The organism is Loktanella sp. PT4BL (assembly GCF_003201935.1).
Classification (GTDB): domain Bacteria; phylum Pseudomonadota; class Alphaproteobacteria; order Rhodobacterales; family Rhodobacteraceae; genus Yoonia.
Genome location: NZ_QJJL01000001.1, coordinates 804,262 through 855,318, shown reverse-complemented (window position 1 = coordinate 855,318; position 51,057 = coordinate 804,262). Strand labels below are relative to the sequence as shown.

The window sequence follows — 51,057 nt, the reverse complement described above, 5'->3', positions numbered from 1 at the left end:
TGGGGAAGTGCTCGTTTGAGAACAAAAAGGCCTCTTCGGCACCGGACAACACCATGCTGCCGATCAGGTCCTCGCCCCGCCCGATAACCCGCAAGCCTTCAATCGGTTCGGCGCCGACTGTCCTATTTGGGGCAAGAAAAGAACGCGAAAGCGTATAGACCACCCCGGTGGTTTCTACGCCATCCAATGCGCGCAGGTTGCGGGTTTGCGCGGGTGCAACGCCGGTGGACGCGAGATCTTCGCTAACAGTCGGCGGCGCGCGGGCTGTGTAGGTCAGATCGACAGGCTGAGCGCTCAGTTCAGGCGCCACCACAGGATAGCTGACCGGCATCCAAACTCCTGGCACGGCAAATGCCGCAACCGTTCCAAATGCTAGTAAAAGCAGCGCGCTAAGGGTTCGGATCAGGAAGTGGGTCAATTGCATCAACATTGCTACAGACTATCGCTTCAAATTCCAAAATTATGAGCCAGAACTTTAATTGCCCTCTGATCTTTTTCCGCGAATTCCTGAAGCTTCTTAGATACCAGAATATGGAGTATTTCCTTCCCCGAGTGTGGATTTTGATCAAATAGCGCCATGACATGAGAAGCGTCAGTGTCTGTAAGGTATCTTTGGCTGAGTTGATCCAGCATTGCTCGAAGTTCACTGTGCGATGGATACATTGGGCTGCTCATACTAATCTCCAATAATATCAACGTTATCATACCGAATCGGTGTATTCGGATCGGTGGTGTATTGTCGTGCCCCACCTGTTCCGTACTCCGGATATGCGGAGGTGTACGGCTCTGGAATAGTCGTGGTATTTCCGTTCGATGTGGGGGTCTGCAACCGCCATGTGCTAGTATTCGGATCATAAAGCTGAATAGAATCCAGTTCGCCGCGAACGGTTGGATTAGACCACTCTGGGGCAATTTGGTACCGATCGCGAACGCTAGATGCAGAATCCAAAGCCTCGGTTCCTAAATAATGTCCCCGACCGTCTATTGCCGGAGAGCCACCGTTCTGAAGAATATCATCCGCATAGACGCTATCGGAATAGCGATACAAAGTACCTTCTACTGCCTCACCATTGGGTGAAACATAGAAATCAGGGCGGTTTCCCCCATTTGTAGCCACATCCGGCGTTGCCCTTGCAATCCGCGTTGCGGCCCCTGCAGGCACCACAAAGCTGACCACCACCCCTCCGCCGATGATTGCATCGCGCGTATCTTGCGGCAGGTCGTTCCAGGCTGTGCTGACAACCTGACCCGTGGCCTTGTCCGCGAAGTTCACCATGACCGCCGCACCCTCGCCTGCGCGCATCATGGCCTCCACAAAGGCCTCTGTTGCTGCGGGGAAGTGCTCGTTTGAGAACAAAAAGGCCTCTTCGGCACCGGACAACACCATGCTGCCGATCAGGTCCTCGCCCCGCCCGATAACCCGCAAGCCTTCAATCGGGTCGCCACCGACTGTCCTATTTGGAGCAATAGAGGACTGCAAAAACGCAAACGCTACTCCGGTGCCCTTTGCGCCGATCAAAGCGCGCACGTCACCATTCCCATGAACAAGGGTACCGGCGGTCGCAACATTTACAGCAACGTACGGAGGCGCTCTGGCAGCGAACGCTAGATTAGTCTGCTGGAGAGCAACCTCAGAATGATGCGTGTGGAATTCTACTTTCTGCCAACTTCCAACACTCGCAAACGCCACACTTGCTCCAGATAGCGCGAACAGAAGCACTTGGAAAAAGCAAACGATATGGCGGATGAGCTTCATTTTATAGAAAGCGCCATTTGACTACCGCTTCGGAAGCTTGTTGGCTGCAGCTTTAAACTGGTCCGCCGTCAACCCTGTCAAAGTAGGCATTTCCCAATCAAAGAAGCGTTTGTCAGAAACAGCTTGAAAGACTAATGATCGTAAACCAGCAAGTTCTGTGATGGTAAGTTGATCGCTCGGAGCCAACCCGCTTACGGCTTCATAAATGAATTTGGCAGGAAAGTCTGGCTCGCTCGCGCACAGTACAATATCTCCTTGCTCTTCGAGATCGAGCAAAGCGCTTTTTATGGACTGCATAAGTAGATTTTCAGTCATCAGTATGGCTCCGTTCTCGTTGGCAATCCAGAAACTTACTCATTCCAATTTTGGGGTTGGAAAGCTGTACCACCGTCCGGCGCATTTGGGTTGCGCACCACCACAGTCCCTGTGGATTCTTGAAGATGGAAGCTTCTTCCATCCGATGTGTATCGAACGCTGATTGGATTATTCAAAACGTTCTCAATATGTGCTGCATACTGATCACGCGTCCGAAATCCTAAGCCTGCGAACTCGCCTTGTTGTAGTACGTGTTTTTCGAAGCCGTGACCCCCCGCAATTTTTTGCGCAGCCAGTTGGCGATTCAGGAAGATGCCGTTGTTGATGTTATTTGCGCCTAAGTTATTTGGGGCCACATCCGGCGTTGCCCTTGCAATCCGCGTTGCGGCCCCTGCAGGCACCACAAAGCTGACCACCACTCCTCCGCCGATGATTGCATCGCGCGTATCCTGCGGCAGGTCATTCCACGCTGTGCTGACAACCTGACCCGTGGCCTTATCCGCGAAGTTCACCATGACCGCCGCACCCTCGCCCGCGCGCATCATGGCCTCCACAAAGGTCTCTGTTGCTGCGGGGAAGTGCTCGTTTGAGAACAAAAAGGCCTCTTCGGCACCGGACAATACCATGCTGCCGATCAGGTCCTCGTCCCGCCCGATAACCCGCAAGCCTTCAAACGGGTCGCCACCGCCTTCGACCGTCGTATAGCCACCGGCCGCTATGATGATCCATACAATCGCCGGAATTGCATTGTTTTCAAACCCAGAGCGGCCGATAGATGCAGCGGCACCAACATTCGCCGCCTGCCCACTGGAGGTCGTGTAGCCCACGACGGCCCCCAGCAGCTTTGCCTGCCCCGCGACGTCGTTTTTCCAGGCGTTGTAGACAGCGGCGAAGTCCTCATCCGACTGCCCGGGCAGCCGCTCCGGCGCGCCCTCCTGCAACCCCGCAAAGACCGACTGCGCGATGCCCTTCTGCAGGTCCACAACAAGATGAGCCGCCCCAGCGGGGCTGGCCAGCGTGAGCAACCAGATCAGGCAGCGGGTAAGGAAAACGCGGGCAGTGGTCATGGGGGTATAGTGGCACAATGCGCGGGGCATGGCCATCTTCGCGAGCGGCGGCGCGTTCTTCGCCGCAAAGGCACAGATCGAGAAGGATGACTTCCAACGATCCGTCCAACTCATCACCCAGGACGACGACGCAAGCTGGTGCAAAATCGCTAACGCCCCAATCATCCAAGATCGCAATGGTCTGTCGTACTGCGCCATCGCCATGCCAGAGTATCAGGGGGCGGAGGATGGGTCGGCGGATTGATCAAGCCACTGGTTTTCATTTAGCTTTCGATCTTTCTGCGGGAAAACCGTGCATATCGAAAAGATCGTTCAACAAGGGGGTTACAACAGCATATTTTGGTGAGAATTCATCACCCCACATACGATTGAAGCTTCTTAGCATATTATGAAAGGTTTCAGACTTTTGTCCGTGATCCAGTGACAGTGATGTTTTTCGTAGATCATCCAGCAAAGCAAAAACCCTCTTGTTGGACACATCATCTTTGAGGGCATTGGCGATTATGTCGATTTTTTCGGCAGCAGGTGTCATCGTGCAAGATCCGGAAATTCAATTGCAAACTCGTCGTATGAATAAGTGCGTCCAGTTGTTGTGTCAGTTATTCGTACAGTATTGTTGTTCACCGGTATTCCGTCCCAACCTCGTGGCATCAAAATTTGGCTTCCACCACCGGGCAAGGTTGCTTGAGGACCAGCCGTTCCAACATTCAATGTGGTTCCACTTGGCACCGTAACAGTGGCTTCAAAACGCATCGTATTTCCCCAATCAGGTTCGATAGCCAAATCAGCTCTTGATGCGCCTTGTGTTGGAGTAGCATAGCCACCTTGCAAACGTGCATCGCCGCCAAATGAACGATAAATCACTGTTTCCTCAGTGGTGCGAACCGTTTGATATGCACCATCTGTGAAGTTGTCAGCTTGCGAGCCGATATTTTGGCGCGGCACCTCAACAAATGCATCACTGCCAAATCCCCTATTTGGGGCATCCGCAACGCGCACCACGTCTCGTGCATCGGTCACGACCTCGACGCCTTCATCGGTGGTCCGCACCGTCGCAGGGACAGTGTCCTCCCCCATGCGCAGCAGCACGCGGCGGCCGTTCTGGAGCATGTCGCCCGCAGCGCCGAGCGCTTCGACCGATACTGCCGCGCATGTGAGCGCGTCGCCCGTCATGACACAGTCATTGGCCGCGATGACCCCCCCCACGCCGGGCAGGTCCCGCAGCAGGTCGACAAAAGCCTCATCGGCCTGAATTTCATTGGCCACAGCAATCATGCAAGCTGCGTCTTGCCCGTACTGCTGCAGGATCGTTTCCGCGTTGGCGACGTTCAGCGCGGCGCGCGCAAGCGCCCAATCCTGAGGTCCGATAGTTGGCCCACTTGTCCCGCCACGGGCACCGAGGACGGCCAGCAAGCCGACATCTACGCCGGCGTTTCTCTGCAAGGCGTGTCCAATGATCTGACGCGCGGCCTGATCAGTTCCGATGGCTTCGCGGAATGCGTCCAGTCCCGCGACCGCCGCCAAATGCTCCTCCACGCACGCCTGCGTAAGACAACTGGCGAGCGCTTCATCATTTGCCAGCGAGCGTGCGAGCATCTCGTCACGGATGCTGAAAAGCTCTTCTTCCGTGCAGGCACCATCGGCGCGACATTCCGCGAGGCGGTCTGCCAGCACGGCAAGATCGGTATGACCGAGATAGTTATTCAGCGCGCCCGACTGCACGATGCTGGCGGCGTTACTGACGTTGACCGCCTGCCCGCCCGAGGTCGTGTAGCCGACAACGGCCCCCAGCAGATTTGCCTGCGCGGCGACGTCGTTTTTCCAGGCGTTGTAAACGGCGAAATATTCGTCATCCGACTGCCCCGGCTGCCGCTCTGGCGCGCCCTCCTGCAGCCCCGCAAAGACCGACTGCGCGATGCCCGCTGCCGCCCCTGACGCACAGTTGCCGCCCAGCCCCTCTGCCGCGGCACAGCCCACGGCGCCGTGAAGCAGCGCGTGGGGAACGCTGCCCTCGCTATAGAGCCCGTCCTTGACCCCGTCACCAACACCCGTCTGCAAGTCAGCCATGAGCATGTTGACAGCAGAGGCTTTCAAGCTTCTCTCGAAGCTATCGAGGAAATCGGTTTCATAGACCACGGAACTGAGCCCCGCAGTGATCGTTGCATCAATTCCGTGCTCGACCAGATTTGCAAAGGTCAGGTTGTCACCAAAACCGACGGATTCCCCGGCCCAGGCCATCCCCTCCCAGTCACCGCCAAGTTGCTCAAGGTTAACCCCTGACGTCAGGCCAGCGGACAGCGCAGAGAAGCTCGCCTGTCCGACGATGGCCGACAGGTCGTATTCGCCTGAGACGACACCGGCGACGGATTCAACTGTAAAGATGGATGCAAAGGAGGTTGTCGCGGCATTGACCGCCGTGGCCATGCTGCCGGATAAGCTGAGGTTCGTGCCTAGCTGCAGGAACTCCAGCCCCGACATTCCCTGCGTCACCATCACCGTCAGCAGTGCCTTGAAGGCGGGGTTCAGGGCGGTCTGGCGGTCATAGAAGTAGTAGCTGACAAGCTCGATCGGTTCGTTGATCGTGTCGTCGCGCCCCAGCACACCGTCAAGATAAGCGTATTCCGCCCCATCCGCGCCGGTGGGCAGCGCAACCTGAGTGACGAGGAATGCGCCCTCTTCGGACCAGTCACCCCCGTCGCGCCAGTGGCTGTCACCGGCAGTTTCGGTTCCACCGGTTTCATTGGTTTGGGCATCCTCGCCCGTGCCGAAATAGGCATTGGCAAGGTTCGACCGTCCATTCTCACCGACCGCAGCCCAGACCGCCGGATGCGCGCTGTCGAAGAGCGCATCGCGGACACCGGCCAGCACGATCTGCGAATCCGGGTCCAGATTGACGCCACCCGCCGCAGTGATCTTATTGAAGACAACACTCTCGCCGATGTCCTCTACCGTGGTGTCGGTTATGATGATGCCGTTGTCACGATGGGTCTGTGTGAACTGGTAGTCCTGATTGACAGCAGCGAGCAGGTAGGTTGTGCCGCTGACTTGTGTCACGAACTGCCCGCCCGCGCTGAAGTCCACTGCCATAAGTGTCAGATCACCGCCGGAATTGAGTGCGATATCACCTGCCGTGTCGGCAAAAACACCCCGGACCAAGGAATGGGCGTTATTGCTGCTGGATGAGTTATTGATCAGTCCGAACAGCGTCGAGCTGGATCTGGTTTTTGTCTCGGCAAAAAGATCAAAGGGTGCGTCAAATACGGAGCTCTCATTGACGGACACCATGGCCAGTTGCCCGGGTGTCAGATCACTGTTGGGCACGCCAGGTACGCTAAAGCGGCTGCCTGCAACATAGATGTTCGTATCAGCGACACCGGTGATCGACGCGCCCTCGATCGTTGTGACTTGATGGGTCAGTCGGGTGGTTGTCTCGGTGCGGGTCTTGGTACGGAATAGGTTCCGGCTGCGCGTGCGATAATCGCGGAAATAGAAGTCCCCGACCGCAGTGAGCAAGAGATCCCCGCCCTGCGCGATCATTCCCACATTTCCGCTTGCAGTCAGGTTTGCGCCTTCCAGCACGATGTCGTTCTGGCCCGCCGCATTACCAGACGACAGCAGCATGATGTCGCCGCCTGCGGTCAGGCTGGTGGTCAGATGGTCCACACGCTCGACATAATTCCGGTTCGATCCGGTCCGGTCGCCCTTGGCCGAAGCAAGCCGGAGCGCGCCAATCGTGATGTCGCCGCCTGCCAGAAGCGAGATGTTATCACCCGCCGCGATCTGCGCCCCTGCGGTCGTGATCGCATCCCGGGCGGTCAGGACAATCGTGTTATCCGCTACAAGCGAAGCGGCAGGAACGGCGATATCCTCGCGGTCGGTTCGATCTCTGCGCTGGGTCACAAGCGTCTGCGCACCGGTCACGATCTCGATATTATTGCCGACGATGGCGATGTCCTCGGCGGAAATCGTGCCTCCCGTTGACCGGAAGGTTTCGCTGACAACGATGCTTAATCCATCGGTCGCGCGGATATTGCCGGAATTGTCGAAGTTGCGCGTGCGCACGTCCACCGTGCGCCCCGTGATCATCGCGCCGCTCAACCCCGCAAAGCGGATTTCCGGGTTGGCCAAATAGACCTTCGGCGCCAATACGCGCTCACCGTCAATGACGGTTTCTTCTAGCCAGATAATGTCGGTGGTCAGCGCCCCGATCTGATCCGGTGTCAGGGCCACACCCGGGGTCAGGTCAAGGTTCTCAAGCTCATTGATCGCATTGTTGTACATCGCCTCGATCTGGGCGCGCTCATCGATGCCGGTGGTCAGGATCAGCTGACCCAGCAGTTCCTGCAGCTGTTTGCGGATGAACAGCGCTTCGGCGTAGGCATCACCGAAACGGCGCAGTTCGGGATCATATTCAATCGCCTGCAGGAAATAGTCTGAGGAAACGAACAGATCGAGATCGACAAACTCTGGACGGGTTTCGACCAGAAATTCTGCGTCAGGGTCCTGATTGACCACCAGAAGGTCTGGATTACCGATAGACCCGATGCTGATGGCGCTCAGGTCGGTATTTGACGGTCCCGCGCGGTCGTTGGTAACGGCTGTCAGCGCACCATTCTGAATGTAGCCTTCAATCTCGGTCAGATCGAGATTGCCACCGGCCTCGATGACGCCGAAATCCGCGCCGATGAATTCAGCTGTGCCGCCGGTGTTGCGGAAATAATTCCTGCCGACGTTGTTTAGCGTGTCCGCCGCGATGGTGATATCGCCAAAGGCCGAAATGCTGCTGAAGGCGTTGGTAACCTCATCCGCATTGATCGTGATGTTGCCCGCCGATAGGATCTGCGAGCGGTCGCTTTCATATTCAAACTCGCCCGATAGCGCGATTTCTTCGTAGCAGGTCTGCCGGTCGCATTCTTCCCCAGCACCGATGGTCCCGTCTGTCCCGATGCCAGCGCCGAGGATGACAGCTTCTGCGCGGCTGTTATTGACCGCATCCGCCGCGATGCTGATATTTCCGCTGATCGTCTCAACAATACCGCCGTTCTGGTTGTTGAAGGCACCAGCGCGGGCATTGACATCGCCACGCATGGAAATGCCGTTGTTCGAGATGATCGTGCCACCGTTGTTGGTGATCGCCGCATCACTGCGCAGGGTCAGGCCGGAATCCCCGAACATCAGCCCCTCATTCGTCAGACCAATGCCAGCCGCAACCAGCAAACTGCCATCGGTCGCGGCAAGCGTGCCCTGGTTCAGTAGGCTCTCAGCGTCAATATCCAGCGTATGGACCGAGGTGACATCAGCGCCGCTGGCAATGCGCAAAGCGCCTGCGATATCCAAACCGAAACGGGTTGCGGTCAATTCGGCATCAGCGCCGACCTCCAGATCGCCACCAACTGTCAAGAGTGCTGCACTATCGGCCACCAGCGTGGCGTTAGCCGCAAGCACCAGATCGTCGGCGCTGGTCACGGAGACCTCTTGCGCTGCGACCGTGCCCTCGACCACGACCTCTTGCGTGCTGCGGGCAGTGACATTCTGGCTGGAGCTGGCGTTGTTCACCACCAGGCGGCCGTCGGCGGTGATCATCATGCCACCGGCATTGGCCGCCATATCGCGCGGGGCGCGGACGCCCACGCCATCTTCGGTCGAGGTGATGGTGATCGCATTGGCAAACATCCCGCCCAAAGCGGTCGCGTCGATGGCCAATGCCGGTGCTGAAGAGCCATCACTGGCCTTCTCGGTTACTTCACCGGTTGCATAAAGCACGTCGTTGCGGCCTGCCACGATACGGATGCGCTGGCCACTGACCACGCCACCGACTGTGATTTGACGTGACAGCAGATCAAACGTTGTGGTGTCCGAGGCATCCAGCCCGCCTGCGCCAATCGCCACCGCGCCGCCATCCACCGAAAAACCGGTGAACGTATCACCGTCAAAACTGGGTGTGCCGGTGGTGATCGTCAGGCGGCTGGTGTTGATGAACCCGCAGCCGTCGCACGTGATCCCGTTCGGGTTAGCAACGACGACATCTGCCTGCTGACCGCCGACCTCAAGAAAGCCGTTCAGCAGCGAAGGGTTGGTCGAAGTAACCTCGTTCAGGATAATCCCCGCGGCACCCCCCGCAAGATTGCTGTTGCCCTGCACGATCCCGCCCAACTGGGTCGTTGCCGTATTTGTGTCCACGTTGTTCAGGATCGCACCGCCGGGTCCGACACCAAACTCGGTGTAGGTGTTGTGCGACACGCCATTGCCATCCGGCGTGTTGATCATCACCATCGGCAGGCCATTCGCCGTATCGATCACCTGCGGCCCGTTGCCATCGGCCACAATCGACTGCGCCAGCACCGGCTGAACCGTGACCAGCCCAATGCAAAGCGCCGACACGGCGTTTCTGAGATATGGTCCAACCTTGCGTGTCATAGCTATTACCTTCGTCAAAAACGGGCCGAGAGAGAAGCCACAAAAATCCCATCTGGCGGGGTTGCGTCATTCGGCATGCGCAACACCTGCTGATAGCCGAAATCCATCGAGATCCGGCCGCCGACGGTGCGAAACCCGATCGCCGCCCCGACCAAGGGCGACACGTCGTCATCGCCATCAACTTCGACCGCACCGGCATCGAAGGCCGCATATGGCTGCAGACTGCCGAACCAGTCGGTTCTGTCCGCATTCAATGTCCAGGCAAAATCGTTGCGCCAGACAGCACCCGTACTGCCCGCAAAGAGTCCGGCATCATCCCCATCGAAATCGAGCGTTTTGGCCCCGCGGACCGATGACAGCCCCCCAAGTGTTAGCTGATAAGCTCCGTAAAGATCATCCTTGCTAGCCTGGCCACGCAGGAGGCCCGTATAACTCAACTGGCCGCCGCCCACCTGCCAGGGGCGGAAATAGCTTAGTTCAAAATCACCCAACTGGAATTGCGGGTCCGGCCCAACCAAAGGGTCTGTGGCCTTTTCCGCATCAAAGGCCTCAAGCCCTTGTTCGTAGCCCAAGCGCATGCTCAGACTGCCGCCCAAGATGCTGCGCTCCTGCTCCAGATCAATCCGAGCACTCGACAGTGTACGGCTGGAGGCGTTGATCTTGATCTCGGCAATCCGGTTGACGTTCTCGCGGTACGCAATCGTGCCTGACAGGGTGGTCTTGCTGTTTTGATTACGGTGCATGACACGGGAAAGCCCGATATCGGCGGTATGGGTCCAGCCATCTGTCCCGATCGTTGTGATCGGACCGAGGGTGTCAGTTTCATAATAAGAGTATCTGTAGTTTCCGGTCAGCATCCAGCGACCATAGGGAAACCTAACCGATCCGCCGATATTCTCGGACAATGCACCACCCGTGTCACGGGAAAACGGATATGTCTCTGTCCCGCGGGAATAGTTCAGCGCCCAGCTTTCATTCAGGCCCAACAGGTGGTCATATGTGAGATCGACGGTGCCCTGATACTCGCCACGGTCCTCGGTGCCCTGATTGTTTATGCCGATGCGGGCTGTCCATGGCTTGTCTGCTGTTGCCGTCACCTCGAGCACCGATTGGCCCTCTTCCTCTCCCGCGCTGATTTCCATCGTGGCAGTGTAGGCAGGCATTCCGCGAATGATTTCCAGCCCCTGTTCGATCTCGCGCAAGTTGGCCGACTTTCCGACAAGCGACGGAAAGACAAGCGACTGCCAGACAGGGCGGTCCTCGCCGTTGAAACGCACAGCGGCCAACTCGCCCTCAACCACGGTGATATCCAGCGACCGATCTGCTATGTCCTGCTCTGGGAGATAGGCGCGCGCGGTCACATAGCCCCGATCGACATAGAGAAAGGTGATGGCTTCCAACGCGCCATTAATACCGTCGATGTCCAGACATTGCCCGCGAGAAGGCACAAGCGCGCTGTCGACCGCCATGTCAGATAACAGCGTGACCCCACTGACGTTGATCACGTCAATTGGCACGCAGTTCACCTGAGCCTGCGCTGCGGTAGCAGACAGCAAAAGCGCGCCAGCTTGCAGCCTTAAAGGGGAACCTAACACCGCTACGTGCTCAGTTCGCGTCGTTGTCAGCCAGAATACGTGCCTCGGTCCATGCGCGCGCGAGTGCCTGTCCCTCGGCTACCTGTTCCGGGGTCAGTTGCGCCTCGATCTCATCGCGCAGAACGCCCGCATCGGCCAGGCCACGTACGACAGCGAGGTTTGCATAGGAATAAGCCGTGACTGGGTCCGGCGAGGCACCAACCATCAGCAGTTTGGCATATTCATACATGCCACCCGCGTTGCCAAGATCAGCGGATTGCTTGAGATACGTTGCCGCCTGCTCCACATTGCCTGCGTCCAGCGCCGTCTGCCCCAGCACATTCATCGCAAGGATGTTCCCTTGATCCGCCGCCTTCTGCCAATATGACTGGGCCAATGCATCGTCCGTTTGCACACCACGTCCTGCGCGATAAGCCAGACCGCAGTTCAACTGCCCGTCCGCATCACCGGCATCGGCAGCCGCGCAAAGCAAACGCGTTCCTTCGTTATAATCCCTCAGCAGCACCCGACCTTCGTGATACATCAGACCCAGACGGACCTGTGCCTTGGTCGCCCCCCCTTCGGCCGCGGCGGCATAAAGGTTAGCCGCGCGCATTTCATCTTGGTCGGTGCCCAGGCCCAATTCAAAGAGGCGACCCAGATAAAATGCGCCCTCTGGATCGCCTGCCTCATAGGCGGCCGCGAATTCTGTCGCAGCACCGGACACATCCCCTGCGTTGAGCAAATAAATCCCTGAAGCGACGTCAGCTGCGGCTGGAATTGTCAATAAAACAGAAACAAAACAGAAAGATAAACCGGAAAAATATCGCATCTCAAAACCAATCAGTGAGTATCAATCGGCTTACGTCTAAAACAACCAGGACGGGAAACGTCAACAAGAAATTAACTAGGCTTGGGATCGAATGTTATTCACCGCGCGTCGTGACTATCGGTCCGAAAACGGACGGTGCAGGGCGCCAGCAGATGCGACGACCGGCTCACAAGTATTGCTGCTCAACAAATCAGGACAGCGCGGAAGTCGTTCACGTTCGTCAGGGTCGGTCCGGTATGAATGAGGGCCCCCAACGCGTGAAAATACGCATAACTATTGTGGCTGGCGAGGAAGCCTGTCGGATCAAGCCCCCCAGCGCGGCCATCGGCCAAGGTTTCCGGTCCGATAATGGCACCGGCCGCGTCTTCATTGCCGTCAATCCCGTCGGTGTCTGCTGCGATTGCATAAATCCCGGGACGTTCTGCGAGTCCAAGCGCAAGCGACAAAAGGAATTCGGTATTCCGCCCGCCCTTGCCCGGTGGCGTCTGCCCGATTGTGACAGTGGTTTCGCCACCCGAAAGCACAACGGTTGGGGCTCGTGCTGGCGTCCCATGGGATCGAACGGCCTTTGCTATTCCGGCCATCACCGTGCCGACCTCGCGCGCTTCGCCTTCAAGCGCATCACCGAGCAGCACGGTTGCAATCCCTGCGTCACGCGCGACTTGCGCAGCAGCCTCAAGCGCCAACTGCGGAACTGCGATGAGCCGGAAATCCGTATCAAAGGATGGCGATGGCTCTGGCCTTGCGCACAGCACACGGCGCACTTCTTCCGGAATACATGTGCCGAGACGCGCGACTATGGACGACAGGTCATCCCCGGCTGTCGGGTCCGGCAAGGTGGGGCCAGACGCGATCGCAGCCGGATCATCGCCGGGCACGTCCGAGATTGCCAAAGTGACAACTTTTGCGGGATGGGCCGCCTTTGCCAAACCGCCCCCTTTGATCAGCGACAAGCGGCGCCGGACACGGTTCATATCGTCAATGGTCAAACCAGACTGCAACAGCGCCTTGTTCACCAGGATTTCGTCGGCAATGGTCAACGGAGGCCGTGGCATCGGCATCAGGGCGGAGCCTCCGCCAGAAATCAAGGCCAGAACCAGATCTTCCTTGCGCGCCTGTCGGACCGCCTCAAGTATTTCCTGCGCAGCAGCCAGACCGGCCTCATCCGGGACCGGGTGGGCAGCCTCGCGCACCTTTATCCGCTCTGTCGCTGTCGCATGGCCATAACGCGTGACGACAACACCCGACAGATCGACATCCGGCCAAGCGATTTCCACCGCGCGCGCCATGCTTGCGGCGGCCTTGCCGGCGCCCACGACGATGCAGCGCCCCGTCGGCTTTTCGGGCAAATGCTGCGCCAGCACCTTTGCTGGGTCGGCCGCTGAAATGGCAGCATCCAGCATCCGGCGCAGCAAGGCCTGAGGATCAGGAACACGCATAAAATCAGCCAGCCTAGGTGTTTTCGCCGCGTATTGCCTCGCAGACCGCTTCGGTGACCTCGCGCGTCGTGGCTTTGCCACCCACATCTGGTGTAACGATGCCATCGGCACAGACCTTTTCAACCGCGCGCATCAGCCGTGCTGAGGCGTCGTGCTCGCCAAGGTGGTCAAGCATCTGGCTGGCGGTCCAGAAGGTTGCGACCGGATTGGCGATGCCTTTGCCGGTGATGTCGAAGGCCGATCCGTGGATTGGTTCAAACATCGACGGAAAGCGCTTTTCCGGATCAATATTGGCAGTGGGTGCAACGCCCAGCGACCCTGCCAAAGCACCTGCAAGATCCGACAGGATGTCTGCGTGAAGGTTAGTGGCAACGATCGTGTCGATGGACTTGGGGTTTTTGACCATACGTACAGTCATCGCATCGACCAGCATCTTGTCCCATGAGACATCCGGAAACTCGGATGCAACTTCTGCCGCGATTTCGTCCCACATCACCATGCCAAAGCGCTGCGCGTTGGATTTTGTTACAACGGTCAGCTTCTTGCGTGGGCGTGATTGGGCCAAAGCGAAGGCATAGCGCATAATGCGGGTGACACCGACGCGGGTGAAGATAGCCACCTCTGTGCCAACTTCTTCTGGCATCCCCCTATGTGCGCGCCCGCCATGCCCTGAATATTCGCCTTCCGAATTTTCGCGCACAATAACCCAGTCAAGATCGCCAACACCCACATCGCGCAAGGGCGACGAAACACCGGGAATGATCTTGGTGGGGCGCACATTGGCGTATTGGTCAAAGCCTTGGCAGATCGGGAGGCGAAGCCCCCACAATGTGATATGATCAGGTACGTCCGGCGCACCAACCGCCCCGAAGTAGATCGCATCAAACGGCTTCAGTTGCTCAAGCCCGTCCTCTGGCATCATCACGCCATGCTTTTTGTAGTAGTCCGAACCCCAGTCAAAGGTCGTGACGTTAAACTTGATCGTGCCATCGCGCTTTTCGAGTGCAGACAGCACCTCTGCTCCGGCCTCAATAACTTCTGGTCCGATTCCGTCGGCAGGAATAGCGGCAATATTGTATGTACGCATGATGTGTCCCCAGCGTTGAATTATTCCGGCCTGCGCAACATGTGCCAGACCGTTTGTCTGCATCGTTCAGCCGGCACACTCGCAACTTGACGGTGACACGGCAATGATGATTAGATCATATAAATTTTCGCAATAATCTTCTGGTCCTATGGAACTTCGCCAACTTCGCTGCCTGATTGCTGTTGCCGACACTTTGCACTTTGGCAAGGCCGCGCAGCAGATGGATATGCTGCCCGCATCACTCGGGCGGCAGATCAAAATGCTGGAAGAACGGTTGGGAAGCCGCTTGCTGTTCCGCACAACGCGACATGTGTCACTGACAGATGCCGGGCGTGACTTTGTCGATGCTGCCCGCGATCTTGTCGAACGTGCAGATCGGCTGGAATCCGAGTTCCGCGACGGGCTTCAGGACCAATTGCCTATTCTGCGTATCGGAGCCATCGATAGTGCGGCGGCGGGACTGATGCCGCAATTTCTTCCGCAGTTCCGCGAACTCCATCCGGATATCGACATCGAATTGCTGGAGCAGAAATCATTTCGTCTCTTACCGCGCGTCCTGTCTGGTCGGCTTGATGCGGCCATTGTCCGACCACCCGAAATAAAGGACCCAAGACTGGCTTTCCGCAAACTCTTCAACGAGACCGCAGTGGTCGCTGTGCCAGAGCAGCATAAGCTGGCGACAAAATCCGAGATCACAGTGGCGGAGATGGCCGATGAACCGCTGATCGTGCCGGAACGTCGCTCGCGGCCCCATAGCCATGACCTGACCATGAAACTCTTTCTGGATTCAGGCTATACGGCGCGTGTTGCCCAGATTGCCGAAGAAAAGCAGACCATAGTCAGTTTGGTGTCAACCGGGGTCGGATTGGCGATTGTGCCAAAATGGGCATCGCGTCTTGCTGTTGGCGGTGTGCGCTTTGTTCCCCTGTCGATCCCGCCAGGTATCGCCCGCGACAAGCTTGCGCTTTCTGTGGTCTGGCTGCGGGACACGCGGCACCCCGCTCGCGATGCGTTCTTGGATGTGCTCGACGCCAATGTGGCGGCCCTGTCGCGGACCGCTTAATCATTATTCATATTTTTTGTATATTTCAGAATACCATTCGCAACCCGCTTTTTTCTTGAGTTCGCTATTTTCCTACATGTACCGTTCACCACACTGCGCCTGGAGGGGCGCATGCCGGGCATCGCGGGCAGGAGACCGCATTGTCAGATCACGGCAAAGCAACATGGAGGATAATTATGCATAAAACAGCGATCACGCGGCTTACGGCCGTACTTGCTGCCACCGCACTGACCGCAGGCGCGGCAGTCGCACAGTCTGACGTCGATAAAACAGGTTGGCCTGATAGCTTTACCGTTGGCACAGGCTCTCAGGGTGGTACATATTTTGGCTACGGCTCTGGTTGGGCGGGCATTGTTGCGGACGCGCTTGGTGTGTCTGGTGGCGCGGAAGTCACCGGTGGTCCAATGCAGAACATGGCACTTGTCCACACTGGCGAGCTGCCCTTCGGTATGACCACAATGGGCCCGGCCGCTGAATCCATCGCCGGTGCCAACCCGATCGCACCTGGTCTGCCGATGGATAATGCTTGCGCAATGTTCCCAATGTATCAGACGCCATTCTCGATCACCGCATTGGCGTCTTCGAGCATCACTTCTGTGGCGGATATTCCGGATGGTGCGCGCATCGGTTTCGGCCCTGCGGGTTCGACATCTGACACATACTTCCCGCGGATGATGGAAGAACTGGGTGTCAACTTTGAGCGTCGCAACGGCGGCTGGTCCGATCTTGGCAGCCAGCTTCAGGACGGTCTGCTGGATGTCGTTGCTTTCGCAGCCGGTGTTCCGGTTCCTGCGGTGTCCCAGCTGGAGGCACAGGTCGAGGTGAACATCATCGAGTTTACAGAAGAAGAACAAGCTCAGATCACCACGGCCTTCCCTGTGGCGAACTTTGACATCGCAGCCGACACATACACCACGCTGGAAGCGCCGGCACGGTCCGTATCGATGTGGAACTTCGCAATCGCAAACTGCGATCTGCCTGAGTCCTTTGTTTATGCCGTTGTCGACGCGGTAATGTCCGACAACGAGCGTATGGTGAACACACACCGTGCCGCCCGTTCCACTCTGCCTGAGTTCTGGGATCGGAACACTGTCATGCCATGGCACGCAGGTGCCGCGCGTTGGTTCGAAGAGAACGCAGGCGCGGACATTGCGGACGACATGATCCACAGCAACTGATACACAACAGTCGCGCATCGGCTGGCGCCTGGCTGGCCGATGCGTTTTTTTAACAGGACGGACAAGATCCTGCGGCTGATAACAATGGTTCCGATAAAACAAAACCTTCGTTATCATACGTCACTAAGGGATTGCTGGCCGACGGGGGGAACCATGGCAGAGCAGGCGAATAACAACGAGATCACAGACTCCGCAGCTTTGGAAGACAAGACGACAGTCTTGGCCGAGGGAGTGGACGAAGAGCCCATTGAGGGCAATCGTCGGCTGTTTACTGGCAACGGCTATCTCTTCATTGCAGCGCTCTCGACGCTCTATGCCGCGTTCCACATGATTGCTTTGAACGGCCTTTCGATTTCAGACTGGACCGGCGTCGAAATACCATTCCTTCCGCAGTTCCCGATGGAGACGTGGAATTTCCGCATCATTCACATCGCGGGCGCGCTGGCGCTGGGGTTCCTGCTTTTCTCTGCGCACAGCTTTCATCCCGACAAAGAGCATAAAGGCACATCAATCCTGTCATGGATCTCGCTCGTCCTTGCGATCCCGGCACTGACTGCCGGTGCGACAGCAGTTGGATTCTCAAATACAATCAGTTCCGGGACCCTGCCGCAGATGGGCGGACTAACCACATGGGCCGCTTTTCCGGGCACTGATATCTATCAGGCAGAGGTCCGCTGGTTCGGCATCCCGTTGTTGATCGCCACGTTTGGCGCGATCCTGCTCGGGTGGTTCGAACGCCGCGGCCGCGAACTTTTCGCGGCCTCTGACATTGTTCTTGCAATCTGTGGTGTGGTCGTCGCGATTTACCTTGTGGCAATTTACGGTACTGCTGCCCGCAATTCGGTCGGTACGCCATTCGTACCGATTGGCGTGGCCTTCGCAGCAACAGCCGGTGCCGCGATGATCCTCGAGCTCACGCGCCGCGTGGCGGGCCTTGCCCTGGTCATCATCACCGGGGTGTTTTTGCTTTACACTTTCACCGCGCACCTGCTGCCGGGTATACTTGCGGTGCAAAGCGCCTATAGCTGGCAGCGCTTCTTTGGTCATGTCTATTCCGACGCGGGCATCCTTGGGCCAACGACTGCTGTGTCATCGACCTACATCATCCTGTTCATTATCTTCGCAGCATTCCTGCAAGCCTCCAAAGTGGGCGACTACTTCGTGAACTTTGCCTTCGCTGCGGCGGGTCGCGCGCGCGGTGGACCCGCGAAAGTCGCGATCTTCGCATCGGGGCTGATGGGTATGATCAATGGCACATCGGCGGGCAATGTTGTGGCCACGGGGTCATTGACGATCCCGCTAATGAAGAAAGTCGGATACCACAAGAAAACCGCAGGCGCGATCGAGGCGGCAGCCTCGACCGGTGGCCAGATCATGCCCCCGATCATGGGTGCGGGCGCCTTCATTATGGCCGAAATCACCGGTATTCCCTATCAGGAAATCGCGATTGCGGCCATCATCCCCGCGATCCTTTACTTTGCCTCGATTTACTTCATGGTCGATTTCGAGGCGGCAAAGCTGAACATGCGCGGGATGCGCGAAGACGAACTGCCCAAATTCGCGAAACTGATCCGCCAGATTTATCTCTTCATCCCGATCATCATTCTGATCTTTGCGCTGTTCCTCGGGTACTCGGTCATTCGTGCGGGCACACTGGCTACAGTCGCAGCGGCTGTAGTGTCTTGGTTAACGCCGCATCGGATGGGCCTGCGGTCGATCCTCAAGGCGTTCGAGCTTGCGGGTGTGATGTCCATCCAGATCATCACCGTCTGTGCCTGTGCGGGCATCATCGTGGGGGTCATCAGCCTGACAGGCGTCGGCGCACGCTTCTCTGCAGTCTTGCTTGACCTTGCAGGTGTCAGCCAGCTTCTGGCGCTCTTCTTTGCCATGTGCATCGCCATCCTGCTAGGCATGGGGATGCCGACAACTGCCGCCTATGCTGTCGCTGCATCTGTCGTCGCACCAGGTTTGATCCAACTTGGTATTCCGCAGCTGACCGCGCATTTCTTTGTCTTCTACTTTGCGGTTGTCTCGGCGATTACACCGCCCGTGGCTTTGGCCAGTTATGCTGCTGCGGGTATTTCGGGGGCCAACCCGATAGAGACATCCGTTGCGTCGTTCAAGATCGGGATTGCGGCCTTCATCGTGCCATTCATGTTCTTCTACAACAGCGCCATCCTGATGGAAGGCAGCTGGCTAGAGGTCATCAGGTCAGGCATCACGGCCACATTTGGCGTTTTCTTGCTATCATCAGGCGTGCAGGGCTGGTTCATGGGATCGCGGCCCGCGTGGTTCTTGCGGGTTGGCCTGATCCTCGCCGCTCTCTTCATGATCGAAGGCGGCTGGTTGAGCGATTTGGTCGGCATCGGTGCGGCGGTTGGTATCTTCTTTATCCAGAAAATTTTCCAACCTGATCCGGACGCCGCCATTCCAGTGCGCGGGGCTGACTGAGCGGGATGATCGCGCGGTCTCTGAGGTGTCCTAGCAATAGCCTTCCGGCCCGTTCCATTGGGCTTCTGCATAGCGATCACCGCATGCCCAGCCGACTGGCAGCATGCTCTCGATCTCGGCCATCATTGCTTCAGTCACATCGATGGAAGCACCGGCGGCACATTCTGCGAGATGATCGGCGGTGCGCGTACCGGGAATTGGGATCACATGCTCGCCCCGTGCCAGACACCATGCCAGCGCAAGCGCAGCAGTTGTGAACCCATGATCGGCTGCATAGGCCTTGAAGGCGGCCAGTTTTCCAAGGTTAAATTCAAAGTTCGGTGGCAGGAACCGCGGATTGTTCTTGCGGAAATCCGCATCTCCGAAATTGACAGGATCAGGTGAACGGTCTGCAAACATACCGCGCCCCAGCGGCGAATAGGCGACCAGAGTGACCCCCAACTCGTTACAGGCCTGCACAAGTCCGAGTTCCGGTTGACGTGTCCAAAGCGAATACTCGCTCTGTACCGCATCCACGGGCCCAACGGCTACGGCGCGCCTCAGGCTGGCGGGCGAAATTTCAGAAAAACCGATGCCCGAGACTTTTCCCTCGGCCTTGAGTTCAAGCAGCGTGCCCATAACCTCTTCAATTTCCAAGCTGCGGTCACGACGATGCACGTAAAACAGGTCGATATGTTCAACCCCAAGCCGGCGGAGTGACCCTTCCAGCTCGGTTCTCAGATAGGCCGCATCGTTCCGGAAGCCACGATTGCCGTGCTCGCGATCACGCCAAATACCTGCCTTGGTCGCGATCGTGAAGTCCGAAGGATTGCGTTTGAGGTAACGGCCGATGATTTCTTCGGACGAACCCAAACCGTAGACATTCGCGGTATCCAACAAATCAATCCCCAGACGTTGGGCAGCCGCGAGAGTGTCGTGGGCCTCTTGCTCATCTGAAGGTCCATAGAAACCGGAAAAGCTCATACAGCCGAGGCCGATTGCAGACACAAGCTTTCCAGAACGAAGCAGTGATCGACGTTTCATATCCGTCCCCCAATCATTCCCAACAAAGCCCGGAAGTCGCGGCGCTTTGCCCAATCGGAGAACAGCCCTACAAGCAATGTGTCACTGTGGCAACGTGCTCAGCGGAGAGCAGGCGACTGCTCGACAGGGGCAGACAACGCGTCCGCAAAGCGCTTTGGCGCGCCGCGCCCTTTTCAGCCCCCCTGCCCTCTGCTTCCAATGTTGTCAGATACCCACCTCTATAGCGCGAGATCTGCCATAAGAGCCTCTTTCGTGTAGTCCTCTTTTGCCGCTCTCCGCTTGACCCAGCCCTGTTCCATCACGGTGAATGTATCCGCAATCCGGTAGGCAAAATCGGCGTTCTGCTCGACCAGAACGATGGCCATCTGGCCTTCATCACGCAATGTTTCGAGCGCATCGCCGATCTGCTGGATCACATTGGGCTGGATGCCTTCGGTCGGTTCATCCAGCAGGAGAACCTTTGGTTTGGTAATCAGCGCGCGGGCAATGGCAAGCTGCTGTTGCTGGCCGCCCGACAGGTCTCCGCCGCGCCGCGTTTGCATATCCCGCAGCACAGGAAAGAGCCCAAAAATATAGTCGGGAATGGCATGTTCTGCCTTTGGCAGACAGGCAAAACCTGTCTCAAGATTTTCCATAACGCTCATCATCGCGAACACCTCGCGCCCTTGCGGAACATAGGCGATCCCTGCCCGTGCCGCGTGATAGGCCGATGTCAGTTGTACCGGCGCTCCGGCCACCGTCGCAATCCCGGCTGCAATCGGATGCCGCCCCGAGATCGCCTTGAGCAAACTGGTTTTGCCAACGCCGTTGTTGCCCATCACCGCCGTGATTTTACCCGTTTCCGCCTGAAGCGAGATATCAAACAGGATCTGGCTCTGCCCGTATTTCAGATCAAGGTTTTGCACATCAAGCATGGGCGCGCCCCAGATAGACATCAATCACGGTCTGGTTCGAGGTCACATGATCAAGGCTGCCTTCCGCAAGAACAGCTCCTTCGTGCAAGACGGTGACCTTGCAATCAAGCCGGCGGACGAACTCCATGTCGTGCTCCACCACGACAACCGCCCGCGTCTTGGCCGCCTCTTTCAGGATGTCAGTGGTTTTCTCGCGCTCCTCCGGCGTCATTCCAGCGGCGGGTTCATCGACCAGCATCAAGCGCGGCTCTTGTGCCAGCAGCATCCCGATTTCGAGCCACTGTTTCTGGCCATGGCTCAACTCGCCCGCCACGCGGGTCAGGCTGTCAGACAGGCCAACCTGTCCTGCGATAGCCTCGATCCGTTCTGCATTGGATCTGGTTTTCTTGTGCATCAGCACCGCAAATGGCCCACGCGGGTTTTTCAGTGCCATGGCAAGGTTCTGACGGACGGTCTGCGCCTCGAATACGGTCGGTTTCTGGAATTTCCGCCCGATCCCTTCGCGGGCAATCTGGCTTTCGGACATGCCAAGAAGCGAAATATTCCGATCACCCCAGATCACATGCCCCGTGTCCGGCTTTGTCTTGCCGGTCACGATATCCATAAATGTCGTCTTGCCGGCACCGTTCGGGCCGATAATCGCGCGCAGCTCGGTCGGGGCAAAGTTGATCGACAGGTTGTTGATGGCCCGAAATCCGTCAAAGGTGACAGTGACGCCCGAGACTTCCAAGAGCATGCTCATGATTGCTTCCTCACCAGCAGGTCAAAGAGGCCGCCAATCCCTTTGGGGAAGAACAATGTGACGGCTACGAACGAGAAGCCCAAGAGCACCAGCCACCAATCGGTCCATTGGATGACGTAAAATCCGAGGTTGATGTCGGGCGCGCCGCCGCCGGTAAACCAGCTCGACAAGAGCGACACAAAGGCCGCCCCGATCACCGCGCCATAGAGCCGCCCGCGCCCGCCGATGGCGACCCAGACCGCCAGATAGATCGACGCAATGGGCGCGATTTCACCGGGGTTGATGATGCCTGCCTGCGGGTAATAGAGCGCGCCTGCGATGCCTGCGACGACTGCCGTGGTCGTAAAGACAAAGAGTTTGTAGCTTTCCACATGGTAGCCCAGAAAGCGCACCCGCGCTTCGTTATCGCGGATCCCTTTGATGACGCTGCCCATCTTGCCCGACACGATCCACGCAAAGAACACATATCCGGCGGCCAGTGCGACAGCCGAGGCGATGAAGAAGACAATCGAGATGCTTGCCTGCGACGCATCCTCAAACCCAGGGATATTCTGTAGGCCCGACAAACCGTTGTTGCCGCGCAAGCCGCTGTCGTTCTGGAAGAGGTACAGCGCAAGGGCCAGCGTCATCGCTTGGGTGAGGATCGACAGATACACGCCCGTCACCCGCGAACGGAACGCCAGCCAGCCAAAGACCAGTGCCAACAGACCCGGTACAAGCACGACCATCAGCAATTGCAAGAACAGACTATCCGCAAAGCCCCAGATCAGCGGGAATTCGGAACTGCCCACGACCCCAAAAATCTGGTTACCGATGGCGTCAGACACTTCCTGCGGGGTCGGCGGTATAGGCTGGCCTGCGAAGCTTTCAATCACGATCCCTTCGGTGCGGGCGTACATCAACCACATGCCTATGGCATAGCCGCCAATACCGAAGAAGGCGAAATGCCCCAGTGACAGGATTCCGCAATAGCCCCAAACCACATCCATCGCGATGGCGACAAGACAGAGACACAGCGTCTTGCCCAGTGTTTTGACAAAAGAAGTCGATATCAGCCCGACCCCCGTCACCTCGGACAAGAGCGTGACCACGAGAGTGAATACCGCAAGGATCGCGATGAACCACAGAACAGATGGATTTTCGGCAAGGAATGATTTCCGCATGAGTTAATCCGCCGCCGCGCGGCCCTTGAGGGCGACGATGCCCTTTGGCCGGAATTGAATGAACAGGATGATGAACAGGATCATATAGGTCTGTGCGGCAAGCGTGTTGGACGGGTTCAGCCACTCGATCCCCTTTTGAAGGAAACCGATCAGCGACGCGCCTGCGAGCGTACCCCAAACATTGCCGACACCGCCCACGACCACGGTCATAAAGCTTTGCACGATGTAATCCGCGCCCATCTCGGAGGTAACCTTGGCATATAGCCCGATCGCGACACCGGCGATGCCGGCGATGCCCGAACCCAAACCGAAAGTCAGCATGTTGATCTTGTCAGGGTTGATCCCCATCGAGGCCGCCATGCCGGGGTTTTGCGTCACAGCGCGCACTTCCAGCCCCAGCCGCGTGCGTTTGAGCACAAACAGGATCAGTCCCAAGAACAGCAGCGCCAGCACGAAAATCGCGATACGGATATAGCTGATTGCGATCACGTCGTTGAACACGAGCGCCCCGTCCAGCCATTCAGGTGACGTCAGCGGGCGCGCTTGGGTGCCGAAGATGTTCTTGGCAAGCTGCTGCAAGGCAATCGAGATGCCGAATGTTGCCAAGAGGGTTTCAAGCGGACGGTGATAAAGATGCCGGATGACCAAACGCTCCATCGCGACACCAGCGCCGAAGGTGATCGCAAAAGCCAAAGGCAATGCGATGATGATCGACAGCGTATAGTCCGGCACAAACTGCTGCACGACGAAGCCGGTGTAGGCCCCCATCATGATGAATTCGCCATGGGCCATATTGATCACGCCCATCACGCCAAAGGTGATTGCAAGCCCGATGGCCGCGAGAAAATAGATCGAGGCCAGCGACAGCGCATCCAGCCCCAGATCAATGCCCTGGCTCACGGCAACGCGGGTTTCAACGGCTGCCAGAGCCTGCTCGGCGGCATCGGTGATGACTGGATCAGGTTCATCGTATTGCAGATAAAAGACATGTGCCGCGATGGCGGCCTCTTGTGCCTCGGGCGTCACGCGCGGGGCGACCAGCCCCTGACCGGCAAGCGCGTCATAGGCTTCCGCGCGGGCCGCATCGGTGTTCAGCGCGCTGACAGGAACCCCACCCACCATGCCGCCTTCGATATTGGCGACAAGCGCGTCGCGGATTTGGGCGCTTGTCACAAGCGCAGGTGCAAGCTCTGCTGCGACCAGTCGGTCATAGGCCTCCTGCGCAGTCAGGTCGGCACCAATGGTCAGCACCTGTGCGACATTGGCATCATCGGGAAGGGCTACGGCAACCTGCGGCTGGGTCGACAAGACGGTGTTCAGCACCGCACGGACATCAACCGAAAGGTCATCGGCCATGCCTGCGATGGCGGCGATGCGCACCTCTTGTGTTTCGCCAAACAGGACCGCAAGCATTCCTGCCAGCCGCTCTTTGGTGTCTTTCAGGGAAGGGTCAGGCTCGCCTGCGATCGAAGCCTGCAACGGGCCTAGCTGGCTAGCATCCATGCTGCGGGCGATCGCATCAACGGCCGCTTGGCGTTTGGTGATATCGGGATCGGAAAGCTGGAACTGCACGAGTGCATCGCCGATGGCGCGGCGCACACCGCCATTGGGGCGCGCCTCGGTCAGGCCATCGTCATTCGCAACTGTGATTGTCGTGCCTGTATCAAGGTCTACAAGCGTAATCGCGTCATCTTCTTCAATCGCACGGAAGAACAAACCGTCACTGTCACGCTGCACAATCTCACGGTCGCGCCATGCCTCAAGAAACGGCAGCGCCTGTGGCAGTCCGCTGGCAACCAAATCGTCGAGCACCACACCGACGCTTTGGCGACCGGGGCTCAACACCTCGTCCTGATGGGTTTGCAGGATGTCTTGCAGGGTTTGCGCTTGCAAAGATGCAGGCAAAATCAGGCACATGGACAGCGCCAATGAGAGCAATCGCAGCATGTGGATTCAAGCCGATATTGTGAGGGAGGGGTTCAGGGACGCATTGGATTATGCGTCCCTGATCGGCTGCTTTAGTAGTTGGAAGTCAACTGCACACAGGTTTCGGTTTCGGTGTTATACATCCCGCAACCCAGTGTTTGCCAATCCGACACCAGCACCGCAGATTCCGGCAGATAATCGGTCCATGCATCACCTGGCACCTCAGAGGTCTGGCTGATGATATCGAACTGGCCGTCAGCGGTGATCTCACCGATCAGCACTGGCTTGGCGAGGTGGTGGTTTGGCAGCATGACCGCCGTACCACCTGTCAGGTTCGGGAATTCCTGCCCGTACATGGCTTCGCGCACCGCATCAACGTCGGTCGTACCCGCCTCGGTCACCGCGTTCACCCACATGTTGAAGCCGATATAGTGGGCCTCCATCGGGTCGTTGGTTACGCGGTCTTCGCCCATCTTGGCTTTCCACGCTGCGACCCATTCGTCGTTCAGCTCGGATTCTGCGGACTGGAAGTAGTTCCATGCAGCCAGATGGCCGACAAGGTCGGATGTATCCAGACCCGACAACTCTTCCTCGCCTACCGAGAATGCGACAACAGGCAGGTCATCGGCAGAGACACCCGCCGCCGCCAGTTCTTTGTAGAAACCGATGTTCGCATCGCCGTTTATGGTTGAGATGACGCCAACCTGCTTGCCATCCGCGCCCAGCGCGACAACGTCAGCAACGATTGTGGCCCAGTCGGAATGACCGAAAGGGGTGTAGTTCACGAAGATGTCTTCTGCAGGAATACCTTTGGACTGCAGATAGGCCTCAAGAATGTTGTTCGTTGTCCGTGGATAGACATAGTCCGTGCCCAGAAGCGCGAATTTCTCGACGCCCAGTTCCTCAAGGAAATAATCCGTCGCAGGGATCGCCTGCTGGTTAGGCGCCGCACCAGTGTAGAAGACATTGCGCGAGCTTTCCTCGCCCTCATACTGCACCGGATAGAACATCAGGCCGTTGAGCTCTTCCAGTACAGGCAGCGCGGATTTCCGGCTGACGGATGTCCAGCTGCCAAAGATCACATCGACTTCGCTGACGGTCAGCAGTTCGCGCGCTTTTTCGGCAAAGAGCGGCCAGTCGGATGCCGGATCGACGACAACAGCTTCGATTTCACACCCGAGCAACCCGCCAGCGGCGTTCTGGTTCTCGATCAGCAATTCCATTGTGTCTTTGAGCGTGGTTTCGGAAATCGCCATCGTGCCAGAGAGCGAGTGAAGCACACCCACTTTGATCGGATCAGCGCATTGCGCGGCAGCCATAGATGTCGTGCCCAGCAAGGCAGTCAAAACAAATGCAGAAGTTCTAAAGGTCATAGTCTTTTGGTCCCCGTTGTCGTTGCGGGATGCTGCGTCAGGAAACCAATTCCCTATGCAACCCTGGACCGACCAAGTAGGAAGGACCCGCAACAGTGATGTTGTAGTCGCGTGAAGGGAACGATCTTGCAGGATAGCCCTTTGCGCGACGCCGAAGTTTTCCTCGGACGCCCCAAAGTGGTGCTGCACTGCAGAAATATGCTAGCAATTTCGCGTTGAACCCGTCGCCTCACGCCTCAGCGCCTATAAAAATCGCAAAAACTGTGATCCAGCCTATTTTTTGATCACGTTAAATGCCCTGACATGAACGTGAAGTGAATTTCGGGACCCCGCTTCCAGGTGATTCCGACGGATCACGGCATTTCTGTCGAAAAGGATCGCGTCGGGGCCGCCCTGCTTAGCTTTCCGCCTCCGCAATACCCTGCGTCAGGGTGCCAACAACCGTGCCATCGCCATCAAGCAAAAACAGATCATCGGTCAACCGCCCCAGCACGCGCGCCAACCGTGGCTGTCCGATCAATGTAGCGGGTGTCGTCACGACCATACGCAACGCATCCGCAAGCGGGATCCCGACATGCTGCACCAACCGCCGCATACCTGCGGCCTGTGTGATATGCGCGCCTGCCAGATTCCCTTCGGCGTTGACCAACCGCCCCTCTTGCAGGCGGATCGTCTGGCCATAGAGCGTGAATTGTGTCTCTCCGCCAACTGTCGCCATCGCATCCGACACCAGAAACGGCGCTGAGCCTCCGGCACAGGCCCGCAAGGCAAGGCGCAACATGCGGTCATCCACATGGGCCCCGTCACAGATCATGCCAAAGGCAACTCCCGCATTCAAGATCGCACCCACTGCCCCCGGTGCGCGGCTCGTCATGGGTGACATGGCATTGAACAGATGCGTTCCACAGCGTGCGCCTGCCTTGATCGCCGCCTCGACCTCTTCGGCGGTGGCATCCGTATGCCCCAGCGAGACAACTGCCCCCATTTCGGAGAGTGCGGTGATCTGCGCAAGTGTCGCAGCCTCCGGTGCGAGGGTGATCATCACGGCGACGCCTGCACTACGCAGATCGGAGACAATTGTCAGCGTATCCTGATCGAGGGGGCGGATGCAGTCCGCGCGATGCGTCCCCCGCTTTGCGACGCTGATATGCGGGCCTTCGATGTGGAGGCCCAGAATATCCGGGGCATCTTTCGCGGCAATCGCGGCGGCGGCCGCTTGTGCAAGCACATCCGGATGGTCGGTGATGACCGTTGGCAGAATCGCGGCCGTCCCAAAGCGGCGGTGCGCAGCCGCAATCTGTGCCATGCCGTCAGCTGTGGGGGTGTTGTTCAGAAGGACGCCACCACCGCCATTGACCTGCAAATCGACAAAGCCGGGTGTCAAAAGCCCGGAAAGCGCAGTGGCCGGAATAGGCGCGCGCGATGTCTCGACGATCGCACCGTCTGCTACGCGCACGGCCAAGTCGTCCACGATGTCCTGACCGTCAAAGACACGGTCGGGTTTGAACCAGCCGTCCGTCATGCCTTGATCCCCGCGGCATTGCGATGATCCATCCACGCCGCATAGGCGGCACCACGTGCACCACTGGCGTCACCCCCTTGCGCCAAGGCAAGTGGGGCGGCAGCGAAACCGTCAATCTGCGCGTTCTTGGCGGCAACCCGCAAATCGGCAATCACATCAGGGATAGCCGTGAGCCCGCCGCCCAGAATGATCACATCGGGATCAATTGTGAGCGTGAGGTGATGGAGCACCTCAGCCACAAGCGCGCACCAAATCGCCCAGACCTGCGCCATATCCGTGGTGCGCCGCGCAGCAATCTCATGCGTGCTCAGGTCCATTCCCGTGATGAATGCGGCCAGACGTTGCAGGCCAGGCCCCGAGATATAACCCTCGATACATCCTTTTCGCCCGCAACCGCAGTCATAAACCGGCAGGCCATGAGCGGCGATGATATGCGCAGGGGCCGCGATATGGCCGATTTCGCCACCTGTCGCCGTCGGCCCTGTGCGCCATTTTTGGTCGACGATCAGCCCACCGCTCACACCTGTGCCAAGGATCAGCGCCATCACCACCGATTTCCCCTGCCCCGCGCCGAACACCGCCTCTGACAGGGCCAGCGCGCGGCAATCATTCAGGAACGTAATTTTGCGCCCTGCCCGCTGTTCTATATCGGCGGTAAAGGGCCGCCCGGAGGCCGGCAGATTGTTCGCCAGCGTTAGGCCGGTTTGCGGGTTCACAAGGCCTGCGGCCCCGACACCCACCGCCGCAATCGTGCCCGCAGCGTTCGAGGACCACGCGATCTGATCAACGACCGCATTTACGAGTTGGTCATAACATTCGGGGGTCGGGATCCGGTGGCGGGCGATCTCTTGCCAAGCGGCATCAAAGATACGCGCCTCTATCTTTGTCCCGCCAAGATCAATGCCAAGGGTGTTCATTACAGGGGTCCATCGGATCAAAGGGGCAGGATCATCTTTTCATTGCCTGCCATCGTCGCGGTTTTCGGCAAGCAAGACAATGACAGGTTTTACCGCAGCTCTTAGTGATGCAGCGCCGCGACTGTCTTGAGTACAGAAAAGCCGTAAAGCGCCTCGAAGCCCTTTTCGCGCCCATGACCGGACAGGCCCCGACCGCCAAAGGGCAGCTCGACCCCGCCACCTGCGCCATAGTTGTTGATAAACACCTGCCCCGCCCGCAGCGCACGCGCCATGCGCATCTGCCGCGCTCCGTTTTCAGACCAACAAGACGCGACAAGGCCAAACGCGGTGCCATTGGCGATGGCGATTGCCTCTGCCTCATCCTCGAAGGGAATAATGACCTGCACGGGCCCAAAGATTTCATCCTGCGCCAGCGTATGATCAGACGCGACATCTGCAAAAAGAGTAGGTGCAACATAGGCCCCACCTGCAGGTGCGTCATCAAGGATCTGCCCGCGCGCTGCCACCTCCAGATCGCCACCCTGCGCCAGAAAACCCTCAACGATCTCTTTTTGCCGCAGCGACACCAAGGGCCCCACATCCAGATCCGCCAAAGCGGGCCCCGCCCGCAGCTGCGCGTAGCGGGTGGCCATTTCGGTGACCACCTGATCATAGACACCACGCTGCACCAATATCCGCGATGCGGCGGAACAGGTCTGTCCCGCGTTCTGAATGCCTGCATTCACCAAGAACGGCAAAGCGGCCGCGATATCGGCGTCATCAAACACCACCTGCGGTGACTTCCCCCCGAGCTCCAGTGTCACCGGCACAACATTTGCGCCGGCACTTTGCTGGATCAGTTTTCCCACGCCGACCGATCCGGTGAACGAAATGTGGTGCACGCCCTTATGCGCAGACAAAGCAGCCCCCGCCTCGGCACCCAATCCCGGCACGACATTCAGCGCGCCATCAGGCAGCCCCGCCGCACGGGCGATTTCGGCAAAGGCCAAGGCGGTCAGGCAGGCTTCTTCGGCGGGCTTGAGAACACAGGCATTGCCCATCGCCAACGCAGCCCCCACCGAGCGCCCGATGATCTGCATAGGATAGTTCCAAGGGATGATATGGCCGGTCACACCATGCGGTTCGCGTAGGGTATAGACGGTATAGCCGTCCAGATAAGGGATCGTCTCGCCATGGACCTTGTCGGCAGCACCACCATAGAATTCCAGATAGCGTGCAAGCGCCAACACATCGGCGCGCGCCTGTTTCAAGGGCTTGCCTACATCCATCGCTTCCAGTTGCGCCAACTCATCCACATGCGCCAGCACCGCCTGACCAATCTTGGCCAGCATCCGCCCGCGTTCTGCCGCCGTCGCTTTGCCCCATGCGCCCGAGAGCGCCCCTTCTGCCGCCGCGATCGCCGCAGCGATGTCATCAGCCCCGCCACGGGCGATCTCGCACAGGGTGCTGCCATCAGAGGGGTTGATCAGGGCAAGGGTCTCGGCCGAGAGCGGCGCGACCCAATGGCCAGCGATCAAGCATTTGCAAGGATCGATATTAAGAGGTCGTACCGTCATATTCTTTCTCGATTCTCAAAGGCAATGAGAGGCAAACCGACATCCGGCAACTACACGAGTAAAACAGCATGGAGAGCGCCGCAAAATACACTCGGGAAAATATCACCTCGTTGTTCATTCGGCAATCATGAGGCCCAAAGGCGGGTGTCTGGCAAACAATGACTGGCACTAGGGCGGTGAGTTGCGCTGCTCGCAAAGTTGCAGATCGCAACTGGCATATGGTCAACATATGATTTCTATGGCACAACCCCTCACCACAACTTCGCAGCGAGCGCGCTTTCGATTTGGTTGCCTTCTGCACCCTAAAAAACGATATGCCATAGAAAGAAAAAACGATTGGTACCTCTTTGGAAAATAAAACACGAACTCAAGCGAATTCAGCGCCAAATGGCCAATATACCGATTGATGCGGCAACTTATTTCTTTGGCGCCGTATACTATGATCATGTTTTGTCGAAAAATAGGCGCTCTGTCTTGGGGAGACAACCAACCGCGGCAAAGAAGGCCATCTATCTGATCTATCCCGCGCATGGATTGCTACCTTCGCACCTGCGAACCTTGGCGTATTTTAGAGCAAAGGGGGTCAGTGCAACAGTCGTCTCAAACTTGCCATTGCCTCTGGAAGACGAAGCAAAGCTGCTGAACCTATGTACAGCCTATATCGAGCGGCCCAATTTTGGGTATGATTTCGGTGGTTACAGGGATGGTGTGCTCTCGCTCGAACATGATCTCGCAAATACGGAGCAGCTAGTCCTAATGAATGATTCCAGCTGGTTTCCGCTTTACCCCGAAAGTGATTGGCTCGCTAATGCAGAGGCGCTAGGTGTCGATTTTGTAGGATCAGTCTCCAATGGATATAAGTCGGCCTTCCCTAAGGTAATGGACCCGGTGTTCAATCGAGGATACCGCGATGACGACAAGCTGTTTCACTATGGCTCATTCGCACTTTGGATCGGACACCAGGTTCTCCATGATCCCAAATTCATGCTTTTCTGGAAAAAATTTCCCCTTTCAAACCGCAAAAGACAGGTGATCATGCGCGGCGAAATAGGACTGACCCGGTGGGTACGCAAGAATGGTTTCTCGCATGGATCGACATTCGACGTCACAGGGCTCGAAGTGATGTTAAAGGATCTGAGCGACGCGCGGCTTGCCGAGATTGCGCAGAACATGATCATTCTAGGCAACCCAAGCCTAAGCACGCACCATTACCAAACCCTTCAACAGATGGCACCAGCATCGCGAAGTGAATTGATCAAGCGCATTCTAACCATCACCGATCGCCAAGGTGCAGGATACTCACTAGCATTTTTTTTAACGCTCGAGTTGAAGCATCCGTTTCTTAAGAAGGCACCTTTGCGGGATAGTATGCAGGCCGCCCAAATTACGCTCCGTGTTCTTGAAAAGATCCAAACCGAGGCGGCATCTGAAGCACTTGACGAAGCGAAAAGGCATCACCGACAATTACTAGACGAATAAGGGGGGAAAGGCTGTAAATTCGGTGATGGTGCCCGCGGCCGGACTCGAACCGGCACGGCCTTACGGCCAAGAGATTTTAAGTCTCCGATGTCTACCATTCCACCACGCGGGCACGGCGCTATTCCTATGACGCTCTGCCGCGGTGGGCAAGCCGTGATCAGAGTTCTGTGCCCAAGGGTGGATCAAGCAGCGCGCGTTCCGACAGCCACGGGTTTAGTGCAACTGCCGCGCGCAGAACCGCCTGCCCTTCTTCGTTGCGCCCCATGGCAATCAGGGTCAGCGCCTTGCCGGACAACGCACCTACGTGGTTTGGAATAATCTCCAGGGTGCGGTCAAGGTCGGCCAATGCGCCTTCGTAGTCTTCGCTGAGGAAACTGGCGAAGGCACGTTGATTGTACCCTTCGGCATAATCGGGGCAGTAGTCGATCAGACGCGAAAAGACAGTGCGCGCGCCCAGAAAGTCATAAACGCCGCGCCGTGACATGCCCTCGTCCAGCATCGCTTGTGCTGTGGCGTCGGGCGCGTCGGTCCAAAGCTCCCAAAGACCATTGGAAAGTTCGCGGCCCGCCATTTCAGTCTGTGCATTTCCGAGTTCAGACAAAATCTCGGACATGCGTTCGCTGTGGTCAGGCGCCTCAGGGCAGGTTTGTGCCAGCGCAGGCGTGGCCATCAGGCAAAGGGGGATCATCCATTTCATAAACGAAGTATCTGCGCCACAACGCGGTTCCGTCAAGCACCACCACCCGCGCCGGGGGCGACAGGTGACAGCCCTTCTTCTTTAACCGCCTGCATCGCGACATAAGTCGAGGTGCTTGCGACATGCGGCAAGGTCGATATTTTTTCTGCCAAAACAGCGCGGTAGCCCGGCATGCCTGCGGTGCGGACTTTCAGCAGATAGTCAAATGCCCCTGCGATCAAATGACACTGCTCGACTTCCGGAACCAGCATCACCGCACTATTGAATGCGGCTAATGCGCGTTCGCGCGTATCCGACAGCTTGACTTCGACGAAGGCAACATGGTCGCGGCGCAGCCGGATCGGATCATAAAGCGCGCGGTAACCGCGGATAATACCGTGATCTTCCAGTCTTTTCAGCCGCGCCTGCGTGGGCGATTTCGACAAACCGATCCTGCGGGCAAGCTCGGTGACGCTGATCCGGCCCTCAACCGTGAGAATATCAAGTATCTTGAGATCAAACCGATCCAGCCCAACAGGCGTTTCAGCCATGATTCATCCAGTTAATAAGTAAAACCGCCCGCGAGATTGGCACATTGCAGTGAGAATGGCCATGTATTTCTTGCTAGGGTAGGACAAATTCAGAAAGGAGCTTGCCATGCCCCGCGATCATTCAACAGATGTCCGCCACCAGATTGACTTGTCCATGTATCAGGATGAAGACAGCGCTGTTGAGGCGCTTGTTGCGGCAGCCCAGCTGACGCCGCAAGACCGCACGCGGATTTGTAAGCGTGCAGCAGAGCTCGTCACCCAAATACGCAACAGCTCTGATCCGGGGCTTATGGAAGTCTTTCTGGCCGAATACGGCCTGTCCACCGATGAAGGCATCGCGCTGATGTGTCTGGCCGAGGCGCTCTTGCGCGTACCGGACGCCGATACGATGGATGAGCTGATCGAGGACAAGATCGCCCCCTCTGACTGGGGCAAGCATCTGGGCCACTCCGCGTCATCACTGGTCAATGCCTCGACCTGGGCCCTGATGCTGACGGGCCGCGTTTTGGATGATGAAAAGCCAGGCATGACCCGCCACTTGCGCAGTGCCATGAAGCGGCTGGGCGAACCTGTGATCCGCAGTGCCGTGGCCCGTGCGATGCGCGAAATGGGCCGGCAGTTTGTGCTGGGTGAAGATATCGGCAAAGCGATGAAACGCGCACAAGGCATGCAGGACAAGGGCTTTACCTACAGTTATGATATGCTGGGCGAAGCCGCGCGGACTGAGGCGGACGCGAAGGGCTATCACCTGTCCTATTCGCGTGCGATCAGCGCGATTGCCGAACACTGCAAATTCGACACCGTCGCGGAAAACCCCGGCATTTCGGTCAAACTCTCGGCCCTGCATCCGCGCTATGAAGTCGCGCAAGAGGCCCGCGTTATGGAAGAGCTGGTACCACGTGTTCGTGCGCTGGCGCTTCTCGCGAAGTCTGCAGGCATGGGCTTTAACATTGATGCGGAAGAGGCTGACAGGCTCTCGCTTTCGCTCGATGTGATCTCTGCGGTGCTGTCCGAGCCTGCCTTGGCGGGATGGGACGGTTTCGGTGTTGTCGTGCAGGCCTACGGCCAGCGCGCGCCTCTGGTGATCGATTGCCTATACGAGATGGCCACGCGGCTTGACCGCAAAATCATGGTCCGGCTGGTCAAAGGCGCCTATTGGGACGCCGAGATCAAGCGTGCACAGGTCGAAGGTATCGACGGTTTCCCTGTCTTCACCGCCAAACAGCACACCGACATCAGCTATATCAGCAACGCCCGTAAACTGCTGCGCATGACGGACCGGATCTATCCGCAGTTCGCCACGCATAACGCGCACACTGTTGCCGCTATTCTGGACCTAGCCCAGCAACTGGAGCGCAGCAGCAACGACTATGAATTCCAGCGCCTGCATGGCATGGGCGAGACATTGCATTCCATCGTGCTGAACGCCGAAAAGACCCGCTGCCGCATCTACGCGCCCGTTGGCGCGCATGAGGACCTGCTGGCCTATCTCGTCCGTCGCTTGCTTGAGAACGGTGCCAACTCGAGCTTCGTGAACCAGATCGTCGATGAAGACGTCCCTGCCGAGGTCGTCGCGGCCTGTCCTTTCGACTATGCGGGACAACGGCCTGCGTTGAAGACCGGCCCGGAACTTTATGAACCCGAGCGCGTGAACTCGAAGGGGTGGGATCTGACCCATACGCCTACGCTTGCAGAGATTTTCAACAGTCGCACTGTGTTGCAAAAAGCCAAATACAAAGGCCATGCATTGACGACGGCCGCCTACAAATACCCCAAGGCGAAACTGCTGAACGCCCAACCCGTCAAGAACCCCGCCATGCCGGGTGATATCGTTGGTCAGGTTCAGGTCGCGACCGAGAAAGAGATCGCAACAGCACTTGAAACCGCCACCCCTTGGCACGCGGATGTTGCCGCGCGCGCAGAGATCCTGAACGCCGCTGCGGATGCCTATGAGGCCAATGCGGGCGAGCTTTTCGCCATTCTGACGCGCGAGGCTGGAAAGTCTCTGCCTGATGCGGTGGCGGAATTGCGCGAAGCGGTGGATTTCCTGCGCTACTACGCAGCGCAAGCCACCAGCCAGCAGCAGGCACGCGGTATCTGGACCTGCATCAGCCCTTGGAACTTCCCTCTGGCGATTTTTACCGGCCAGATCGCAGCAGCACTTGCTGCGGGCAACGCTGTACTGGCAAAACCGGCCGAGCAAACCCCGCTGATTGCGACCCGCGCAACAGCTTTGCTCCATGACGCAGGAGTCCCGCCCAGCGCGTTGCAACTCTTGCCCGGTGGTGGTGAAGTCGGCGCGGCTCTGACAGCGGATGCGCGCATCAATGGTGTGGCCTTCACCGGCTCGACCGCGACAGCGATGAAGATCCGCAGCACGATGGCCGCCAATTGCGCCCCAGGCACACCGCTGATTGCAGAAACAGGTGGTCTGAACGCGATGATCGTGGACAGCACCGCCCTGCCCGAACACGCCGTGCGTGACATTATCAATGGGGCGTTCCAATCCGCCGGTCAGCGGTGCTCGGCGCTGCGCTGCCTTTATGTGCAAGAGGATATCGCCGATAACCTGCTGAAAATGCTCAAAGGTGCGATGAACGAACTCAATGTGGGTGACCCCTGGCATCTGTCCACAGATGTGGGCCCCGTCATTGACGAGGCCGCCTATACCGGTATTGCAAACCACATCGCGCAAGCCGCGAGCGAAGGCCGCATCCTGCATCAGATCAAGGTGCCATCCACCGGTTATTTCATTGCGCCCACAGCTATACGGATTAACGGTATTGCGGACATGACCAAAGAGATCTTCGGTCCGGTTCTGCATGTGGCAACCTTCAAGTCATCCGAGCTGGATGACGTCATCAACGCGATCAATGCCACGGGCTATGGTCTGACGTTTGGTCTGCACACACGCATCGACGACCGCGTGCAGACGATTGTCGAGAAGGTTCACGCCGGCAACATCTATGTCAATCGCGACCAGATCGGCGCAATTGTCGGCAGTCAGCCCTTTGGCGGCGAAGGCCTGTCAGGGACGGGTCCAAAGGCGGGCGGCCCACACTATCTGCCCCGCTTTGCCGCACGGCCCGCACCACAAACAGAGGCTACTTGGTCTGCGTCTGCCGACATGAAGGCGCTGAAAAAGCGGATCGCAGAGGCAACGGCCCCGACGCCGGCCAAACCAATCGATCTGCCCGGCCCAACCGGCGAATCCAACCGCCACAGCACGACGGCGCGCGGCCCGATCCTTTGCATGGGGCCGGGGGCGGATGTCGCGCAAGAGCAGGTGGCCGCTGTCAAAGCACTCGGTGGTATCGGGATCAGCACCGAGGGCGCTTTGACAGCCTCGCAACTGAGCGAGATTGCTGATCTGGGTGCCGTGATCTGGTGGGGCGACGCCCAGACCGGGCGGGCGCTTGAGACGGCTCTGAGCACGCGTCAGGGACCAATCACCGCGTTGATTACAGGGATGCCCGATGCCGCGCATGTGCTGCACGAACGCCATGTCTGCATCGACACGACAGCAGCGGGCGGAAATGCCGCACTTTTGGCAGAAGTTGCAGAGGTCGCCACCCCAGCTTTCTCTTGACCGCTGGGGCGGCTTCGGGGACGGTCGCGCTATGTTTCCAATTCGCGACCACAACCCCTCTGAGCGCACGCCCTACGTGACCCTTGTATTGATCGCGGCGAATGTCGCGATCTTTCTGGCAGGGCTGGTCCTGTTTCAGGATCAGCGGGCCTTGTCCCAGCTTTATTATGACTATGCCTTGCTGCCGATCCGCCTCTCGAACGGGGAGAACTACGCCGCACTTGTGACATCTATTTTCCTGCACGGCGGCTTTATGCATCTGGCAGGGAATATGCTGTTTCTGTGGATTTTCGGCGATAACCTCGAAGACGAAATGGGCCACATACCGTTTCTGGTCTTCTATCTGGTCTGCGGGATCGGCGCATCCTTGGCGCAATACGGGGCCGATCCGCTTTCCACCATCCCGACGGTCGGTGCATCAGGTGCGATCGCGGGCGTCATGGGGGGCTATCTGTTGCTGTTCCCGAAAGCACGGGTCGATATCTTTATTTTCTTTATCGTCTTTTTCCGCATTTTACCGATCCCTGCGTGGATCATGCTGGGGCTCTGGTTCGTCATTCAGCTTTTCAGCGGCATCAACGTCGACACCTCAAACGGCGGTGTAGCCTATTGGGCGCATGCGGGTGGGTTTGTTATCGGGGCCATTCTGACGGTCCCGCTTTGGATCAAGCTAGGCGCCACGCTGTTTTGGCGGCAAACGCACGGGCACCCGCCCCACCCCGAGGCCGAATATACCCGCAGCAATATTCCGATCGTGCGGCGTTAGACCTTGCGAATGACTTTTGCAAAAGTCTCGAAGATAGGCTCGTTGGCGCAGATCAACTGACCATCGGCAATCACATCGCCTTCGGGATTGATGGGCTCGAGGATGCCGCCTGCTTCACGCACGATCACGATACCTGCAGCAATATCCCACGCATTCAGCCCACGTTCCCAGAATCCTTCGTAGCGGCCGGCGGCAACGTAGGCCAGATCCAGTGCCGCGGCGCCAAAGCGGCGGACACCCGCACAAGCCGGCAGAATGCGCGCAAGGTCTTGGATCGTTTCTGGCAGATCGGCGCGGCCGGCAAAAGGGAGCCCCGTTGCGAAAATGCTTTCAATCATGCGATGCCGGCCGGACACACGCATCCGGCTTTCATTCATCCACGCACCACCGCCTTTTTCGGCATAGAACATTTCATCCTTGACCGGATCGTAGATCACGCCAGCCACAATCTGGCCTTTATGCTCAAGCGCAATGGAAACGGCCCAATGCGGCAATCCGTGCAGGAAGTTTGTCGTTCCGTCCAGCGGATCAACGATCCAGCGGCGGGTTGGGTCCTCGCCCTCGATTTCTTTGCCCTCTTCGCCCAGAAAACCATAGGTTGGACGGGCATGCAGCAGCTCTTCCATAATCATTGCTTCTGCGGCTTTGTCGGCACGGCTGACAAAGTCGCCGGGGCCCTTTGTGCTCACCTGCAGGTTCTCAACTTCGCCAAAATCCTTCAGCAAACCGCGGCCTGCTTTGCGGGCGGTTTTCATCATGACGTTTAGGTTTGCGCTGCCAGCCATCTGTGAGGTCCTTCATAGGGGATCAAGCGCGGCGTATAGGCCGTCGGGCTAGGCGGAACAAGAGGCAAGCGACTTTCCAGTACAATCACATAATTTGGAGATATTAACGGCTTGTTTGCTGCTTGCTTGCATAGTTGCCCCTAGTGACGAGTAGGACAGTATGAAACCGTACCGGATTAATCTTTTCCTGCATGAAACGCAGATCGTCGGCCATATTTCAGGTCGGGACATCATAAAGCGCGTGGGTGCGGCTGTCTTGATGGCTGGTATCTGCATTCATGCAGGGTTAGGGGCGCAGGCGCTCACTGTTTTGACCGTTATCGCCATTCTGGAAATTATCTCCTATCCTCTGAACAAACGGGCCTCAAAATTTGACCCCCCGCTGCAGCTGCCGTCAGGGCTTGCTGTGTTCCTTTTCAATTGGTTGGCCATGTTCCCCTATCTGGCGCTTGGTGTGATTCTCTCACAAAGCGACAGTCTGCCCTATGTGATTACCGGTTATCTTTGGGTTTTCGGGATATACGTTCACGTCAGCAACGCCTTCGGACTGCTTCCGTTTTATAACTGGAGTCAGATGCTCGTCGCTTTTGCCGCGATGTTTCTGATGCATTGGACCCTGATGCACAATCCCGCTTTTGCGCAAGACCCCACAGCGTGGATCCTGACGTCAATTTCGACTTTTGTTTATATTATGAACACCTTTGATACGATGAACCTGCAAAAGGATACACATCAAGCGCTTGAAAGAGCGCGACAAGACGCCAATGCGCGTCTTGCGGATCTTGAGAAGCTCTCGCGCATCGACAGCCTGACCGGTTTGATGAATCGTCGCGCCTTTGATGAAGTCGTCCAAAGCATGATGTCCCAGCATGCCAACAAACAGGGTGTGACCGTTTTTCTGATCGATTTGGATGGGTTCAAACCCATCAATGACAGCTATGGACACAAAGCCGGGGACGCCGTCCTTTGTGCAATTGCGTCAAGACTGGACGCACTCGCAGTGCGCGGTGATCGTGTTGCGCGCGTCGGTGGCGACGAATTCGCACTGTTATCGGCGAATATCACGTCCCTGAAACAGGCTGACTCTTTCGCGGCCCATCTTGTCGACAAGCTACGAGAGACCATTCCATTCGAGCAAAAGCAGCTTGATGTCGGCGTCAGCATTGGCATCGCGCGGCAGGGACCGGATGCAAGTACACCGCCGGAACTGCTCTCGGGGGCGGACCAGGCGATGTATCGCGCCAAGCAGGATTCAAACACAAACATCATGATCTATGACAAGAATGCGTTTCCTGTTCGCCCCACATTGAAGGACCGCGAGATCTTGTTGGCAGCAATGCGCAACGGAGAGATCTTGCCTTACTATCAGCCGAAAGTGCGGATCGATACCGGTGAAATCATTGGCTTTGAGGCACTTTCGCGATGGGAACATCCACAGCGCGGCCTTCTTGCACCATCACAGTTTCTTCCCATGATCAACGAGCTGGCATTGCAAGGCAGCTTCATGGCCAGCACCGCTGAACTGGTACTGCGGGATCTTGCCCAAATGAAGCAAGAAGGACTCGATCCCGGACAGGTCTCAATCAATATGTCAGAGGTCACGCTGGCGACACTCCTGGGCCGTAAGGAACTCTTTGCGATCCTCGACCGGTATCCCGAACTGCGGCACCATCTGACATTCGAGATTACGGAGGACATTTTCATCGCACGCGCGGGCGAAATTATCCGTCGCTCGATCCAGCTTTTCCGCGATGCAGGCGTGCGCATTTCGCTGGATGATTTTGGGACCGGCTATGCCTCGCTTCAGCACCTCAAGGAGATGGAGTTTGATGAACTCAAACTCGACACGGGCTTTGTGCGTGATCTGGGGTTTGATCCTGCCGCAAGAGTGCTGATCGAAGGACTGGTAACAATCAGCAAAGGCCTTAAGGTCGACTTGATTGCAGAAGGCGTCGAGACTGCACAACAGCGCGACATGCTCCGCGACATGGGCTGCAAATATGTCCAGGGCTATTTCTACGGCGCCGCGATGCCCTTACACGAAACATGTTTGCGACTTCATGCGCGCAGGCAGGGTCTGATCGCCCCCACCGGCATCACAACAGCGGCCTAGGCGCGCTGCATTTTCACCGCTTCCTGCCGGGCAAGCCGTATCAAATGCGCCATGAAAGGACGGCTTGTATCCTCTGCCCGCGTCGCTGCGTAAAGTCGGCGCGTGATGCCTTCTTTCGTCAAAGGACGCGTCACATAATCCGCATTGAAACGCACCTGCCTGACAACCCAGTCCGGTAGAACCGCGACACCGCGGTTAGAGGCCACCAAGAGAAGGATTACAGCCGTGAGTTCTACCTGTCGCACTGCTGCGGGCTCGACTTTGGCGGGTGTCAAAAGCTGCGAAAAGATATCAAGCCGCGCGCGATCGACGGGATAGGTGATCAGCGTCTCACCGCGAAAATCCTCCGCTTCGATGACGTCCTTTTGGGCCAAAGGATGATTGGCCGACGCCACAAAAACCGGTTCGTAGTCAAAAAGCGGTGTAAAATCCGTCTCTGGCAAATCCTCGGGATCAGAGGAGACAACCAGATCAACCTCTTCCTTGCGCAAGGCTGGCAGAGCATCAAACGCGAGGCCGGGGCGAATATCGACATCGACCTCGGGCCAGGCTTTGCGGAACTGTTCCAAAACAGGAAAGAGCCATTCGAAACAAGCATGACACTCGATCGCGATATGCAATCTGCCCGCACTGCCAGCCACCAGACCAGAGAATTCAGCCTCCAGCGCCGCAACTTGCGGCAGGATCTGCTCGGCTGCGGCGAGCATCTTCATCCCTGCGGCAGATAGTTTCAGCGGCTTTGATCGCCGCACGAAAAGCTCTACACCCGCCTGGTCCTCGATCCCCTTGATTTGATGGGACAGGGCCGATTGGGTAATGTTCAACTGGTCCGCTGCCCGCGCGAGCCCGCCGGTGTCATGGATGGCCTTGATTGTCCGCAGGTGTCGAAACTCGATATGCATATATGAGGCGTCCTCATGACCTTGGTGAAGTTTATGAAATTGCGTCAACTTCATACTGATGACAAAAGATCAAGGCAAGCAAGAGGTGCATCATGTCCAAGCCGAACGTTTCCTTCGAATTCTTTCCCCCCAAATCCCTTGAGGGGTCTTTTCGTCTGTGGGATTGCGTCAACACGCTTGCCCCTTTGGACCCCACTTTTGTTTCCGTGACATATGGTGCCGGCGGTACGACCCGCAAACTGACGCACGAAGCCGTCACGACAATCCACAAAACCAGCGGTTTGAATGTGGCAGCACACCTGACATGCGTGGACGCGACACGCGCTGAGACCTTGCAGATCGCAGAAGACTACGCCGCCGCAGGTGTGCGCGAAATCGTGGCGCTGCGCGGCGATGCCCCCAAAGGGGCCGCGAAATTCACCGCCCATCCCGACGGTTTTGACAGCTCGGTCGCGCTGATCGAGGCGCTGGCCGACACCGGCCAATTCACCATCCGCGTGGGCGCCTACCCCGAGAAACACCCCGAAGCGACCGACCACGCCGCTGACATCGCCTTCCTCAAGCGCAAGTTTGACGCCGGTGCGACCTCGGCTATCACGCAGTTCTTCTTTGAGGCCGAGACGTTTTTCCGTTTCCGTGACGCCTGTGTAAAGGCAGGCATTGATGGCCAGATCATTCCCGGTATTCTTCCGGTCGAGAACTGGAGCGGGACCCAGCGCTTTGCAAAACAGTGCGGCACGCATATTCCGCAGGTGATCCATGACGCATTCGAGAATGCTACCCGTGATGGCAGCACCGAACTCTTGGCGACCGCCGTCGCGACCGAGCTGTGCGATGACCTGCTGCAAGGTGGCGTTGATCATCTGCATTTTTACACGCTGAACCGTCCCGAATTGTCACGTGACGTGTGCCATGCGCTTGGTGTGACGCCAAAAGTCCGGTTGCAAAACGTGGCCTGACGCGCCAGCTTCGGGCGAAAATACTGTCCGGAGCGCCAATGTTTACTGCAACCTCGCCTGAAGAAATGCCCGACCTTGATACAACCCTGTCAATGTCGGGGCTTGAATTCATGCAAGCAATGCAGGACGGGCGCATCTCTCGGCCACCGATCTCGGCCTTGATGAACTATTCATTGGAGGCAGTGGAGGCAGGCAAAGTCACCTTCCGCGGCAAACCGGAATTCCAGCACAGCAATCCTGCGGGCGGTGTGCATGGCGGGTGGTACGGGACCTTGCTTGACAGCTGCATGTCCTGCGCCGTGATGACGATGACACCCAAGGGCTCTGTCTATACCACTTTGGAATATAAGGTTAATCTGGTCGGCGCTATTCCGGTCGGGGCCGAGATCCTTGCAACGGGGATCATCGAACATGCCGGGCGCTCCACCGGAGTGGCGCGGGGCGAGATCCGCGACGCGACAACAGGCAAGCTTTATGCCACCGGCTCAGCCACTTGTCTGATTATGAAGCTGCGAGGCGACTGAGGCTTGGGCCGCGTCACCGCTGATGCTTTCGTGCAGGCGTTCTGAGCGGTCCTGACCCACGATCCGCCTGCGCCGCGACAAAAATACCTTGGCCCAGGCCCGCCAGTTTCCGATAGACGGGGCCGCCGGATCTTGCGCAAAGCGCCCGCGCCAGCCGTCGGGAAAAGGAACTCCGCACTCTGACAAACGCTCCAGCATCCACACCAAGGGGATATTGGCCAAAGGCCGCGATGGCGGATGCTGCCAGACCTGCCCGCCCACGTCACCATGATTTCCGCGAAACCAGACTTGCTCCACATGGCCGGACCAGCCGTCGGGAAACTCCCACATCACAGGGGCATAGGCGCGGCGGGTCTCGTCAACCGCCAAAGCGTGAAAGCCGTTGCGAATATGCGGGCCGAGCGCGTGATTGTGAAAATTGTGCTGTGCTTCCGCCCAGCGCCAGATGACCGGCAACCGGAGGCCCAGCGCTTTGACCGTATCCCAAACCGCGACCGCTTCGACCTCGATGGACGGGTGGCAATAAAGTGACCGGAACGCGTCTACTGTCTGGTCTTGTGCGCCGCAGCGGTAGTGACGGTATGCTTGGCGGATCGTCCTGATGGTGGCATGTTCGGACCGCACCAGTCCGACCATATCAATGACGCCTGCAAGCGAGCGCACGGCATATGCCCCCCTTGAATAACCGACAAGAACGATCCGGTCACCGGGACGGTACCGCGAGGCGACGACGCCATAGGCGCGCTCGATCTGCCGATTGATCCCTTTGCCGGTCATGACGTCCCATGTGCTTCTCCAGTCACGCCATTGGATCCCGGCCTCGTAATGGACAGTCACATTGGCGGTGCGTCCGACCTCACACAAGAGTTTGAACGTCAGCCCCGCGTTCGTTTCGCAACCTTCGGCAAGTGATGACATTGTCCCGTCAAGGATAACCACATGGATCGCAGGGCCACGCCCGCGCACAGCACCTTCTTCACTGCGTGGGCGTCTGTCAAAAAGCCCGAAGAACCAGTCACGCAGCTGCACGCGCATCCTTTGCTTTCCGGATCGTTTCCCAGACACGGTGCGGGGTGAACGGCATTTCCACCTCGCGCACACCTATATCCCACAGCGCATCGAGCACAGCATTCGCCATTGCGGCAAGCGCGCCAACAGTGCCAGCCTCACCACAGCCTTTCATGCCCATGGGGTTGTAAGTTGACGGCACACATTCAGTTGAAAACCTGATCATAGGCAGATCATCCGCGCGCGGCATCCCGTAGTCCATAAAACTTGCCGTGAGCAACTGGCCATCCGCATCAAACACTACCCGTTCGGTCAACGCCTGACCGATGCCCTGCGCCACACCGCCATGCACCTGTCCCTCGGCCAGCATCGGGTTGATCAGATTGCCGAAGTCATCAACGACAGTATAGCGGTCGACAGTGACAACGCCGGTTTCGGGATCAATCTCGACCTCGACCACATGCGCCCCGTTCGGAAAACTGCGGTTGTCGAGCTTGATCGTCGCCGAATGGCGCAACAGATCATCGCGTCCGGCGGCCCGCGCCATATCCGCAACCTCAAGCATCGTTGGCGTCAGGTTCGAGCCTGCGATCCGGAAGCGTTCATCATCAAAGCTGACTGCACCGGCATCGACACCTTCGGCATCTGCAAGAAAAGCGGTAAAGCCCTCAAGCATCACATCAACCGCTGCGAGCGTTGCTGTATTCTGCACGGTAACCGACCGCGACCCGCCCGTTCCACCACCAGTGGCGATACGGTCGCTATCGCCTTGCACCACAGTGATTTGGCCCGCTGGAATACCGGTCTGGTCGGACAGGAATTGCGCATAGACGGTTTCATGTCCCTGCCCGTTCGACTGGGTCCCGACATAGATCGTGGCACCCTCGGGCGTGAATTCGACCGCCGTTGTCTCGGACGGATTTCCGAGGATGCTTTCGATATAATAGCAAAGCCCCTGCCCCCGCAGTTTGCCAGACTTGGCCGATGCAGCCTTGCGCGCCGCAAAGCCTGCCCGGTCGGCCTCGCGGCCTGCACTGGCCAGAACCATCGCGAAATCACCCACGTCATAGGTCACCCCTGACACGGTCGTGTAAGGAAATTTGTCAGGTGCGATGAAGTTCTTTTCGCGTAATGCCCAAGGATCGACGCCCAGCTGTCTTGCCGCCTCATCCACCGTACGTTCCAGCACGAAAATCGCCTCGGGCCGTCCGGCACCGCGATAAGCGTCAACCGGTGTCGTATTGGTATAGATCCCCCGCGTGCGCATGTAGGCGGTCTGAACGTCATAGGTGCCCATCAATACCTTGGAAAAGAGATCCGTCTGGATATTTTGCGCGAACTGCGAATTATACGCACCCATATTTGCAATCGTATCAAGCTGGTACGCCGTGATGCGATAGTTATCATCAAAGGCAAGTGTTGCCGTCGAGGTCAGATCACGACCGGCATTGTCCGATAACATCGCCTCGCCCCGGTCCGACATCCAGCGCACGGGGCGGCCCAGGACGCGGGCGGCGTGGGCGACACAGAACGGCTCGGGATAGCGCATCGCTTTCATCCCGAAACCGCCGCCCACATCGGGGGTGGTGACGCGGATATCGGCAGGGTCAAGGTTGAAGTGCCGTGCCAGATCGCCCTTGGGAACCCAGACGCCCTGCCCGTTCAGCGCCACGTGCAAACGACCGTCCGCGACCTCGGCATAGCATCCGCGCGGCTCCATTGCATTGGCAATGATGCGGTTGTCCATCACATCGACGGTCACGACATGCGCGGCCTCTTGGATGCGGGCCTGTGTGGCGGCTGCATCGCCAAGCTCCCAGTCGAAAGCCAGATTTTCGGGCGCTTCCGCATGGATAGCTTCACCCCCAACCGCCAATGCGACATGCACCGGCAGATCATCAACTTTCACGAGGATCACCTCTGCGGCATCTTTGGCGGCCGACAAGGTTTCAGCGACGATCATGGCAATGGCCTCACCCACATGGCGCACACGGCCCCGCGCAAGCAGAGGGCGCTCGGGTGCGGCCCCCCGCGATCCATCACGGTTCTTTACAGTCGCCCCAGCCAAGCCCAAAACCACACCGGCCGCCGCAAGGTCATCGGCGGTCACAACCAGATGGACGCCAGGCATCGCGCGCGCCTCATCGACATCAAGCGTCGTGATCTCGCCATGGGCGGTTGTGGCGCGCAGGAAGTATGCGAATAGCGCATCCGATGGCGCGATATCATCAATGTAGCGGCCATAACCGGTCAAAAACCGCTGATCCTCGACCCGTGTCACCGATTGGCTTTTGCCGAATTTTTCCATTGCTGCACCTCGCTTGCTTGACGCAGACCCTAGCGGTGGATCGGTCCAAGTCCAGCGGCAACACTGAAAAGCCGTTTTTCATCAGGTAAGGTGGGTTTAAACCCACCTTACTCTTCCCCTCACCCCATCAGCGCGTTATTTGCCCTGCGTACACAGCAAGGACCAAACCGATGCCGATGGAAAAGACATTCGACGCCAAGACAGCAGAACCCCGCCTTTACAAAATGTGGGAAGATGCAGGCGCTTTCAAAGCAGGCGCAAATGCCAGCCGCGATGAAACTTTTTGCATCATGTTGCCGCCCCCCAATGTGACGGGGCACCTGCACGTCGGCCACGCCTTTAACCACACCATCATGGACATGCTGACCCGCTGGAAACGGATGCAGGGCTACGACACGCTCTGGCAACCGGGGCTGGATCATGCGGGTATCGCCACGCAGTTGATGGTGGAAAAAGACCTTGCGGCAAAAGGCCTGCCCAAGCGTACCGAGATGGGGCGCGAGAAATTCCTCGAGAAAGTCTGGGAATGGAAGGCCGCCAACGGCGGGCAGATCGAACAACAGGCGCGGCGCTTGGGCGACAGCATGGACTGGTCCCGTTCGGCCTTTACCATGTCCGGTGCCGAAAGCGCGCCAGCAACGGAAAAACCCGGCAATTTCCACGACGCTGTGCTCAAGGTCTTTGTCGAGATGTACAACAAGGGCCTGATCTATCGCGGCAAGCGTCTGGTCAACTGGGACCCGCATTTCGAGACCGCGATTTCCGATCTCGAGGTCGAGAATATCGAAGTCGACGGCCATATGTGGCACTTCAAATACCCGCTGGCCGGTGGCGAGACCTATGAATACGTCGAGAAGGATGAAGACGGCAACGTGACCCTGCGCGAAACCCGCGACTATATCTCGATCGCGACAACCCGCCCCGAAACCATGCTCGGTGACGGCGCCGTTGCCGTGCACAAAGACGACGAACGCTATGCGCCCATCGTCGGCAAGCTCTGCGAAATTCCCGTCGGGCCGAAAGAGCAACGCCGCCTCATCCCGATCATCACCGACCCTTACCCTGACATGAATTTCGGCTCCGGGGCCGTGAAAATCACCGGTGCGCATGACTTCAACGACTATGAGGTCGCCAAACGCGGTAATATCCCGATGTATTCGCTGATGGACACCAAGGGGAACATGCGCGCAGACGGCAAACCCTACGCAGAAGAGGCCGCGATAGCCCAAGCCATCGCCAATGGCGAACAGGATTTCGACGAGGCGATGATCGCCGCGATGAACCTTGTGCCCGACGAATATCGCGGGCTGGACCGGTTTGAGGCGCGCAAGCGTGTGGTTGCGGATATCACGGCAGAGGGTAACGCGGTGATGGTGCCCAATCCGGCGGCAAAAGGTCCCGGCGCGGAGACCGGGACTGCGTCAGAGGACGCGGCAGACCGCAGTCCCGGACTTGATCCGGGACCTCAACCCGACGTGCCCGCCATGATCCCCTTCGTCGAATCCAAAAAGATCATGCAGCCCTTCGGCGACCGCTCCAAAGTCGTCATCGAGCCGATGCTCACCGACCAATGGTTCGTCGACACCGCCAAAATCGTCGGCCCCGCGCTGGATGCAGTCAAGGAAGGCCGCACCAAGATCATGCCGGAAAGCGGCGAAAAGGTGTATTACCACTGGCTGGAGAACATCGAGCCTTGGTGCATCTCGCGCCAGCTTTGGTGGGGGCATCAGATTCCGGTTTGGTATGGGCCAGACCGAGATTATCTCAAAGACTTTGAGGCAATTCGCTCATCTGGCTCACTAGGCGTGCCAGACCGCCAGAACTCTCTGCAATACTTTTGTGGCGCAAGCTTCTCAGAGGCGAAGGCTAAAGCGGCTGAATACTATGGTGAAGAATACAAAATTGATGAGCTAGCACCGTCTGACAATCCCAGCATGTTTGCTTTCGGGAAGGCGGACGCTCAGAAACAGCTTAGTCTATCGCGCGACCCCGACGTCCTCGACACATGGTTCTCCTCCGGTCTCTGGCCTTTCGGCACCCTCGGCTGGCCAGCGGACGATGAGGCGATGAAATACTTCCCCGGTGATGTCCTCGTCACCGGTCAGGACATCCTGTTCTTCTGGGTCGCCCGCATGATGATGATGTCCGAGGCGGTCTTGGGCCAGGAACCTTTCCACACCGTCTATCTGCACCAGCTCGTCCGCGACGCGAAGGGCGAGAAGATGTCCAAGACCAAGGGCAACGTCATCGACCCGCTCGACATGATCGACGCCTACGGCGCCGACGCCCTGCGCTTTTCCAACGCGCAGATGGCAGCCTTGGGTGGTGTGCTGAAAATCAGCGAAGACCGGATCAAGGGCTACCGCAACTTCGGCACGAAACTGTGGAACGCCTTCAGTTTTGCCGAACACTATGACATCCCCTACCCCGGCGATGCGGCACGGCTTGACGCGACCCAAACGCTGAACAAATGGATCATCGGCGAAACCGGCAAGGTGCGCGAGACCATCGATGCCGCGATGGAGGCCTACCGCTTCAACGACGCCGCCGACGCGCTTTATGCCTTCACATGGGGCAAGGTCTGCGACTGGTATCTGGAATTCTCCAAACCGATCCTGCAAGGCGACGATGCGGCGGCCAAGGCCGAGACAGAACAAACCCTGCGCTGGGTGCTGGACCAATGCCTGATCCTGCTGCACCCGATCATGCCGTTCATCACAGAAGAGCTGTGGCAACAGGCGGACAGCCGCGCCAAGATGCTGGTCCACGCCGATTGGCCGACCTATACGGCGGCCGATCTCGTGGATGCCGACGCCGATCGCGAGATGAACTGGGTGATCGATCTGATCGACAACGTGCGCTCGGCGCGCGCGCAGGTGCATGTGCCGGCGGGTGCCAAAGTGCCCCTTCTGGTGTCAGGGCTGGACGCCAAAGGGCAATCCGCATGGGACAACAACCATGTGCTGATCCAGCGCCTTGCCCGCATCGAAAGCCTTTCACATGTGGATGACTTCCCCAAAGGCTGCGTCACCATCCCGATGGAAGGCGGCACCTTTGGTATTCCGCTGGCCGATCTGATTGACGTGGCCGAGGAAATCGCGCGGCTCGAAAAAACGATGCAGAAACTGGGCAAGGAACTGGGCGGCCTGCGCGGGCGTCTGAATAACCCCAAATTCATCGAATCCGCCCCGGATGAGGTTGTGGCCGAGGCCAAGGCGAACCTTGCCCTGCGCGAAAACGAGGAAGCACAACTCAAGGCCGCCATCGCGCGCCTGGCTGAGATCGGCTAGACTAAACAGGGGGCGGTCGTGTCACTGCCCCCTGACTTTCCATGTCTTTTCAAACTTCCGCCGGAGGCAATCCTCAGGGCACCACACGCTCCACCGCGCGCATCATCCCCAGGGTTTTATCATAGACAAGAGTCAAAATGCGCCGCCCACCCGTCTTGGTCACCACCTGCGGCATAGACCGTACCGCAAGTGCCGCGCCCGAACTGACCAAAAATCCGCGTCTACTCAGTTTCATGCGACACCCCCCTTAATGAGAACCGCTCGCACATAAGAACAGTTGCACAGAATTCAAGCACAGGCTTATCTGACCCCATGACAAAACCCGCCCTTACCCCCCTCGCAGAAAGCCTGCCAGCCTCGGTCCCGTTCGTCGGCCCCGAAGCGCAAGAACGCCAGATGGGCCGCGCATTTACAGCGCGCCTCGGTGCAAACGAGAGCGCCTTTGGCCCCTCGCCAAAGGCCATCGCAGCCATGCAAAAGGCCGCAGGCGAAGCATGGATGTATGGCGATCCCGAAAGCCATGACCTGCGCCACGCGCTAGCCGCGTATCACGGGGTTGCGCCTGAAAACATCATGGTCGGCGAAGGCATTGATGCGCTCCTGGGGCTTCTGGTCCGCCTTTATGTTGGCGCAGGCGACGCCGTCGTCACTTCGGCAGGGGCCTATCCCACCTTCAATTATCATGTGGCAGGTTTCGGCGGGACACTCCACACTGTGCCTTACAGTGGCGATCATGAAGACCCAGACGCGCTGATTGCCAAAGCAACCGAAGTGGCGGCGAAACTTGTCTATATCGCCAATCCCGACAATCCGATGGGCAGCTGGCACACAGCAGAGGTGATCCAGCATATGATCAACCGCCTGCCGTCCGGATGTATGCTGGTTCTGGACGAAGCCTATATTGACCTCGCTCCGGATGGTACCGCGCCTGCGATTGACCCAAACGCGACAAACGTCATCCGCATGCGCACTTTTTCGAAAGCGCATGGAATGGCCGGTGCGCGTGTCGGCTATGCGATCGGATCGTCAGAGGTGATCAGCGGTTTCAACAAGGTCCGCAACCATTTCGGCATGTGCCGGATCAGTCAGGAAGGCGCATTGGCCGCGTTGCAAGATACCGGTTGGCTCTCCCACGTCCGGAAAGAAGTTGCACAAGCGCGCAACCAGATTAGTGCGATTGCGCAAGCGCACGGTTTGCATCCGCTGCCCTCAGCCACCAATTTCGTCACGATTGACTGTGGACGCGGCGGCGATTTTGCCCGCGCCGTTCTGGCCGCCCTTGTTGCAGAGGGCATCTTTGTGAGAATGCCCTTTGTCCCCCCGCAGGACCGCTGCATCCGTGTCAGTTGTGGTACTGAAGCACAGCTCGACGCCTTTGCGCAGGCCCTCCCAAAGGCGCTGGCACAAGCACACGAAAAATTAAGGTGATTTTTATTTTGGGCTGATTATCCTTCCGCAACCGCAGAAGGATTAATCATGTCGCATCGTCGCCCTGTGCAAGCCGTAGAAGACTATACAGATGCGTTTCTCGGAACGCTTTGGGTTTTCTTGTTCATGGGCTTCTGGGTGATCGCGGCTGCCGTTGGGTACCTCTGGGTCGCCGCCACCGCCTACGCCATTCTTCAGTGCGTCAAATGGATTGACCGTATCAAGAACGGCTAGGCGCGGGCCGCAATGGCCTTTGCGGCAGCAGACAAGGCACCTTGCCCATGTGGAATGTTCAATGCATTCAACCCCGCTTCGATTGTGCCGAGCGCGCCCATGATCATATGGGCATTCACATGCCCCATGT

At 57.9% G+C, this 51,057-nt stretch carries 40 protein-coding genes and 1 tRNA gene (1 of these 41 only partly in view); 13 read left to right on the top strand and 28 right to left on the bottom strand.

What is annotated here, in order from left to right:
• The 4 genes from C7964_RS19870 to C7964_RS04100 form a co-directional block, all read right to left on the bottom strand.
• On the bottom strand, positions 1 to 331 hold a 331-nt coding region (locus tag C7964_RS19870), incomplete at its 3' end, for a hypothetical protein (RefSeq protein ID WP_181417097.1).
• A 345-nt stretch (positions 332 to 676) separates the two neighbouring features.
• Positions 677 to 1,756, bottom strand: a complete 1,080-nt coding sequence (locus C7964_RS04110; RefSeq protein ID WP_110278353.1) for a hypothetical protein — start codon at positions 1,754 to 1,756, stop codon at positions 677 to 679.
• 21 nt (positions 1,757 to 1,777) lie between these two features.
• The gene (locus C7964_RS04105; RefSeq protein ID WP_110278352.1) at positions 1,778 to 2,071 is read right to left on the bottom strand and encodes a hypothetical protein; all 294 of its coding nucleotides are present in this window, start codon (positions 2,069 to 2,071) and stop codon (positions 1,778 to 1,780) included.
• Positions 2,072 to 2,106: 35 nt separating this feature from the next.
• Entirely contained in the window at positions 2,107 to 3,168 is a 1,062-nt protein-coding gene (locus C7964_RS04100; protein WP_146214820.1) for a hypothetical protein, read from the bottom strand.
• Between C7964_RS04100 and C7964_RS04095 the strand changes: the two genes are divergently transcribed.
• Positions 3,167 to 3,382, top strand: coding sequence for a hypothetical protein (locus C7964_RS04095; RefSeq protein WP_110278350.1), 216 nt, complete (start codon positions 3,167 to 3,169; stop codon positions 3,380 to 3,382). The two genes, C7964_RS04100 and C7964_RS04095, sit on opposite strands and share 2 nt — an antisense overlap.
• Before the next feature lie 15 nt (positions 3,383 to 3,397).
• On the opposite strand, the gene C7964_RS04090 is transcribed toward C7964_RS04095, so the two are convergent.
• From C7964_RS04090 to C7964_RS04065, 6 genes are all read right to left on the bottom strand, one after another.
• Positions 3,398 to 3,670: a hypothetical protein gene (locus C7964_RS04090; RefSeq protein ID WP_110278349.1), complete on the bottom strand. Its 273-nt coding sequence runs from the start codon at positions 3,668 to 3,670 to the stop codon at positions 3,398 to 3,400.
• A complete protein-coding gene (locus C7964_RS04085) occupies positions 3,667 to 9,555 on the bottom strand; it encodes a two-partner secretion domain-containing protein (protein ID WP_110278348.1) in 5,889 nt (1,962 codons plus the stop codon). Before C7964_RS04085 ends, C7964_RS04090 begins: the two co-directional genes overlap by 4 nt.
• Before the next feature lie 14 nt (positions 9,556 to 9,569).
• Positions 9,570 to 11,072 (bottom strand): ShlB/FhaC/HecB family hemolysin secretion/activation protein, encoded by a 1,503-nt coding sequence (locus C7964_RS04080; RefSeq protein ID WP_146214819.1) that lies wholly within the window; start codon positions 11,070 to 11,072, stop codon positions 9,570 to 9,572.
• Positions 11,073 to 11,160: 88 nt separating this feature from the next.
• Positions 11,161 to 11,874 carry a tetratricopeptide repeat protein gene (locus C7964_RS04075; protein ID WP_286163746.1) on the bottom strand — a complete coding sequence of 238 codons (714 nt, stop codon included), beginning with the start codon at positions 11,872 to 11,874 and terminating at the stop codon, positions 11,161 to 11,163.
• 269 nt (positions 11,875 to 12,143) lie between these two features.
• Complete coding sequence (locus tag C7964_RS04070) at positions 12,144 to 13,400, bottom strand: glycerate kinase type-2 family protein (RefSeq protein WP_110278345.1); 1,257 nt, start codon at positions 13,398 to 13,400, stop codon at positions 12,144 to 12,146.
• A 13-nt stretch (positions 13,401 to 13,413) separates the two neighbouring features.
• The gene (locus C7964_RS04065) at positions 13,414 to 14,487 is read right to left on the bottom strand and encodes a tartrate dehydrogenase (RefSeq protein ID WP_110278570.1); all 1,074 of its coding nucleotides are present in this window, start codon (positions 14,485 to 14,487) and stop codon (positions 13,414 to 13,416) included.
• Positions 14,488 to 14,635: 148 nt separating this feature from the next.
• On the opposite strand from C7964_RS04065, the gene C7964_RS04060 reads away from it, so the two are divergent.
• The 3 genes from C7964_RS04060 to C7964_RS04050 all read left to right on the top strand — a co-directional run bounded on the left by C7964_RS04060 (position 14,636) and on the right by C7964_RS04050 (position 19,179).
• Positions 14,636 to 15,550, top strand: coding sequence for a LysR family transcriptional regulator (locus C7964_RS04060; RefSeq protein ID WP_110278344.1), 915 nt, complete (start codon positions 14,636 to 14,638; stop codon positions 15,548 to 15,550).
• A gap of 176 nt (positions 15,551 to 15,726) precedes the next feature.
• Complete coding sequence (locus C7964_RS04055) at positions 15,727 to 16,728, top strand: TAXI family TRAP transporter solute-binding subunit (RefSeq protein WP_110278343.1); 1,002 nt, start codon at positions 15,727 to 15,729, stop codon at positions 16,726 to 16,728.
• A 153-nt stretch (positions 16,729 to 16,881) separates the two neighbouring features.
• Positions 16,882 to 19,179, top strand: a complete 2,298-nt coding sequence (locus C7964_RS04050) for a TRAP transporter permease (protein WP_110278342.1) — start codon at positions 16,882 to 16,884, stop codon at positions 19,177 to 19,179.
• 30 nt (positions 19,180 to 19,209) lie between these two features.
• Here the strand turns inward: C7964_RS04050 and C7964_RS04045 are convergent, their stop codons facing one another.
• The 9 genes from C7964_RS04045 to C7964_RS04005 all read right to left on the bottom strand — a co-directional run bounded on the left by C7964_RS04045 (position 19,210) and on the right by C7964_RS04005 (position 30,315).
• Complete coding sequence (locus C7964_RS04045) at positions 19,210 to 20,202, bottom strand: aldo/keto reductase (protein ID WP_110278341.1); 993 nt, start codon at positions 20,200 to 20,202, stop codon at positions 19,210 to 19,212.
• Between the two features lie 218 nt (positions 20,203 to 20,420).
• The gene (gene urtE, locus C7964_RS04040) at positions 20,421 to 21,116 is read right to left on the bottom strand and encodes an urea ABC transporter ATP-binding subunit UrtE (protein ID WP_110278569.1); all 696 of its coding nucleotides are present in this window, start codon (positions 21,114 to 21,116) and stop codon (positions 20,421 to 20,423) included.
• Positions 21,109 to 21,858 carry an urea ABC transporter ATP-binding protein UrtD gene (gene urtD / locus C7964_RS04035; protein ID WP_110278340.1) on the bottom strand — a complete coding sequence of 250 codons (750 nt, stop codon included), beginning with the start codon at positions 21,856 to 21,858 and terminating at the stop codon, positions 21,109 to 21,111. Before urtD ends, urtE begins: the two co-directional genes overlap by 8 nt.
• The gene (gene urtC, locus C7964_RS04030; RefSeq protein ID WP_110278339.1) at positions 21,855 to 23,021 is read right to left on the bottom strand and encodes an urea ABC transporter permease subunit UrtC; all 1,167 of its coding nucleotides are present in this window, start codon (positions 23,019 to 23,021) and stop codon (positions 21,855 to 21,857) included. Before urtC ends, urtD begins: the two co-directional genes overlap by 4 nt.
• A gap of 3 nt (positions 23,022 to 23,024) precedes the next feature.
• The gene (gene urtB / locus C7964_RS04025) at positions 23,025 to 24,968 is read right to left on the bottom strand and encodes an urea ABC transporter permease subunit UrtB (protein ID WP_110278338.1); all 1,944 of its coding nucleotides are present in this window, start codon (positions 24,966 to 24,968) and stop codon (positions 23,025 to 23,027) included.
• Between the two features lie 71 nt (positions 24,969 to 25,039).
• Positions 25,040 to 26,320, bottom strand: a complete 1,281-nt coding sequence (gene urtA / locus C7964_RS04020) for an urea ABC transporter substrate-binding protein (RefSeq protein WP_110278337.1) — start codon at positions 26,318 to 26,320, stop codon at positions 25,040 to 25,042.
• A 397-nt stretch (positions 26,321 to 26,717) separates the two neighbouring features.
• The gene (nagA, locus tag C7964_RS04015) at positions 26,718 to 27,842 is read right to left on the bottom strand and encodes an N-acetylglucosamine-6-phosphate deacetylase (RefSeq protein ID WP_110278336.1); all 1,125 of its coding nucleotides are present in this window, start codon (positions 27,840 to 27,842) and stop codon (positions 26,718 to 26,720) included.
• Entirely contained in the window at positions 27,839 to 28,759 is a 921-nt protein-coding gene (locus C7964_RS04010; RefSeq protein WP_110278335.1) for an ROK family protein, read from the bottom strand. The genes nagA and C7964_RS04010 overlap by 4 nt, the downstream gene beginning before the upstream one ends.
• A 101-nt stretch (positions 28,760 to 28,860) precedes the next feature.
• Positions 28,861 to 30,315: an aldehyde dehydrogenase family protein gene (locus C7964_RS04005; protein WP_110278334.1), complete on the bottom strand. Its 1,455-nt coding sequence runs from the start codon at positions 30,313 to 30,315 to the stop codon at positions 28,861 to 28,863.
• A gap of 336 nt (positions 30,316 to 30,651) precedes the next feature.
• On the opposite strand from C7964_RS04005, the gene C7964_RS04000 reads away from it, so the two are divergent.
• Positions 30,652 to 31,794 (top strand): rhamnan synthesis F family protein, encoded by a 1,143-nt coding sequence (locus tag C7964_RS04000; protein WP_110278333.1) that lies wholly within the window; start codon positions 30,652 to 30,654, stop codon positions 31,792 to 31,794.
• A 26-nt stretch (positions 31,795 to 31,820) separates the two neighbouring features.
• Here the strand turns inward: C7964_RS04000 and C7964_RS03995 are convergent.
• From C7964_RS03995 to C7964_RS03985, 3 genes are all read right to left on the bottom strand, one after another.
• Positions 31,821 to 31,906: transfer RNA gene (locus C7964_RS03995), tRNA-Leu, on the bottom strand.
• Positions 31,907 to 31,951: 45 nt separating this feature from the next.
• Positions 31,952 to 32,491 carry a tetratricopeptide repeat protein gene (locus C7964_RS03990; protein WP_110278332.1) on the bottom strand — a complete coding sequence of 180 codons (540 nt, stop codon included), beginning with the start codon at positions 32,489 to 32,491 and terminating at the stop codon, positions 31,952 to 31,954.
• A gap of 32 nt (positions 32,492 to 32,523) precedes the next feature.
• The gene (locus tag C7964_RS03985) at positions 32,524 to 33,021 is read right to left on the bottom strand and encodes an Lrp/AsnC family transcriptional regulator (RefSeq protein WP_110278331.1); all 498 of its coding nucleotides are present in this window, start codon (positions 33,019 to 33,021) and stop codon (positions 32,524 to 32,526) included.
• Between the two features lie 106 nt (positions 33,022 to 33,127).
• Between C7964_RS03985 and putA the strand changes: the two genes are divergently transcribed.
• Entirely contained in the window at positions 33,128 to 36,610 is a 3,483-nt protein-coding gene (gene putA / locus C7964_RS03980; RefSeq protein ID WP_110278330.1) for a bifunctional proline dehydrogenase/L-glutamate gamma-semialdehyde dehydrogenase PutA, read from the top strand.
• Positions 36,611 to 36,641: 31 nt separating this feature from the next.
• Positions 36,642 to 37,376 (top strand): rhomboid family intramembrane serine protease, encoded by a 735-nt coding sequence (locus C7964_RS03975; RefSeq protein WP_110278329.1) that lies wholly within the window; start codon positions 36,642 to 36,644, stop codon positions 37,374 to 37,376.
• Here the strand turns inward: C7964_RS03975 and C7964_RS03970 are convergent.
• Positions 37,373 to 38,161, bottom strand: coding sequence for an inositol monophosphatase family protein (locus tag C7964_RS03970; RefSeq protein ID WP_110278328.1), 789 nt, complete (start codon positions 38,159 to 38,161; stop codon positions 37,373 to 37,375). The genes C7964_RS03975 and C7964_RS03970 overlap by 4 nt on opposite strands.
• Positions 38,162 to 38,321: 160 nt before the next feature.
• Here C7964_RS03970 and C7964_RS03965 point away from each other — a divergent pair, with 160 nt between their 5' ends.
• Positions 38,322 to 40,274 carry a putative bifunctional diguanylate cyclase/phosphodiesterase gene (locus tag C7964_RS03965; protein ID WP_110278327.1) on the top strand — a complete coding sequence of 651 codons (1,953 nt, stop codon included), beginning with the start codon at positions 38,322 to 38,324 and terminating at the stop codon, positions 40,272 to 40,274.
• Here C7964_RS03965 and C7964_RS03960 read toward each other — a convergent pair.
• Positions 40,271 to 41,176 (bottom strand): LysR family transcriptional regulator, encoded by a 906-nt coding sequence (locus C7964_RS03960; protein WP_110278326.1) that lies wholly within the window; start codon positions 41,174 to 41,176, stop codon positions 40,271 to 40,273. The two genes, C7964_RS03965 and C7964_RS03960, sit on opposite strands and share 4 nt — an antisense overlap.
• A 92-nt stretch (positions 41,177 to 41,268) precedes the next feature.
• Between C7964_RS03960 and metF the strand changes: the two genes are divergently transcribed.
• Both metF and C7964_RS03950 read left to right on the top strand, forming a co-directional pair.
• A complete protein-coding gene (gene metF, locus C7964_RS03955; RefSeq protein WP_110278325.1) occupies positions 41,269 to 42,135 on the top strand; it encodes a methylenetetrahydrofolate reductase [NAD(P)H] in 867 nt (288 codons plus the stop codon).
• A gap of 38 nt (positions 42,136 to 42,173) precedes the next feature.
• The gene (locus C7964_RS03950; protein WP_110278324.1) at positions 42,174 to 42,659 is read left to right on the top strand and encodes a PaaI family thioesterase; all 486 of its coding nucleotides are present in this window, start codon (positions 42,174 to 42,176) and stop codon (positions 42,657 to 42,659) included.
• On the opposite strand, the gene C7964_RS03945 is transcribed toward C7964_RS03950, so the two are convergent.
• A complete protein-coding gene (locus C7964_RS03945) occupies positions 42,621 to 43,688 on the bottom strand; it encodes a T6SS phospholipase effector Tle1-like catalytic domain-containing protein (protein WP_110278568.1) in 1,068 nt (355 codons plus the stop codon). The two genes, C7964_RS03950 and C7964_RS03945, sit on opposite strands and share 39 nt — an antisense overlap.
• Entirely contained in the window at positions 43,675 to 45,975 is a 2,301-nt protein-coding gene (locus tag C7964_RS03940; protein WP_110278323.1) for a xanthine dehydrogenase family protein molybdopterin-binding subunit, read from the bottom strand. The genes C7964_RS03945 and C7964_RS03940 overlap by 14 nt, the downstream gene beginning before the upstream one ends.
• A 170-nt stretch (positions 45,976 to 46,145) precedes the next feature.
• Here C7964_RS03940 and C7964_RS03935 point away from each other — a divergent pair, with 170 nt between their 5' ends.
• Positions 46,146 to 49,265, top strand: a complete 3,120-nt coding sequence (locus C7964_RS03935) for a valine--tRNA ligase (RefSeq protein ID WP_110278322.1) — start codon at positions 46,146 to 46,148, stop codon at positions 49,263 to 49,265.
• A 73-nt stretch (positions 49,266 to 49,338) separates the two neighbouring features.
• Here the strand turns inward: C7964_RS03935 and C7964_RS03930 are convergent, their stop codons facing one another.
• A complete protein-coding gene (locus tag C7964_RS03930) occupies positions 49,339 to 49,500 on the bottom strand; it encodes a Tat pathway signal protein (RefSeq protein ID WP_110278321.1) in 162 nt (53 codons plus the stop codon).
• A 77-nt stretch (positions 49,501 to 49,577) separates the two neighbouring features.
• On the opposite strand from C7964_RS03930, the gene C7964_RS03925 reads away from it, so the two are divergent.
• Together C7964_RS03925 and C7964_RS03920 are read left to right on the top strand one after the other, a co-directional pair.
• Complete coding sequence (locus C7964_RS03925; RefSeq protein ID WP_110278320.1) at positions 49,578 to 50,693, top strand: pyridoxal phosphate-dependent aminotransferase; 1,116 nt, start codon at positions 49,578 to 49,580, stop codon at positions 50,691 to 50,693.
• A gap of 48 nt (positions 50,694 to 50,741) precedes the next feature.
• Positions 50,742 to 50,927 (top strand): hypothetical protein, encoded by a 186-nt coding sequence (locus C7964_RS03920; RefSeq protein ID WP_110278319.1) that lies wholly within the window; start codon positions 50,742 to 50,744, stop codon positions 50,925 to 50,927.
• Here C7964_RS03920 and C7964_RS03915 read toward each other — a convergent pair.
• Positions 50,924 to 51,057, bottom strand: partial view of a pyridoxal-phosphate-dependent aminotransferase family protein gene (locus C7964_RS03915; protein WP_110278318.1) — the 3' end only. 1,045 nt of this gene lie beyond the right edge of the window; the window shows 134 of its 1,179 coding nt (coding positions 1,046-1,179); its start codon lies beyond the right edge, outside the window — the gene reads right to left on this strand; the stop codon is at positions 50,924 to 50,926. The genes C7964_RS03920 and C7964_RS03915 overlap by 4 nt on opposite strands.

What these genes read in the sequence shown, in the direction of transcription:
- C7964_RS04110 (WP_110278353.1), bottom strand. Translation starts at nt 1,756, where the DNA reads ATGAAGCTCATCCGCCATATCGTTTGCTTTTTCCAAGTGCTTCTGTTC.
- C7964_RS03970 (WP_110278328.1), bottom strand. Translation starts at nt 38,161, where the DNA reads ATGGCTGGCAGCGCAAACCTAAACGTCATGATGAAAACCGCCCGCAAA.
- C7964_RS03925 (WP_110278320.1), top strand. Translation starts at nt 49,578, where the DNA reads ATGACAAAACCCGCCCTTACCCCCCTCGCAGAAAGCCTGCCAGCCTCG.
- C7964_RS04055 (WP_110278343.1), top strand. Translation starts at nt 15,727, where the DNA reads ATGCATAAAACAGCGATCACGCGGCTTACGGCCGTACTTGCTGCCACC.
- C7964_RS03965 (WP_110278327.1), top strand. Translation starts at nt 38,322, where the DNA reads ATGAAACCGTACCGGATTAATCTTTTCCTGCATGAAACGCAGATCGTC.
- C7964_RS04010 (WP_110278335.1), bottom strand. Translation starts at nt 28,759, where the DNA reads ATGAACACCCTTGGCATTGATCTTGGCGGGACAAAGATAGAGGCGCGT.
- putA (WP_110278330.1), top strand. Translation starts at nt 33,128, where the DNA reads ATGCCCCGCGATCATTCAACAGATGTCCGCCACCAGATTGACTTGTCC.
- C7964_RS04060 (WP_110278344.1), top strand. Translation starts at nt 14,636, where the DNA reads ATGGAACTTCGCCAACTTCGCTGCCTGATTGCTGTTGCCGACACTTTG.
- metF (WP_110278325.1), top strand. Translation starts at nt 41,269, where the DNA reads ATGTCCAAGCCGAACGTTTCCTTCGAATTCTTTCCCCCCAAATCCCTT.
- urtC (WP_110278339.1), bottom strand. Translation starts at nt 23,021, where the DNA reads ATGCGGAAATCATTCCTTGCCGAAAATCCATCTGTTCTGTGGTTCATC.
- C7964_RS04045 (WP_110278341.1), bottom strand. Translation starts at nt 20,202, where the DNA reads ATGAAACGTCGATCACTGCTTCGTTCTGGAAAGCTTGTGTCTGCAATC.
- C7964_RS04105 (WP_110278352.1), bottom strand. Translation starts at nt 2,071, where the DNA reads ATGACTGAAAATCTACTTATGCAGTCCATAAAAAGCGCTTTGCTCGAT.
- urtB (WP_110278338.1), bottom strand. Translation starts at nt 24,968, where the DNA reads ATGCTGCGATTGCTCTCATTGGCGCTGTCCATGTGCCTGATTTTGCCT.
- C7964_RS03935 (WP_110278322.1), top strand. Translation starts at nt 46,146, where the DNA reads ATGCCGATGGAAAAGACATTCGACGCCAAGACAGCAGAACCCCGCCTT.
- C7964_RS04050 (WP_110278342.1), top strand. Translation starts at nt 16,882, where the DNA reads ATGGCAGAGCAGGCGAATAACAACGAGATCACAGACTCCGCAGCTTTG.
- C7964_RS04085 (WP_110278348.1), bottom strand. Translation starts at nt 9,555, where the DNA reads ATGACACGCAAGGTTGGACCATATCTCAGAAACGCCGTGTCGGCGCTT.
- C7964_RS04070 (WP_110278345.1), bottom strand. Translation starts at nt 13,400, where the DNA reads ATGCGTGTTCCTGATCCTCAGGCCTTGCTGCGCCGGATGCTGGATGCT.
- C7964_RS03950 (WP_110278324.1), top strand. Translation starts at nt 42,174, where the DNA reads ATGTTTACTGCAACCTCGCCTGAAGAAATGCCCGACCTTGATACAACC.
- C7964_RS03940 (WP_110278323.1), bottom strand. Translation starts at nt 45,975, where the DNA reads ATGGAAAAATTCGGCAAAAGCCAATCGGTGACACGGGTCGAGGATCAG.
- C7964_RS04065 (WP_110278570.1), bottom strand. Translation starts at nt 14,487, where the DNA reads ATGCGTACATACAATATTGCCGCTATTCCTGCCGACGGAATCGGACCA.
- urtE (WP_110278569.1), bottom strand. Translation starts at nt 21,116, where the DNA reads ATGCTTGATGTGCAAAACCTTGATCTGAAATACGGGCAGAGCCAGATC.
- C7964_RS04095 (WP_110278350.1), top strand. Translation starts at nt 3,167, where the DNA reads ATGGCCATCTTCGCGAGCGGCGGCGCGTTCTTCGCCGCAAAGGCACAG.
- C7964_RS03990 (WP_110278332.1), bottom strand. Translation starts at nt 32,491, where the DNA reads ATGAAATGGATGATCCCCCTTTGCCTGATGGCCACGCCTGCGCTGGCA.
- C7964_RS03920 (WP_110278319.1), top strand. Translation starts at nt 50,742, where the DNA reads ATGTCGCATCGTCGCCCTGTGCAAGCCGTAGAAGACTATACAGATGCG.
- C7964_RS03960 (WP_110278326.1), bottom strand. Translation starts at nt 41,176, where the DNA reads ATGCATATCGAGTTTCGACACCTGCGGACAATCAAGGCCATCCATGAC.
- C7964_RS04090 (WP_110278349.1), bottom strand. Translation starts at nt 3,670, where the DNA reads ATGACACCTGCTGCCGAAAAAATCGACATAATCGCCAATGCCCTCAAA.
- urtA (WP_110278337.1), bottom strand. Translation starts at nt 26,320, where the DNA reads ATGACCTTTAGAACTTCTGCATTTGTTTTGACTGCCTTGCTGGGCACG.
- nagA (WP_110278336.1), bottom strand. Translation starts at nt 27,842, where the DNA reads ATGACGGACGGCTGGTTCAAACCCGACCGTGTCTTTGACGGTCAGGAC.
- urtD (WP_110278340.1), bottom strand. Translation starts at nt 21,858, where the DNA reads ATGAGCATGCTCTTGGAAGTCTCGGGCGTCACTGTCACCTTTGACGGA.
- C7964_RS03975 (WP_110278329.1), top strand. Translation starts at nt 36,642, where the DNA reads ATGTTTCCAATTCGCGACCACAACCCCTCTGAGCGCACGCCCTACGTG.
- C7964_RS04100 (WP_146214820.1), bottom strand. Translation starts at nt 3,168, where the DNA reads ATGCCCCGCGCATTGTGCCACTATACCCCCATGACCACTGCCCGCGTT.
- C7964_RS04005 (WP_110278334.1), bottom strand. Translation starts at nt 30,315, where the DNA reads ATGACGGTACGACCTCTTAATATCGATCCTTGCAAATGCTTGATCGCT.
- C7964_RS03930 (WP_110278321.1), bottom strand. Translation starts at nt 49,500, where the DNA reads ATGAAACTGAGTAGACGCGGATTTTTGGTCAGTTCGGGCGCGGCACTT.
- C7964_RS03985 (WP_110278331.1), bottom strand. Translation starts at nt 33,021, where the DNA reads ATGGCTGAAACGCCTGTTGGGCTGGATCGGTTTGATCTCAAGATACTT.